Source organism: Methylobacterium sp. 1973 (assembly GCF_040545035.1).
Taxonomy (GTDB): domain Bacteria; phylum Pseudomonadota; class Alphaproteobacteria; order Rhizobiales; family Beijerinckiaceae; genus Methylobacterium; species Methylobacterium fujisawaense.
Window position 1 is genome coordinate 110,253 of the sequence record NZ_JBEPLA010000001.1, and the last position, 53,905, is coordinate 164,157.

54 protein-coding genes and 1 tRNA gene (2 of these 55 only partly in view) are annotated in these 53,905 nt (G+C 71.2%); 25 read left to right on the top strand and 30 right to left on the bottom strand.

Annotated features, from left to right (window positions below; all coding sequences use genetic code 11):
• Together ABIC70_RS00555 and ABIC70_RS00560 are read left to right on the top strand one after the other, a co-directional pair.
• A protein-coding gene (locus ABIC70_RS00555; protein WP_274926258.1) for a GumC family protein crosses the window boundary here: on the top strand, nt 1-722 show its end. 1,384 nt of this gene lie to the left of the window's left edge; the window shows 722 of its 2,106 coding nt (coding positions 1,385-2,106); its start codon lies beyond the left edge, outside the window; its stop codon occupies nt 720-722.
• Nucleotides 719-2,023 carry a VpsF family polysaccharide biosynthesis protein gene (locus tag ABIC70_RS00560; RefSeq protein WP_354438593.1) on the top strand — a complete coding sequence of 435 codons (1,305 nt, stop codon included), beginning with the start codon at nt 719-721 and terminating at the stop codon, nt 2,021-2,023. Before ABIC70_RS00555 ends, ABIC70_RS00560 begins: the two co-directional genes overlap by 4 nt.
• 34 nt (nt 2,024-2,057) lie before the next feature.
• On the opposite strand, the gene ABIC70_RS00565 is transcribed toward ABIC70_RS00560, so the two are convergent.
• Nucleotides 2,058-3,299, bottom strand: a complete 1,242-nt coding sequence (locus tag ABIC70_RS00565; protein WP_354438595.1) for a glycoside hydrolase family 5 protein — start codon at nt 3,297-3,299, stop codon at nt 2,058-2,060.
• Nucleotides 3,293-4,474 carry a DUF1972 domain-containing protein gene (locus ABIC70_RS00570; protein ID WP_354438597.1) on the bottom strand — a complete coding sequence of 394 codons (1,182 nt, stop codon included), beginning with the start codon at nt 4,472-4,474 and terminating at the stop codon, nt 3,293-3,295. Before ABIC70_RS00570 ends, ABIC70_RS00565 begins: the two co-directional genes overlap by 7 nt.
• Before the next feature lie 106 nt (nt 4,475-4,580).
• On the opposite strand from ABIC70_RS00570, the gene ABIC70_RS00575 reads away from it, so the two are divergent.
• Entirely contained in the window at nt 4,581-5,846 is a 1,266-nt protein-coding gene (locus ABIC70_RS00575; protein WP_279898568.1) for a glycosyltransferase family 4 protein, read from the top strand.
• Nucleotides 5,847-6,159: 313 nt separating this feature from the next.
• The gene (locus ABIC70_RS00580; protein WP_279898567.1) at nt 6,160-7,158 is read left to right on the top strand and encodes a lipid II:glycine glycyltransferase FemX; all 999 of its coding nucleotides are present in this window, start codon (nt 6,160-6,162) and stop codon (nt 7,156-7,158) included.
• 15 nt (nt 7,159-7,173) lie between these two features.
• Here ABIC70_RS00580 and ABIC70_RS00585 read toward each other — a convergent pair whose 3' ends face one another.
• Together ABIC70_RS00585 and ABIC70_RS00590 are read right to left on the bottom strand one after the other, a co-directional pair.
• Nucleotides 7,174-8,439, bottom strand: coding sequence for an MATE family efflux transporter (locus ABIC70_RS00585; RefSeq protein ID WP_043382753.1), 1,266 nt, complete (start codon nt 8,437-8,439; stop codon nt 7,174-7,176).
• 206 nt (nt 8,440-8,645) lie between these two features.
• Nucleotides 8,646-9,788, bottom strand: coding sequence for an aminotransferase class V-fold PLP-dependent enzyme (locus ABIC70_RS00590; RefSeq protein ID WP_279898566.1), 1,143 nt, complete (start codon nt 9,786-9,788; stop codon nt 8,646-8,648).
• 143 nt (nt 9,789-9,931) lie between these two features.
• Here ABIC70_RS00590 and ABIC70_RS00595 point away from each other — a divergent pair, with 143 nt between their 5' ends.
• Both ABIC70_RS00595 and ABIC70_RS00600 read left to right on the top strand, forming a co-directional pair.
• Entirely contained in the window at nt 9,932-11,182 is a 1,251-nt protein-coding gene (locus ABIC70_RS00595; protein WP_286965775.1) for a molybdopterin molybdotransferase MoeA, read from the top strand.
• Nucleotides 11,183-11,248: 66 nt separating this feature from the next.
• Complete coding sequence (locus tag ABIC70_RS00600; RefSeq protein WP_354438599.1) at nt 11,249-12,121, top strand: 4-(cytidine 5'-diphospho)-2-C-methyl-D-erythritol kinase; 873 nt, start codon at nt 11,249-11,251, stop codon at nt 12,119-12,121.
• A gap of 19 nt (nt 12,122-12,140) precedes the next feature.
• On the opposite strand, the gene ABIC70_RS00605 is transcribed toward ABIC70_RS00600, so the two are convergent.
• On the bottom strand, nt 12,141-12,623 hold the full coding sequence (locus ABIC70_RS00605; protein WP_043382621.1) for a hypothetical protein: 483 nt from the start codon (nt 12,621-12,623) through the stop codon (nt 12,141-12,143).
• Entirely contained in the window at nt 12,620-14,437 is a 1,818-nt protein-coding gene (locus ABIC70_RS00610; RefSeq protein ID WP_179697698.1) for a chloride channel protein, read from the bottom strand. Before ABIC70_RS00610 ends, ABIC70_RS00605 begins: the two co-directional genes overlap by 4 nt.
• Before the next feature lie 137 nt (nt 14,438-14,574).
• On the opposite strand from ABIC70_RS00610, the gene ABIC70_RS00615 reads away from it, so the two are divergent.
• Entirely contained in the window at nt 14,575-15,003 is a 429-nt protein-coding gene (locus ABIC70_RS00615) for a MarR family winged helix-turn-helix transcriptional regulator (protein ID WP_043347176.1), read from the top strand.
• 181 nt (nt 15,004-15,184) lie between these two features.
• Here the strand turns inward: ABIC70_RS00615 and ABIC70_RS00620 are convergent, their stop codons facing one another.
• Nucleotides 15,185-16,204 carry a polyprenyl synthetase family protein gene (locus tag ABIC70_RS00620; RefSeq protein WP_354438601.1) on the bottom strand — a complete coding sequence of 340 codons (1,020 nt, stop codon included), beginning with the start codon at nt 16,202-16,204 and terminating at the stop codon, nt 15,185-15,187.
• Nucleotides 16,205-16,372: 168 nt separating this feature from the next.
• Here ABIC70_RS00620 and ABIC70_RS00625 point away from each other — a divergent pair, with 168 nt between their 5' ends.
• Both ABIC70_RS00625 and ABIC70_RS00630 read left to right on the top strand, forming a co-directional pair.
• Nucleotides 16,373-16,597: a putative signal transducing protein gene (locus ABIC70_RS00625; protein ID WP_026604550.1), complete on the top strand. Its 225-nt coding sequence runs from the start codon at nt 16,373-16,375 to the stop codon at nt 16,595-16,597.
• The gene (locus ABIC70_RS00630; RefSeq protein WP_354438604.1) at nt 16,594-17,352 is read left to right on the top strand and encodes a tRNA1(Val) (adenine(37)-N6)-methyltransferase; all 759 of its coding nucleotides are present in this window, start codon (nt 16,594-16,596) and stop codon (nt 17,350-17,352) included. Before ABIC70_RS00625 ends, ABIC70_RS00630 begins: the two co-directional genes overlap by 4 nt.
• Before the next feature lie 9 nt (nt 17,353-17,361).
• Here the strand turns inward: ABIC70_RS00630 and ABIC70_RS00635 are convergent, their stop codons facing one another.
• Together ABIC70_RS00635 and ABIC70_RS00640 are read right to left on the bottom strand one after the other, a co-directional pair.
• Complete coding sequence (locus ABIC70_RS00635) at nt 17,362-17,673, bottom strand: hypothetical protein (RefSeq protein WP_020090705.1); 312 nt, start codon at nt 17,671-17,673, stop codon at nt 17,362-17,364.
• 31 nt (nt 17,674-17,704) lie between these two features.
• Nucleotides 17,705-18,379: a hypothetical protein gene (locus tag ABIC70_RS00640; protein WP_043347166.1), complete on the bottom strand. Its 675-nt coding sequence runs from the start codon at nt 18,377-18,379 to the stop codon at nt 17,705-17,707.
• 513 nt (nt 18,380-18,892) lie between these two features.
• On the opposite strand from ABIC70_RS00640, the gene ABIC70_RS00645 reads away from it, so the two are divergent.
• The 3 genes from ABIC70_RS00645 to ABIC70_RS00655 are packed head-to-tail and all read left to right on the top strand — an operon-like array spanning nt 18,893 to nt 20,454.
• Entirely contained in the window at nt 18,893-19,690 is a 798-nt protein-coding gene (locus ABIC70_RS00645) for a heme ABC transporter permease (protein ID WP_043347165.1), read from the top strand.
• Between the two features lie 9 nt (nt 19,691-19,699).
• A complete protein-coding gene (ccmD, locus tag ABIC70_RS00650; protein WP_043347163.1) occupies nt 19,700-19,843 on the top strand; it encodes a heme exporter protein CcmD in 144 nt (47 codons plus the stop codon).
• Nucleotides 19,840-20,454 carry a DsbE family thiol:disulfide interchange protein gene (locus ABIC70_RS00655; RefSeq protein ID WP_043347162.1) on the top strand — a complete coding sequence of 205 codons (615 nt, stop codon included), beginning with the start codon at nt 19,840-19,842 and terminating at the stop codon, nt 20,452-20,454. The genes ccmD and ABIC70_RS00655 overlap by 4 nt, the downstream gene beginning before the upstream one ends.
• A gap of 3 nt (nt 20,455-20,457) precedes the next feature.
• On the opposite strand, the gene ABIC70_RS00660 is transcribed toward ABIC70_RS00655, so the two are convergent.
• Together ABIC70_RS00660 and ftsY are read right to left on the bottom strand one after the other, a co-directional pair.
• Entirely contained in the window at nt 20,458-21,072 is a 615-nt protein-coding gene (locus tag ABIC70_RS00660; RefSeq protein ID WP_043347159.1) for a septation protein A, read from the bottom strand.
• Nucleotides 21,073-21,202: 130 nt separating this feature from the next.
• A complete protein-coding gene (gene ftsY / locus ABIC70_RS00665; RefSeq protein ID WP_354438605.1) occupies nt 21,203-22,555 on the bottom strand; it encodes a signal recognition particle-docking protein FtsY in 1,353 nt (450 codons plus the stop codon).
• Nucleotides 22,556-22,612: 57 nt separating this feature from the next.
• On the opposite strand from ftsY, the gene ABIC70_RS00670 reads away from it, so the two are divergent.
• Complete coding sequence (locus ABIC70_RS00670; protein WP_043347155.1) at nt 22,613-23,314, top strand: RluA family pseudouridine synthase; 702 nt, start codon at nt 22,613-22,615, stop codon at nt 23,312-23,314.
• On the opposite strand, the gene mtaB is transcribed toward ABIC70_RS00670, so the two are convergent.
• Both mtaB and dapF read right to left on the bottom strand, forming a co-directional pair.
• Complete coding sequence (gene mtaB / locus ABIC70_RS00675; protein ID WP_043760280.1) at nt 23,284-24,504, bottom strand: tRNA (N(6)-L-threonylcarbamoyladenosine(37)-C(2))-methylthiotransferase MtaB; 1,221 nt, start codon at nt 24,502-24,504, stop codon at nt 23,284-23,286. The two genes, ABIC70_RS00670 and mtaB, sit on opposite strands and share 31 nt — an antisense overlap.
• Nucleotides 24,504-25,391 (bottom strand): diaminopimelate epimerase, encoded by an 888-nt coding sequence (gene dapF, locus ABIC70_RS00680; protein WP_043347151.1) that lies wholly within the window; start codon nt 25,389-25,391, stop codon nt 24,504-24,506. Before dapF ends, mtaB begins: the two co-directional genes overlap by 1 nt.
• Nucleotides 25,392-25,585: 194 nt before the next feature.
• Here dapF and ABIC70_RS00685 point away from each other — a divergent pair, with 194 nt between their 5' ends.
• From ABIC70_RS00685 to tam, 5 genes are all read left to right on the top strand, one after another.
• Nucleotides 25,586-26,329: a GyrI-like domain-containing protein gene (locus ABIC70_RS00685; RefSeq protein WP_043382595.1), complete on the top strand. Its 744-nt coding sequence runs from the start codon at nt 25,586-25,588 to the stop codon at nt 26,327-26,329.
• Between the two features lie 202 nt (nt 26,330-26,531).
• Nucleotides 26,532-27,293 carry an endonuclease III domain-containing protein gene (locus tag ABIC70_RS00690; RefSeq protein ID WP_083935967.1) on the top strand — a complete coding sequence of 254 codons (762 nt, stop codon included), beginning with the start codon at nt 26,532-26,534 and terminating at the stop codon, nt 27,291-27,293.
• 93 nt (nt 27,294-27,386) lie between these two features.
• Complete coding sequence (gene trpS, locus ABIC70_RS00695) at nt 27,387-28,451, top strand: tryptophan--tRNA ligase (protein WP_043760278.1); 1,065 nt, start codon at nt 27,387-27,389, stop codon at nt 28,449-28,451.
• On the top strand, nt 28,448-29,149 hold the full coding sequence (locus ABIC70_RS00700) for a haloacid dehalogenase type II (RefSeq protein WP_274926270.1): 702 nt from the start codon (nt 28,448-28,450) through the stop codon (nt 29,147-29,149). The genes trpS and ABIC70_RS00700 overlap by 4 nt, the downstream gene beginning before the upstream one ends.
• Before the next feature lie 21 nt (nt 29,150-29,170).
• Nucleotides 29,171-29,953: a trans-aconitate 2-methyltransferase gene (gene tam, locus ABIC70_RS00705; protein ID WP_053611100.1), complete on the top strand. Its 783-nt coding sequence runs from the start codon at nt 29,171-29,173 to the stop codon at nt 29,951-29,953.
• Between the two features lie 23 nt (nt 29,954-29,976).
• Here tam and ABIC70_RS00710 read toward each other — a convergent pair whose 3' ends face one another.
• The 13 genes from ABIC70_RS00710 to aroQ all read right to left on the bottom strand — a co-directional run bounded on the left by ABIC70_RS00710 (nt 29,977) and on the right by aroQ (nt 43,087).
• Entirely contained in the window at nt 29,977-32,052 is a 2,076-nt protein-coding gene (locus ABIC70_RS00710) for a methyl-accepting chemotaxis protein (RefSeq protein WP_354438609.1), read from the bottom strand.
• Between the two features lie 239 nt (nt 32,053-32,291).
• Nucleotides 32,292-32,945, bottom strand: a complete 654-nt coding sequence (locus ABIC70_RS00715; RefSeq protein WP_043347120.1) for a pyridoxamine 5'-phosphate oxidase family protein — start codon at nt 32,943-32,945, stop codon at nt 32,292-32,294.
• Nucleotides 32,946-33,113: 168 nt separating this feature from the next.
• The gene (ilvC, locus tag ABIC70_RS00720) at nt 33,114-34,133 is read right to left on the bottom strand and encodes a ketol-acid reductoisomerase (RefSeq protein ID WP_012322218.1); all 1,020 of its coding nucleotides are present in this window, start codon (nt 34,131-34,133) and stop codon (nt 33,114-33,116) included.
• A gap of 12 nt (nt 34,134-34,145) precedes the next feature.
• Entirely contained in the window at nt 34,146-34,802 is a 657-nt protein-coding gene (locus tag ABIC70_RS00725; RefSeq protein ID WP_043347122.1) for a TetR/AcrR family transcriptional regulator C-terminal domain-containing protein, read from the bottom strand.
• Between the two features lie 84 nt (nt 34,803-34,886).
• Nucleotides 34,887-35,531 (bottom strand): glutathione S-transferase family protein, encoded by a 645-nt coding sequence (locus ABIC70_RS00730; protein ID WP_043347125.1) that lies wholly within the window; start codon nt 35,529-35,531, stop codon nt 34,887-34,889.
• A 24-nt stretch (nt 35,532-35,555) separates the two neighbouring features.
• Entirely contained in the window at nt 35,556-35,906 is a 351-nt protein-coding gene (locus ABIC70_RS00735; protein WP_043347126.1) for a type II toxin-antitoxin system PemK/MazF family toxin, read from the bottom strand.
• Nucleotides 35,887-36,180, bottom strand: coding sequence for an AbrB/MazE/SpoVT family DNA-binding domain-containing protein (locus tag ABIC70_RS00740; RefSeq protein WP_043382578.1), 294 nt, complete (start codon nt 36,178-36,180; stop codon nt 35,887-35,889). Before ABIC70_RS00740 ends, ABIC70_RS00735 begins: the two co-directional genes overlap by 20 nt.
• Nucleotides 36,181-36,233: 53 nt before the next feature.
• A complete protein-coding gene (ilvN, locus tag ABIC70_RS00745; protein ID WP_043347129.1) occupies nt 36,234-36,776 on the bottom strand; it encodes an acetolactate synthase small subunit in 543 nt (180 codons plus the stop codon).
• A 70-nt stretch (nt 36,777-36,846) separates the two neighbouring features.
• Entirely contained in the window at nt 36,847-38,622 is a 1,776-nt protein-coding gene (locus tag ABIC70_RS00750; protein WP_354438611.1) for an acetolactate synthase 3 large subunit, read from the bottom strand.
• 425 nt (nt 38,623-39,047) lie between these two features.
• Nucleotides 39,048-40,493 (bottom strand): amidase, encoded by a 1,446-nt coding sequence (locus tag ABIC70_RS00755; RefSeq protein WP_043347138.1) that lies wholly within the window; start codon nt 40,491-40,493, stop codon nt 39,048-39,050.
• 207 nt (nt 40,494-40,700) lie between these two features.
• Entirely contained in the window at nt 40,701-41,780 is a 1,080-nt protein-coding gene (gene pyrC / locus ABIC70_RS00760; RefSeq protein WP_274926275.1) for a dihydroorotase, read from the bottom strand.
• A gap of 12 nt (nt 41,781-41,792) precedes the next feature.
• Nucleotides 41,793-42,494, bottom strand: a complete 702-nt coding sequence (locus tag ABIC70_RS00765; RefSeq protein WP_053611097.1) for an orotate phosphoribosyltransferase — start codon at nt 42,492-42,494, stop codon at nt 41,793-41,795.
• 143 nt (nt 42,495-42,637) lie between these two features.
• Nucleotides 42,638-43,087 carry a type II 3-dehydroquinate dehydratase gene (aroQ, locus tag ABIC70_RS00770; protein ID WP_179697684.1) on the bottom strand — a complete coding sequence of 150 codons (450 nt, stop codon included), beginning with the start codon at nt 43,085-43,087 and terminating at the stop codon, nt 42,638-42,640.
• Between the two features lie 191 nt (nt 43,088-43,278).
• Here aroQ and ABIC70_RS00775 point away from each other — a divergent pair, with 191 nt between their 5' ends.
• The 5 genes from ABIC70_RS00775 to ABIC70_RS00795 all read left to right on the top strand — a co-directional run bounded on the left by ABIC70_RS00775 (nt 43,279) and on the right by ABIC70_RS00795 (nt 47,962).
• Nucleotides 43,279-44,121, top strand: a complete 843-nt coding sequence (locus tag ABIC70_RS00775; RefSeq protein ID WP_043382563.1) for a 3-oxoadipate:acetyl-CoA acetyltransferase — start codon at nt 43,279-43,281, stop codon at nt 44,119-44,121.
• Nucleotides 44,122-44,314: 193 nt separating this feature from the next.
• A tRNA-Gly gene (locus tag ABIC70_RS00780) sits at nt 44,315-44,388 on the top strand.
• A 309-nt stretch (nt 44,389-44,697) separates the two neighbouring features.
• Nucleotides 44,698-46,251: a PAS domain-containing sensor histidine kinase gene (locus ABIC70_RS00785; protein WP_043345594.1), complete on the top strand. Its 1,554-nt coding sequence runs from the start codon at nt 44,698-44,700 to the stop codon at nt 46,249-46,251.
• Nucleotides 46,241-46,858, top strand: a complete 618-nt coding sequence (fixJ, locus tag ABIC70_RS00790) for a response regulator FixJ (protein WP_043345590.1) — start codon at nt 46,241-46,243, stop codon at nt 46,856-46,858. Before ABIC70_RS00785 ends, fixJ begins: the two co-directional genes overlap by 11 nt.
• Before the next feature lie 162 nt (nt 46,859-47,020).
• Nucleotides 47,021-47,962, top strand: coding sequence for a cyclic nucleotide-binding domain-containing protein (locus ABIC70_RS00795; protein ID WP_244538985.1), 942 nt, complete (start codon nt 47,021-47,023; stop codon nt 47,960-47,962).
• A 138-nt stretch (nt 47,963-48,100) separates the two neighbouring features.
• On the opposite strand, the gene hmpA is transcribed toward ABIC70_RS00795, so the two are convergent.
• On the bottom strand, nt 48,101-49,345 hold the full coding sequence (gene hmpA / locus ABIC70_RS00800) for an NO-inducible flavohemoprotein (RefSeq protein WP_354438614.1): 1,245 nt from the start codon (nt 49,343-49,345) through the stop codon (nt 48,101-48,103).
• Between the two features lie 94 nt (nt 49,346-49,439).
• Between hmpA and ABIC70_RS00805 the strand changes: the two genes are divergently transcribed.
• Together ABIC70_RS00805 and ABIC70_RS00810 are read left to right on the top strand one after the other, a co-directional pair.
• Nucleotides 49,440-49,937 (top strand): Rrf2 family transcriptional regulator, encoded by a 498-nt coding sequence (locus ABIC70_RS00805; protein ID WP_043386753.1) that lies wholly within the window; start codon nt 49,440-49,442, stop codon nt 49,935-49,937.
• Between the two features lie 421 nt (nt 49,938-50,358).
• Nucleotides 50,359-50,517, top strand: coding sequence for a hypothetical protein (locus ABIC70_RS00810; protein WP_158498482.1), 159 nt, complete (start codon nt 50,359-50,361; stop codon nt 50,515-50,517).
• Nucleotides 50,518-50,720: 203 nt separating this feature from the next.
• Here ABIC70_RS00810 and ABIC70_RS00815 read toward each other — a convergent pair whose 3' ends face one another.
• From ABIC70_RS00815 to ABIC70_RS00825, 3 genes are all read right to left on the bottom strand, one after another.
• Complete coding sequence (locus ABIC70_RS00815) at nt 50,721-51,473, bottom strand: helix-turn-helix domain-containing protein (protein WP_043760259.1); 753 nt, start codon at nt 51,471-51,473, stop codon at nt 50,721-50,723.
• A 92-nt stretch (nt 51,474-51,565) separates the two neighbouring features.
• Nucleotides 51,566-52,156: a class GN sortase gene (locus tag ABIC70_RS00820; RefSeq protein WP_354438617.1), complete on the bottom strand. Its 591-nt coding sequence runs from the start codon at nt 52,154-52,156 to the stop codon at nt 51,566-51,568.
• Nucleotides 52,153-53,905, bottom strand: the 3' portion of a protein-coding gene (locus tag ABIC70_RS00825; protein WP_354438619.1) for a marine proteobacterial sortase target protein. Its footprint extends 440 nt past the window's final position; only the last 1,753 of its 2,193 coding nucleotides appear in the window; its start codon lies off the right edge, out of view; the stop codon is at nt 52,153-52,155. Before ABIC70_RS00825 ends, ABIC70_RS00820 begins: the two co-directional genes overlap by 4 nt.

Sequence of the window (53,905 nt, forward strand, 5' to 3'; positions counted from 1 at the left end):
CCCTCGCCGGCGGCCTCGGCCTCGGCGCCGGTCTCGCGCTGACGCGGGAATACCTCGCGCCGACCGTGCTCTCGTCCCGGCAGTTGGAGCGCCTGTCGAACGCCCCGGTCGTCGCGGTGCTGCCCGGCCTGCGGCCGGGCGGCGCGAGCGCGAGCGCGGCGAGCATGACGCTCGACCACCTCGCCGCGACCTCAAGCAGCCGCGGCCGCTCCCTGGCGCTGCTCGTGACCTCGGGCGAATCCGACGATGCGGAGCGCCGGGCCGTGATCGCGCTGCTCGCCGCCGTGGCGGTCGGGCGCGGCGACCGGGTTTTGCGGATCGATGCCGATCTGCGATCCGACGGCTCCGGCACCGGCGGCCTGCTCGACGTGCTGCGCGGCGAGCAGAGCCTCAACGCCGTGACGCAGACCGACCCGGCCTCCGGTGCCCGCCGGATCGGACTCGGCGATACGGTGAAGCCCCTGCGCGACGCCCTGACACCCGCCAACATCGAGCGCTTCATTGCAGGCGTGAAAGGACGCTTCGACCTCGTGATCGTGGATGGCGGCGTGCTGACCGAGAATCTGCGGCTCGGCCCTCTGGCCGCCGCCGCGGACCGGCTGCTGCTGGTCGCCTGCAACGGTGCGACGCGCCAGCGCGATCTGATCGACCTCGTCGACACGTCGGAGGCCCTCGGCCGACCGGTCTCCGGCTCCCTGCTCCTCACCCGGCGCACCGCGTGAGGACCCTCCGGCAGACCGCCGTCGCGCGCCGCCGCGCCGCGGTGGCGCGCCCGGGTCCGGTTCTGCGGGTCCTTCTGCGGGTGGAAGCGGCGGCGCTGTCGCTCTGGGCCCTCCTCCTCGTCGGGGTCTCCGGCGGCCTTCTGTGGGTGCTGGGGCTCAACTACGAGGGGATCACCGGCTCGGCCGCCTCCAAGATCCACCCGGCCACCTATCTGGCGGTAATCCTGATCGGCTGGACGCTGGTGCGGGCGGGCAATCCCGTGATCCCGGTGGCAGGCGCGCTGAACCGACGCCCGGCCAGCGTGCTCCTGGCCGCCTGCGGCGTGGCGCTCCTCGCGCTGATCGCGGCCCGGGGCGGCGCGGGCCTCGCCGGCTCGATCGATACCTTCGTGCTCGCCGGCCTCATCCCGATCCTGCTGATGGACCGCGACGCCGCCACGCTCGGCCGGCTCGAGACCGTCTTCCACGCGGTCATGCTCGCCAACGCCCTGCTCGGCCTGTTCGAACTGGCGAGCGGCCAGCGGTTCTTCCCCTATCGGTTCGACGGCGTCGCGTTCGAATCCGACACCCGCTCGGCGGCGTTGCAGGGGCATCCGCTGGCCAACGCGACCTTGACGGCCTGCTACATCCTGGCGCTCGCCAAGGGTGGTGGCCGGCTGGTGCCGATGGCCCGCGCCGCGATGATCGGCCTCCAGCTGGTCGCCCTCGTCACGTTCGGCGGTCGCTCGGCCACCGTCACGACACTGGTTCTCGGGAGCGGCGTGGGCCTCGTGGCCCTGAACCGCACCCTGCGCACCGGCCGCGTTCCGCTGGCGGCGGCGGCCGGTGCCTGCTTCGCCCTCACCCTGCTGCCGGTTCTGGTCGCTATCCTGGCCGCTGCCGGCTTCTTCGACACCCTCCTGGACCGGTTCGTCTCGGACGGCGGCAGCGCCAAGGCCCGGGTCGACATGCTCTCGGTCTTCGACGCGATCCCGTTCCGGCAGCTCCTGCTCGGCCCCGACTTCCTGCAGGTGAACACCCTGCGCCGGATCTACGGGCTGGAATGGGGTATCGAGAATTCGATCATCTCGGCCGTGCTCTATCACGGCATCCTGGTGACGGCGGTGCTGGTGATCGCGGTGGGGCTCTACCTGGCGGAGGTCGCGCGGGACTGTCGGCGCGGGGTCTGGCTGCCGATCCTGGCCTTCGTGATCCTGGTGAACACCTTCGAGGGCCTGGCCGGCAAGACCACCCTGCTCGCCAAGTTCGCCCTGATGCTCATCGTGCTGTTCCCGCCCCTCCCCGCCCGGGGGCGCGTCTGATTGGGAGCGAAGAGCGGCCGAATCGGCGGCCGTTTCAGGACCGGCTCCGGAGCCCGAGCGCTGCGACGAGGGCGGGATCGGCGACGTGAGCGTCGTCCATGAAGCCGAGGCCGTCGAAGAGATTCCAGAACGACCAGGCGAACCCATTCGTCTCGGCCGCCATCCGGACGTCGCGGATATAGGCGGCCCGGTCCGGAGCCCGGGACGCCGTGAACCGGGCATCGGTGCGCAGGGCCCCGAACTCGCCCATCAGAACGTGTCCCGGGGCGATGCCGTAGAGGTCCGCCCAAGTCGAAACCGGCGCCATCGCGTCGGCGATGTAGGCGGGGCCGGGCGCGGCCTCGAAATAGTCGCGCAGCTTCGCTTCAATCACCGCCCGATCGCGCGCCTTCTCGGCCTGCGTCACCGTGCGGTCCGCGTCCATGCGCGCCTCGATCGCCGCCAGCGTCTCCCGCAGCCTGCCGCGCGTCCCGGGCCAGGGAACCGCCGTGAGCCAGCGATAGAACGGCTCCTCGGTAAGCCACGTCGCCCCCTGATGGGAGAACAGGTACGGCTCGTAGAAGTGGAACGTGTAGAGCAGCGGAGAAAACCGCGCGAGGGTGCCCGGATCGAGCGCGGTCAGGCCGGCGACGAGACTGCCGCAGGATCCCGTCGCCACCAGGGTCAGCGCCGGTGCCGCCGCCCGGGCCGCCTCGAGGAGGCTGTTCTGGACCCGATTCCAGGCGAGCGCGCCGCAGGCCTGCGGCGGCTCGTTCACCGGTTCCAGGGCCACTTGGCCGGCATCCTTCCGGGCACACAGGCGCGCGAGGGCGCCGACGAGGTCGCGATAGGCGGAGAACAGCGGCGCCCGGTCCGAACCGTAGAACGCGTCGGGCGTGTAATGGTGAGTCGCGGCATTGGCCTGGACATTGACCACGACGCGCAGCCCGGCCGCCAGGATCGCATCGATGGCGGCGGAGAGCGCATCGAACAGTTCGGTGCGCCGCGTGCCCGTGAAGGCCACGAAGGGTCCGGGATCGAGGGGCAGTCGCACGAAGTCGAAGCCGAGATCGGCGAGCTGCCCCAGGTCGCGGGGCGTGGGTATCGGCCGGCCGGCCTGGAAGGGCGGCCAGGCATAGTCGGTCCGCGGAGGCGGATATTCGGTGGTCAGCGAGAACCACGGCCACAGGGCGATGCCCCGACGCAACGCGATCGGCGCAGGCGTCGCTCGGACGGGTCGCGCCCCCGCCGCTGCGAGGGCACCGACGAGCAGGGAGCGCCGGCTTGGGCCTACCATTCCGGACCGGCTGCGGCGCCGACGAGAACGGCGCCGGGTTCGGGGGCCGAGACGTCTGGCGCCGGCGGGTAGCCGCCGACCCGGCGCAGCGTGTCCTCATAGGAGGCCAGCACGTCGTCCCAGCGGAAGCGCTCGGCGCGCCGCCGTGCGGCCTTGCGGGCCGCCGCGACCGCGGCCTCGTCGGCGAGGACATGCGCGATCGCTGCGGCGCAGCTGTCCCGATCCGAGAAGTAGAACTGATCGTCGCCGGCCGTGCCCCGGTTGAACGGATTGTCGTGGGCGATCACGGCGTTGCCTGCCCACAGCGCCTCGACCAGCGACGGGTTGGTGCCGCCCACGGTGTGACCGTGGAGATAGGCCCGCGCATGAACCCGAAGGGCCTGAACCTGCTCGGGCTCATAGATGGCGCCGGGGAACAGCACCTCGGGCGAGGCGGCATCCTCCACGGCGCGGTGGTACGGGTTGCCGACATTCAGCGTGCCGAGGACGACCAGCCGCATGCCCCGGGCGCGGCGTGAGAACGCCTCGACGAGCGTCAGGATGTTGTTGTCCGGCTCGATGCGAGCGATCGAAACGAGGTAGCGATCGGGCTCGAGCCCGAGGGGCGGCGGTCCGGTTTCGGCCGGAGGGTCGCCGCCATACGGAATGGTCGTGATGGCCGCGCGCGGGCGGCGTCGGGCGAGATGGTCGGCGATCCCGGGATGGTCGGCCACCAACCGCTGCGAGGACCACGCGGCGATCCACTCGCTGACATAGAAGAAGGCGCGGACGGGCAGCGACCATTTCGGACGGCGCCACTCGATGCCGTCCATGTTCGTCACGATCCGTCCGCCGCGCGCCCGCAGGTAGGGCAGGAACACCGCACCGTTGTACCCGAGCACCAGGCACACGCCGCCGCGTGTCGCCGCATCGTGCGTGCAGATGGCGTCGAAGGCGAGAGTCGCGGCGGGGCCGCTCAGGCCGGTCTCCACGGTGATCAGTTCGACGCCGTTCCAGAGGCGAGTCGAAATGCGCTCCCGCACCGTCTCGACGTCCCGCTGACAGTACACCCCGACCTGCCATCCGCGACCGGCCAAGAACAGCGCCAGACGTTCCGCAAAAGTCTCGAAGCCGCCATGCGCAGCCGGAATTCCGCGCGTGCCAAGAATAAGTAGTTTCGGTGCGCGGTCAGCCATGGACCTTCCTTCCCAATTAAGGGCCCCTATTGTAAAGCCCGAGGATACAGTCACGGCGCCCTGCGATTACAACCGCTAGTTGCTGTAAAAATTCAGAAATAGACTTATGGTTGATAGCCCAGGATTCAAGTCGGGTCGCGTCAGCGACGACGATCGCGCCTTCGCAGCCGCCATGCGCGCGGAGGGCGACGCCGCGTCGCGTCTGCGGATCACCTGCGTCCATCAGGGCTTCGAGTTGTACGGCTCGGATCGCTGCTTCATCGAGACCGTCCGGACCATCCGGGCCGCCCATCCCACCGCGCGGATCGACGTGGTGCTCCCGCGGCGCGGGCCGATCGTCGCCGGGCTGGAGCCGTTCGCCAACGACATCGTCATCGCACCGCTCTGGATCCTGCGGCGCAAGAATCTGGCGCGCCTCGCAACTCTGGGTCTGTTGACGCTGCCCATCGCCATAATCCGTGCGTTGCGTCGCATCCGCGCGAGCGACCTCGTCTACATCAACACCACCGTGGTGGCCGACTATCTGTTCGCCGCCCGGCTCGCGCCCGGCCGGAGCATCGTGCATGTCCACGAGATCCCCGAAGGCGTTGTGCTGAAGGTCCTGCGTGGTCTGATCCGCTGGAGCGGCGCCAACGTGGTGTTCAACTCGCGGGCCACCGAGCGAACCTACGCCCTGCCCCACGGGACCACAGCCCGCGTCGTCTATAACGGCATCGCCGGTCCGGCGGAGCCGAACCGGCCTGCGTATGACGGGTCTCGGCCGCTTCGGGTGCTGATGCTCGGCCGGATCAGCCGGATCAAGGGACAGGACGTCCTCGTGGAGGCCCTCGCCTCGCTGCCCGAACCCGTGCGCCAGCGGATCCAGGTGCGCATCGTCGGCAGCGCCTTCGAGGATGACGCCCGCGAGCAGGCCCTGGTGAAGCGGATCGCCGAGGCGGGTCTCGCCGATCAGGTCACCCTCGCGCCGTTCGTCGCCGATCCCGCGGCGCTCTACCGCTGGGCCGACGTGGTCACGATGCCGTCGCAGCGACCGGAATCCCTCGGCCGCGTGGCGATCGAGGCGATGTCCTACGGCGTTCCGCCCCTCGTCACCGCCATCGGCGGCCTTCCGGAGGTGGTGGAGGCCGGGAAGACCGGCTGGATCGTTCCGTCGGGCGGCCCGGAGCAGATCGCCGCCGTGCTGGCGGATCTGGTCGCGGACCCGGCGCGCTGGCGCGATTTCGGCCGTGCGGCGCGGGCACGCTACGAGAGCCTGTTCTCCGAAGCCTCGGCGGCCGAGGGTATCGAGGCGATCGTCCGGACGACGCTGCGCCGCCCGCGGGCGACGGATGCCGCGCGCGCCGCGGACGTTCCGGCCCGCCCGGCAGCTTAGAGCCGGCGTCCTCGCATTCGCCTCGGTTCCGATCCGGCGACGGAGCCGGTCGTGGGACCGGGCTCGCCCTCAGCGATCGGGGCCGAGCACCGCAGCCGCGCGGGGCGGGGCGGACCGTACGGCAACTGACGGTCGTCCACCGCTTCGCGGATTCGCCCCGAGGCCTCGAAGGCCCGCTGGACACGACGGGGATTCGGCGCGCAGTGCGGCAGTCACCCTGTGGACGATCGGCGGCGCAAGGATGCAATGCGACCGCGCCTGATCGATGAGCGTGCAGCGCGGACAACCCTGCCTGGGCAGGACGAGGAGCGACATGGCAGCCAAGCTCGCAGTTCAGGAGACTGCGGATGCCCTGGACTGGGACAGACGGATCTGGGCTTGCCCGGGCGCCAACATCTATTGCGGCAGTCCCTGGGGCGCCTACAAGGTGCGGCGCGGATTGGCGGTGCGGCGCGCGGTGGTGACCGGCGACGGTGCGGATCTCGCCTTCATCCAGTGGCAGACCCGTCGCAAGGGGCCGGCGCGGTTCATCCACGTCCAAGGCGGCCCCTTGCTGACCCAGGCCGGGACACACCGCGCGGAGGCGGTGTTCGCGGCGTTCATCGATCACCTCGCCCTCGGTCGGCTCGACATCCTCGCCATCGACTACGAGCAGTTCGAGACCCGGGATGCGACGCTGGCTCTCCTGATGCACGGCTTCACCCCGGTGATCGGCGCCCACGATCACACTCTCGAACTCGACCTGACGCAGGATCTCGACGCCATCCAGGCCGGTATGGAGCAGCGCTGGCGCAAGGCCCTGCGCAAGGTGGAGCGCAACACCGAGGTCACGACGCATTTCCTGACAGACCGAGCTGAGCGCCTGTCGGCCTTCGACGATTTCACCGCGATGTTCGCGGCCCTGCGGGAGCGCAAGGGTTTCGCCACGACGCTGCAGCCGAAGGCCTACCGGGACATCGCGGCTGAGGACGAGCACCTGCTCTTCCTCGACGTCCGCGAGAAGGGAGAGCGCATCCTCGTGCGCATCGCGCATCTGTCGGACACGCGCTGCACGGATTTCTACACGGCCTCGAACGCGCGGGCCCGGGCGACGGGCGCCGCCACCCTCGCCGTCTGGCGCTTCGTGGAACGAGCGAAGGCGGAAGGCTGCCGCGTCTTCGATTTCGGCGGCATCGATCCGGCTGTGAACCGTCCCGTCTTCGACTTCAAGCGCGGCCTGTGCACCCACGTCGTCCAGCACAATCCGCTCTGGATCTACAGCAAGACGCCCGCGCTGCGGAAACTGGCGCCCGTCCTGCTCACCCTCCGCTGAGCGCCGCCGCGCCCTTCACAGGACGCCGACGGGCCGCGCCGGCCTCGGATGCCGGGCCAGCGTCCGAAAGGCCGAGACCGACCAGACCAGCGTGGCCACCTCGGAGGACAGCAGGCCGACGAGCGCCGTGGCGGGAGGCATCAGCAGCAGCAGGATCGGCACCATCACGGCCATGCCGAGGGCGGCGCTCGCCACCGCACCCGCCGTGATGGTCCGGAACGCCGCGGAGGCCTCCAGATAGGCCCGCGGGATCGCGTAGAGCAGCGACACGGTCACCACCGCCCAGACGCCGAGCCCGATCCAGCCCATCGGCTGGTCGGTGAACCGCCCCTTGAACAGGATGTCCTCGATCAGCGGCAGGGCGGCCGCCATCAGCGCACCATAGGCGAGACAGGCGCTGCCGAGCAGGATCCCGTTGCGGATGACGAGCCGGCGTGCGGCGTCGACCTGCCCGGCCGCGAGCAGCCGGCTGATCTCCGGCAGGATCATGTTCAGCAGCGCGCTCGCCGGGATGCGCAGCGGCGCATAGAGCACGATCGTGGCGGCGATCGGCGCGTAGGCGGCAGGCCCGGCCAGGAGCGCCAGCAGCAGGGTCAGCCCCTGCCCCTGCACGGTCAGGCTGGTGACGCCGGCCAGAGACCAAGCGAGGGTCCGCCAGATCGCCCGGTAGCGCGCCCGTGCCCGCGCGTGGAGGGAGAAGCGGATCCGCTCGCGGAGTGCCCCGTACGCCACGGCGATCGCGATCGCGTGGGCGAGTGCGATCGCCGCGAAGGCCCGATCCAGGAGCGCCGTGCCCTCGCCGTTCAGCCACCGCGCGACCAGGAGACCGCCGCAGACCGCGTAGACCAGATCGCTCAGGCCGGCGATCCGGGGACGGCCGCGGGCGAGAAGCACGATCCGCAGATAGCTGCGGAAGGCGTAGAGGCCCACGAAGGCTCCCGCCGCGAGCGCGCCGAGGCCGATCACCGGGATCAGCACCAAGCCGACGCCGGTCGCCATGACGCCCGAGACGAGCACCGCCCCCGAGCCGAACATCACGTCGTAGCCGAGCGCCGCCGGCCGCCCCAGGCTCCGGGCGACGTGGATCGTCGCCGGGACCGCGACCAGGGCCCGGATATAGGTGATGCCGACCGCACCGACCGCGAAGACGATGGCGAACAAGCCGTAATCGTGCGCGCCGAGTTCGCGCACCAGCAGGATGTTCAGGAGGAAGTGGAACAGGCTCTGGATCAGTTCGCCTGACAGGATCACGGCGAACCGCCCGGAGAGGACGGCGCGCATCGGTCCGGGCAGGCGGCGACGGCCGGGACCCGGGATCCGGAGCCAATCACCGGGACGCGGCATCGAATCGGGCATGTGGGTGTGGACAGTCTCCGTGTGGGCGCGCCGACGGTGTTCCGGCACCGTCATCGAGAGCCGGCCGGTGGCGCAGCATCCGCATTCCTCCGGCTCTATGCCTGCGTCGAAGGATCCGCGTCCGATCGGTCTCAGATGACGCCCTGGCACGCGGCGCGCAGTGCGGCAATGCAGCGCGTGAGATCGTCGTCGTTCGCCCAGACATGCGGGCTGATGCGCAGGGCGCCGGAGCGCTCGCTGACGAAGACCTTGTCCTGGTGCAGGCGCCCGACGAGATCGGTCGGCATCCCCGCAGGCGGCCGCAATCCCAGGATGTGCGGTGCCCGCAAGGCTGCCGGCATCGGCGTCAGGCCGAACGCGGCGACCCCGTTCGCCAAGCGGTCTGTCAGCCCGCGCAGGCGGGCGGCGATGGCCGGCACGCGCCATTCGGCGATCAGCTCCAACCCGGCTACGGCCATGGACAACGCGACCGGATCGTAGAGTTCGCCCCGGTCGTAGCGGCGTGCGCCGACGGCCGGCGGCCGGTTGCCGACATTCTCCTCGATGGCTACCCCATCCTGCCGGTGCGGCGCCGCGTACAGGAAGGCGAGGCCATAGGGACCGAGGGTCCATTTGTAGGTGGGGAAGGCCAGGAAATCGGGGCGCCACCGGGCGACGCTCACCGGAACGGCGCCCACGGCCTGCGTCGCGTCGATCACCAGGGCCGCGCCCGCCGCATGGACCAGGGGGGCGAGACGGTCGAGGTCGATCAGGCTGCCGTCGGTCCAGTGCAGCGGGGTCAGGGTGGCGAGGGCGAGCGGCGCGGCACCCGGCCGCGTGATCGCGGCCGCGACGGCTTCGGTCCAGTCCCCGTCCGAAGGGCGCGGGATCTCCTCAACCACCAGGCCCTGTCGCTCGGCCAGGCGGTCGAAGGCGAAACGCAGGGACGGAAACTCGTCGGCCACGCGCAGCAGGCGCCCGCCCGGTCTCAAAGTCAGATTGTGCGCGGCCACCGCCATGGCGTGGCTGACCGCGCCGACGATCGCGATATCGTCCGCGCCGGCCCCGATCAGCCGGGCGGCCGCTGCGCGCGCCCGCTCGGCCCAAGCCGGGACCACCGCGCGGGGATGGTCCCAGGGTCGGCTCTTGACCAGAATTCCCGCTTCGCCCGCCTCGCGCACGGCCCGCGGAAGCGGCGACCACGCTGCCGCGTCGAGGTAGCAGATGGCGGCAGGCATCTCGAACAGGTGGCGCTGGCAGGGAAGCGCGACAGAGACGGATTCGGGAAACGCCATGATGCGCGGGAGCCTAGAGGATCTGACCTGTCGGGACCAAGGCCCGGGCTTGATCGCGCGGCGCCGATGCCGCAAGGCGACTCGTCCCAGCCCGCGAGGCCGCCTGTGCCGACCCGCCCGCCCCCGTCTGAGCCCGCAGCGCCATGGGCCGCCTGAGCCCCGACTGCTTCGACGCCGCACCCGCGCCGATGCGGGTCGCCGACGCGGTGGCGCTGATCCGGGCGCGGCTTCCGGTCCTGTCCGGAATCGAGACGGTTCCGCTCGCGGGTGCGGATGGCCGGGTCCTCGCGGAGGACCTGATCGCGCCGCTCGATCTGCCCCCCTTCGACAACGCCGCGGTGGACGGCTACGCCCTGCGGGCCGGCGATCTCGCGGTCGAGGGCGAAACGCGCCTGCCCATCGGCGGACGCGTGCCGGCCGGCCATCCGGCCGCCGATCCGGATCCGGGCGCGGTGGTTCGGATCTTCACCGGGGCGCCGATGCCTCCGGGGACCGACACCGTCGCCATGCAGGAGGACGTGCGGATCGAGGGCGGTACCGTTGTCCTGCCCGAGGGCCTGCTGCCGGGCTCCAACCGGCGGCGGGCCGGCGAGGACGTCGCCCGCGGCAGCATCGTGATCCGCGCCGGGACGCGCCTCGGGCCGCAGCACGTCGCGCTCGCCGCCGCCTGCGGCCTGCCCGCGCTGCCCCTGCGGAAGCCTCTGACGGTCGCGTTGTTCTCCACCGGTGACGAGCTGACGCCGCCCGGCCAGCCGCTGTCGCCGGCCGGCATTTTCGACGCCAACCGGCCGATGCTCGCCGCGCTCCTGAAACGGCTCGGCGCCGACCCGGTCGATCTCGGCATCCTGCGCGACGAGCCGGGGCCTCTGCGGGCGCGCATCGCGGGCGCCGCCGCGTCCCACGACCTGATCCTGACATCGGGGGGCGTCTCCGTCGGCGAGGAGGATCACGTCCGCGCCGCGGTCGAGGCTTCGGGCGCGCTGACCTTCTGGCGGCTGGCGATCAAGCCCGGTCGCCCGGTGGCACTCGGAACCGTGGCCGGCACGCCCTTCATCGGCCTGCCGGGCAATCCGGCCGCTGCCTACGTGACCGCCCTTGCGGTGCTGCGTCCCCTGGTCCTGCATCTCTCCGGGGCACACGACACGGCGCCCGAGATGGCGGTCCGCAGCGGCTTCGCCCGCGAGAAGCGTCCCGGGCGGCGCGAATATCTGCGCGTCTGCCTGCGCGCCGGCCCGGACGGACTGCCTGAGGCCGTGCCGGCGCCCGGCGGAGCTCTGTCGGGCCTTGCGGGAAGCGACGGGCTGGTCGAACTCGCCGAGGATCTGACCGCGATCCGCGTGGGCGACGCCCTGCCCTATCGGCCGCACGGGGCGTTCGGCGGAGACACCCGCTGAGCTGTTGTTCTGGTCCGCGAGGCTGTAGAGCCTCGGGACAAACCGCCACTACCCGACCGAGACCCCGTGACCCTTCTCGCCGATCGCGCCCCCGCCAAGGTCAACCTGACGCTCCACGTCCTCGGCCGCCGCGTCGGTGATGGCTACCACGTGCTTGAGAGCCTCGTCGCCTTCGCGGGGACTGCCGACCGCCTGACGCTGGATCCCGCTGCCTCGCTGGGCCTGACCGTCAGCGGGCCCACCGCCGGCCCGGCCGGTCCCACGGACGACAACCTCGTCCTCCGGGCCGCCCGGGGGCTCGCCGCGCGGGTGCCGGGGCTGCGCGTGGGCGCTTTCCATCTGGTGAAGCGCCTGCCGGTCGCGGCGGGGATCGGCGGCGGCTCCTCCGACGCCGCCGCTGCGCTGCGGCTGCTGGCGCGCCTCAACGGGCTGTCCCTCGACCACGAGGCCGTCGGCGCGGTGGCGCGCGAGACCGGCGCCGACGTGCCGGTCTGCCTCGTCCCGCGGGCCCGGATGATGCGCGGTGCCGGCGAGGAGATCGGCCCGGCCCTCGGGCTCGCGCCGCTGCCCGCGGTGCTGATCAATCCCGGCGTTCCGGTGCCCACCGCACCGGTCTTCAAGGCGCTGGGCCTCGCCGCCGGCCAGGATCTCCCGGGCGCACCGCATCCGACGATCCCGCAAGACATGGCGACCGGCGCGCTGCTGGAAGCCCTGGCCGGGGCCCGCAACGATCTGGAAGCACCGGCCCTGACCGTGGCGCCGGTGATCGGCGACGCGCTCAAGGCCCTCCGCGGCCAGGGCTGCCGCCTCGCGCGGATGTCGGGCTCGGGCGCGACCGTGTTCGCGCTGTTCGCCGACCGGCGCGCGGCCGTGCGGGCCGCCGCAGCCCTGCGCACCGCCCACCCTGCATGGTGGGTCGCACCGACCTTCCTGCGCTGAGCCAACCCGCGGCAGGCGTTCAGGCCGGCTCCGCCGCGTAGACCGTCACGACCCCGTTCCCCTCCGGCACCATCACGCGCCAGCGGCTTGCCCGCGGCAGGTCGCCGGGATCCATCGCGCTGACCCGGCCGCTCCCGACATCGAAGGCGGCCAGCCGGCCGTCCCTGTCGCAGCCGCACAGATACGCGCGGCCGTCACCGAGATGGAGCGCAGCCGGAGCGAGGGCGGCGTGGCCGACGGCGATGTCCGCGAGGGCACCGCTGGGCGCCAGGAAAGCGCCCTGCAGCGCCAACACGTCGGTGTCGGGGGCGATCTCAGAGACGATCCGCAGGTGGCCGTCGGCCTCGTGACGCCGGTTCAGCAGCAGGGCCTCCCGCCGTCCGTCACGCAGGACGACGAGGGCGAGATCAGGCCCGTCCGGGCCGGCGATCAGGTAGCAGCTGCCCGGCCCGAGCTGGTCGAGGCGGGTGGTCCGGCCGGGAAGGCGCGGCTCCATGGTCATGCCTCCATCCGTGCGCGCCGCTCACCCCGCCCCTTCCGGTAGAACGCGCGGCGCTCGGCTTCGGCCCGCACCACGGTGGCGCGCACCTGAAGCAGATCCTTGCGGGTCAGGAGCCCGACAAGGCTGCCGGTCTGCGGATCGGTGACCGGCAGGCGGCCCTGCCCGGCCGACAGCATCACGTCGAGGGCGTGCGAGACCACGTCGCCCGGATGGACGACGGCCAGATCGGCGTCGGAGACGCGCTCGCCGAGGGTGCCCGCCTCCGTCTCACCCTCGCGCTCTTCGAGGGTCCAGCGCAGGGCGTCGTTGCGGGAAACGAGGCCCACCGGCCGGCCCGCGCCGTCGACCACCGGGTAGGCGTGGTGGAGGCCGGTCTCGATGGCGGCGAGGGCCTCGGCCAGGGGCAGGTCCGCGTCCAGGGTCTCGACGGTGCGGGTCATCACCGCCTCGACCCGGGCCAGATCGTAGGGATCGATCCCGTATTCCCGGGTGACGTGCTGCCCGCGCCGGGCGATCTTCTCGGTCAGGATCGAGCGCTTGAGGAGGAGCACGGTCACCGCGTAGGCCGCCATGGTGGCGGCGAGCAGCGGCGCCAGGGCGGCGACGTCGCCGGTCACCTCGACGGCAAAGACGACGCCCGTGAGCGGCGCCGGCAGCGTGCCGCCGAGCATCGCCGCCATGCCGAGCAGCGCCCAGAAGCCGTGGGCGCCGGGCAGGAGCAGGCCGATCAGCCAGCCGACGGCGCCGCCGAGGATCAGCAGCGGCGCGAGCACGCCTCCGGACGTGCCCGACGACAGGGCGGCGAGCCAGATCACCGCCTTCACCACCAGGATCAGCACCACGGCGCTCGCCAGCATGTGGCCGGAGAGCAGGTCGTGGATCACGTCGTAGCCGACGCCGAGCGCCCGGGGCTCCGCGAGGCCGCCCAGGCCGACCACGACGGCGCCGAGGGCGGGCCACCACATCCAGTGGAGGGGAAGCCGCCCGAACCCGTCCTCCAGCGCGTAGAGCGCCCGGGTCAGCGCGCCGGAGATCAGGCCGCAGGCGACGCCGAGCAGCGCACAGGCGGGAAGCCCCCACCAGGGCAGGGCCGGATTGTCGGCGAAGGGAAACAGCGGGCCGGCGCCGAACAGGGCCGGCCGCCAGCAGGCCGCCGTGACCGCCCCGACGGTCACCGGGACGAGGCTCCGCGGCCGCCACTCGAACAGCAGGACTTCGACGGCGAGCAGCACGGCCGCCACGGGCGTCCCGAAGATGGCGGTCATGCCCGCCGCCGCGCCCGCCACCAGCAGGGTCTTCCGCTCGGCGGCGCTGAGATGGAAGAACTGGGCGAAGAGCGAGCCGACCGCGCCGCCCGTCACGATGATCGGCCCCTCGGCGCCGAACGGGCCGCCGGTGCCGATCGCCACCGCCGAGGAGAGCGGCTTGAGCACGGCCACCCTGGGCGACATCCGGCTCCCGCCGATCAGGATCGCCTCCATCGCCTCCGGGATCCCGTGGCCGCGGATCTTCTCCGAGCCGTAGCGCGCCATGGCGCCGACGATCAGCGCCCCAATCACCGGGATCGCCACCATCCAGGGCCCCGGCGACGCGCCGGCCAGGGAGGTCAGAGCGGTATCGAAGCGGCCATACCACGCGAGATTGGTCACAAGGCCGATGAGCGTGAGCAGGATCCAGGCGGTGCCGCTCGCGGCCGTGCCGGTAACGACAGCCATGCCGGCCAGCGTCAGGACCCGTCGATCAGCGCTGAAATCCCGCAGCGCACGGCGCAACGGCCTCGCACCCCCGCGCTCCCCTTCCGTCCCGCCGATCATCCAGGCCTCCTTTCCTCACGACCGCATTTATGTCGTGATCCGATATAATCCACAACGGCACGGTCGTGGCGAGGCTGCACAAGCCTGTCGATCCGGGGCATCGTCGGCGGATCACAGGCCCCATCACGGAGGCGATCATGGACACCGACGCGTCCGGGACGGAGGCGCTGTCGCGGGAGCAATATGCGGCGCTCGCGGATTTCCGGTTCCGGCTCCGCCGCTTCCTGGCGTTCAGCGAGGCCGCGGCGGCCCGGGCGGGGCTGCCGCCGCAGCAGCATCAGGCCCTGCTGACCCTGGCAGGCCATGTCGGACGCGCGCCCGCCACGGTCGGCCTTCTGGCCGAGCAGCTGCTGATCGCCCCGCACAGCGCGGCCGAACTGGTGTCCCGCATGGTGGAGGCCGGTCTGCTGACCAAGACACGCGCCGTGGAGGACCGGCGGCGGAGCGCGTTGTCGCTCACCCCCCGTGCCGAGGGCCTCCTGCAAAGCTTGACGGCCGCGCATCTGGACGAGCTGCGTAACCTCGCCCCCGCCCTCACCGACGCCCTCGGACCCGCGACGCGCTGACGCGACCGGCGGCCGATGGGTCGTTCAATCGCAGGGGACCGGCATCACCGACCCGCCTGCGGGGACGGAGCGCGAGGGATACCTTCGCGGCGGGCCGCGGTCCGATCAGCCCGGGGCGACGCGCTGCCGATCCGATGGTGGGGCGGTCTGGCTGTCGATGCGGGAGCCGTGAGGCCCCGCCTCAGCGCGCCCGCGCCACGCAGAACTCGACGGCCCCGAGGAGCGCCGCCTTGACGGGCCCGTCGGGGAAGATGTCGAGGGCGGCCCGGGCCTCTGCGCCGTAATGGTGGGCGCGGGCGACGGTCTCCTCCAGGGCGCCGTGGCGCTGCAGGAGGTCGAGGGCCATTTCCAGATCGTCGGCGCCGATCTCGCCCTGCTGCAGGGTGCGGCGCCAGAAGCCGCGCTCGCCCTCGCTGGCGCGGCGGTAGGCGAGCACGATCGGCAGGGTGATCTTGCCCTCGCGGAAATCGTCGCCGACGTTCTTGCCGAGCTCCACCGAGGTGCCGCCGTAATCGAGCACGTCGTCGATCAGCTGGAAGGCGATGCCGAGATTCATCCCGTAGGACCGGGCGGCCGCCTGCTCGGCCTCGGGCCGTCCGGCGAGCACCGGGCCGACCTCGCAGGCGGCGGCGAACAGCTCGGCGGTCTTGCCGCGGATCACCGCGAGGTAGGCGGCCTCGTCGGTCTCCAGGTTCTTGGCGTTGGTGAGCTGCATCACCTCGCCCTCGGCGATCACCGTGGCGGCGGCCGAGAGGATGTCGAGCGCCCGCAGGGAGCCGACCTCCACCATCATCCGGAAGGCCTGGCCGAGCAGGAAGTCGCCGACCAGCACGGAGGCCTCGTTGCCCCACTTGATCCGGGCGGCGACGCGGCCGCGGCGCATGTCGCTCTCGTCGACCACGTCGTCGTGGAGGAGCGTCGCGGTGTGCATGAACTCGACGCTGGCGGCGAGCTTCACGTCGCCGTCGGTCGCGCCCGCGTAGCCGCAGAGCTGGGCGCAGGCGAGCGTCAGGATCGGGCGCAGGCGCTTGCCGCCGGAGGCGATCAGGTGGTTGGCGACCTCGGGGATCATCGCCACGTCCGATCCCGTCCGCGACAGGATCGTGGTGTTGACCCGCGCCATGCCGTCGGCCACCAGCGCGACGAGGTCGTTGAGCCCCGCCTCCGCCTCGGGCTTCGGATTCTCGATGGAGAGGGCCATACCCAAGATCCGTGACCTCCAGATCGGTCGCCCCTCAGGGGGCGGGCGATCCCTTCGCACGCGCCCCGCGGCGCCGCAACATCGTCGCCGTCCGGATATGGGGTGCCGCCAGCGCGGGGCTCACGCGACGAAACCGCCGATCCGAGCCCTCTTCGGAGCGAACACGCGATGATCGAGCTGATCCGGGCCAACGATGTCGTGCTGATCGGGTTCGCCCGATCGGTCCTCGAGGCGGCCGAGATCCCGGTCCTCGTCGCCGACAGCCACATGAGCCTGATGGAGGGATCGATCGGGGTCTTCGGCCAGCGCCTTCTCGTCCCGCGCGACCATGAGGCCCAGGCCCGCCGCCTGCTCACGGATGCCGGCATCGCCCACGAGCTGCGCCAGCCGTGACAGAAGAGGCCGACACCGGCGCCGATTCTTTCCTCGGCGGCCTCCTGCGCCTGCACCAGCCGCCGCGGGGGGCGCATCGCGCCGGGACCGACGCGGTGCTGCTCGCCCGGCTGCTCGCGCCGCAGGCCGGGGAGCGGGTCTGCGATGTCGGCGCCGGGACCGGTGCCGTCGGTCTCGCCTGCGCGGCCCTGGCGCCGGGCCTCCGGCCGACGCTGGTCGAGCGCGACCCGGTGCTCGCCGGGCAGGCCCGCGCCAACGCGGCCCTCAACGGCATCGACGCGCAGGTTCTGGTAGCCGACGTCCTGGCACCCGCGGCGGAACGCCGCGCCGCCGGCCTGGCGCCGGACAGTTTCGACGTCGTGCTCACCAACCCGCCGTTCTTCGCAACCGGCGGCCACCGCGCCTCGCCGCATCCGGGCCGCGCCGCCGCCCACACCTTCGCGGGCGGGGATCTCGAGACCTGGATCCGGACCTGCACGGCGATCCTGCGGCCCGGCGGCCGCCTCGGCCTGATCCACCGGGCGGACGCCCTTCCGGCCTGCCTCGACGCCCTCAAGGGCCGCTACGGCGGGCTGGCTATCCGCCCGGTCCATCCCCGCGGCGACGCGCCCGCGATCCGTGTGCTGATCGCCGCGGTCCGCGGCAGCCGCGCCGCCGCGAGCCTGCGCCCGCCCCTCGTGCTGCACGGTTCCGACGGCACCTTCACGGCCGAGGCCGAGGCGCTCCATCGCGGCGCGCCCTGGCCATCGCTCTGAGCCGTCAGCTTACGCCGCCAGCGCGGCGGGTTCGGCATCACGGATGCCGAGGAACCGCTCGACCTCCGGAAGATCCGGGAAGGCGAGGAATTCCGGACGCAGCGGCTCGGGCAGGCCCTCGAAGTTGAGGCCCGGGAACGTGTCGGGATGCGGGTAGAGCTGCCAGGCCGCGCCGGGCTCGACCGGGGGGAAGAGGATCGCGACCTTCTCGGCGCCGAGGCGCACGATCCGCGTCGGGCTGTAGGACAGCGTCTCGATGCTCCAGCCGTGGTGGGAATCCCGGCGGGCCTTCATGGTGCGGCGGCTCGTCGCGCGATGCATGGCGGTCTCCTTCGGTGGGGTGGAAGCGGGATCAGGCGGCGCTGCGGCGTCCGGCGCGCTTCGGCCAGCCGAGCGCCACGAGGCGGGCCTTGGCGTAGTCGCGCACCTCGTCGCGGGTGCCGGGCGGCATCGTCGTCAGGACGGCCTGGGTGGCGCCGTCCAGCATCAGGTCGGTGACCGCGTTGATCGTCGCGGCCTCGTCGATGCGGCGCTTGAGGTCGCCCTCGGCCTCGGTGACCTCGTCGAAGGCGGGCGCCTCCTCGAAATCCTCGTCGACGGCGCGGACCGGGATCTGGTGGGCGCGGAACTCGTCGGCCTCCTCCTCCGAGTAGACGAGACCGTGCAGCTCGATGAGCTTGAGGATGACGCGGTCCTTCCCGCGCTTCTCGGCCATGGCGTAGACGTAGGCCGCCTGCTTGCCGGAGACGCGGTAGTTCACGTTGACCAGCGCCTCGCCCATCGACCACTCGACCCGCTCGGTCCCGGGCTTCGCGCCGGGCAGGCGGCCGGTCACCAGGATCACGGCCTCGTCGCGTTCGGCCCGGATGACGGTCGGCGGCTCGAACACGATGCCGGCCTGGGCGGCGATGCGCTCCAGGGTCTTGTGGTAGATGACGGCGGTCCCCTGAACGCGCCAGACGTTGCCCCCGAAGGGCTCGCCGTAGCGGACGAGGATGTCGGCGATCTGCTTGTCGGCGGTTCGCATGAAGCGCTCGTTCCGTCAGGAGGGAGGCGGGTCGTCCACAGCTTTTCTCGGGGACGCTCTTTCGTTCTCTTTTTGTTCACGTCTATATGCGCAATCTGCCCGCGATGCGCAAGGCTCGGACGCCAAAACCTGCGGTTGCGGGCATGCGTCATCGTCCCCGCGCGCCGGTGGCGCCGGGGGCATGGCCCGGGACGCCTCGAACAGGCGCGGTCACAGGAAGCTCGAGATAGCGATACTTTCCAGACCGGCGAACGCTGGGAGGCTTAGACGCGTGTGGGCGTAGCGCGGATCCCCTCTCCCGCACGGGAGAGGGGGCGCGTCGCGGATGTCCCAAGAAGACGGTTGGGTGTCGACGCGATCGTCCAGGAGCGCGTCGGCTCCGACGCCCCGTCAGCGTTGGCACCGTCTGCGACCACATTCCGGCGACCCCGCCGCCTGCGCCGCCGTCCCGCATTGTTGCTGCACCGCACCCTAGGCTAGACCGCTTCCACGATGTCCGAGACAGCTGCCGCGATGACGCCTTCCCTCTGGACCCGCCTGTCGAATCCCAGCCATTTCATGCGCTGGTCGGGCGCGCTGGTGCCGTGGCTCACGGCCCTGTCGCTCGCCGTCCTGGCCCTGGGGCTGTACCAGACCTTCTTCGTGGTGCCGCCCGACTACCAGCAGGGCGAGACCGTGCGGATCATGTACGTCCACGTCCCGGCGGCGTGGCTCGGCGTGTTCTTCTACGGGGCCATGAGCGTGTCGGCGATCGGCACCCTGGTCTGGCGCCACCCGCTGGCCGACGTCGCCCAGCGGGCGGCGGCGCCGATCGGGGCGGCCTTCACGCTGATCTGCCTCGTGACCGGCTCCCTGTGGGGCAAGCCCATGTGGGGCACCTACTGGGTCTGGGATGCCCGCCTGACCTCCATGCTCATTCTGCTGCTGATCTATTGCGGCATCATCGCCCTGTGGCGCACGCTGGAGGATCCGAACCGTGCCGCGCGCGCGGTGGCGATCCTGACCCTGGTCGGGGCCGTGAACCTGCCGATCATCAAGTTCTCGGTGAACTGGTGGTCGACCCTCCACCAGCCGGCCTCGATCCTGCGCATGGGCGGCTCGACCATCGATCCCTCGATGCTCTACCCGCTGCTGGTCATGATCGGCGCCGCGACCCTGGGGGGGACCACCCTGCATCTCTACACGATGCGCACCGAGATCATGCGTCGCCGGGTGCGGACGTTGACGATCCGCGAGGCCGAGCGCCTCGACCGCGCCCAGCCGCACATCACTCCGACACCGGCCGCGATGCCGGTCGGCCAACCGGTCTAGGGGGCCGCAATGGATCTCGGGTCTCACGGCGGCTTCATCCTGCTCGCCTACGCCTTCACCGCCTTCGTGATGGTCGCCCTGGTCGGCAACGCCCTGCGCGATCGCCGGACGCAGCTGCGTGCCCTGAAGGGCTTCGGCGAGGATCGGCGATGACCGCGCCCCTCGACGAGGCGACCGGGCGGCCGCCGCCGGTCCGCCGCTCGCTGCTGCTGATCGTGCCGGCCCTCGCCTTCGCGGCGCTCGCCGCCGTGCTGTTCCTGCGCCTGCGCTCCGGCGCCGATCCGGCGGCCCTGCCCTCCGCGATGATCGGCAAGCCGGTGCCGCAGTTCGATCTGCCCGCCGTGCCGGGGCTGACCGCCGGGGGCGCGCCCGTGCCCGGCCTGTCGAGCGCGGATCTGAAGGGCCAGATCACGGTGCTCAACGTCTTCGCCTCCTGGTGCGCGCCCTGCCAGGTGGAGCACCCGATGCTGATGCGCCTGGCGAAGGAGCCCGGCATCCGGCTCGTGGGCATCGACTACAAGGAGCCGACCCCCGAGGCTGGCCAGCGCTTCCTGGCCCGGCACGGGGTCCCGTTCAGCGCGGTGGGGGCCGATGCCGGAGGGCGGGCGGCGATCGATTTCGGCGTCTACGGCGTGCCCGAAACCTTCATCATCGGGCCGGACGGCATCATCCGCGACAAGCTCGTCGGCATCCTCACGCCTGAGAATTTCGCGAGCGTGCTCACGCGAATCCGCGCCGCCGGCAAGGTCGCGGCAGCGCAGTAGACCCTAGAGTTCGGGCTGCGGGGTCTTGCGCTCGTAGCGGGTCAGCAGCGGCGTCTGCGCCAAGGCGAACAGCACGGTGATCGGCATGATGCCGAACACCTTGAAGTTCACCCAGAAATCCTCCGTCTGCGTCCGCCACACCAGCTCGTTGAGCGCCGCCAGCACGAAGAAGAACACGCCCCAGCGGAAGGTGAGCTTGCGCCAGCCCTCCTCGGTGAGGCTGAACATCGAATCGAGCACCACCGAGAGCAGCGAGCGCCCGAACAGGAGGCCGCCGAGCAGCACCGTCCCGAACAGGGCGTTCACGATGGTCGGCTTGACCATGATGAAGGTCTTGTCCTGCAGCGCCAGGGTCAGGCCGCCGAACACCACCACCACCACGCCGGACACGAGCGGCATGATCGGCAGGCGGCGCACCATGACGTAGTGGATCGCCAGCGCCACCACGGTCGCCGCGATGAACACGCCCGTGGCCACGAACAGCTTCTGGTCCGGGGCGACGCCGAACTTCTCGGAATACGCGTTGCCGAGGAAGAACAGCACCAGCGGGCCGAGTTCCAGCGCCAGCTTCACGAGCGGCGGCAGGTGGCGGTGCGGGGGGACGGATTCGATCTGCATACGCTCGGTCGGCTCGGCTGCGGCGCTCACGGTGGGCCGGGAGCGTCGAACGGGATTTGCGGGGTGTGTGGTACGCCGAGCGCGCGATGTCCATGACATCGCGCACCAAAGATCGGCGGGCGCCCGCGTCCTAATCCTTCTCCAGCCCGGCGATGGCCCGGGCGAAGTCGCGGGCCGCGAAGGGCTCCAGGTCCTCGACGCCCTCGCCGACGCCGATGAAGTGGACCGGCAGGCCGAACTTCGCCGCCAGCGCCACCAGGATGCCACCCCGGGCGGTGCCGTCGAGCTTGGTCATCACCAGGCCCGAGACCGGCGCGGCCTGCGAGAACAGCTCCACCTGGCTGAGGGCGTTCTGGCCCACCGTGGCGTCGAGGACGAGGATCGTGGCGTGGGGCGCCTCCGGATCCTGCTTGCGCAGCACGCGGACGATCTTCTCAAGCTCCGCCATCAGGCCGGTCTTGTTCTGGAGCCGGCCGGCGGTGTCGATCAGCAGCACGTCGGTCCCGGCGGCCGAGGCCTGCTTGAGGGCGTCGAAGGCGAGGCCCGCGGCATCTGCCCCCTGCGCGCCGCTCACCACCGGCGTGCCGGTGCGCGCGCCCCAGACCTTGAGCTGGTCGATCGCCGCCGCCCGGAACGTGTCGCCCGCCGCCAGCATCACGGTGCGCCCCTCCGCCCGCAGCTTCGAGGCGAGCTTGCCGAGGGTCGTGGTCTTGCCGGCGCCGTTCACGCCGACGGTGAGGATCACGAAGGGCTTCCGGCTCGCGTCGATGGCGAGCGGCACCGCCACGGGCTCCAGCGCCCGCTCGACCTCCGCGGCGAGGATCGCCCGCACCTCGTCCGGCGAGATGCCCTTCTCGTAGCGGCCCTTGCCGACGGCCTCCGAGACCCGCATCGCGGTCTCGACGCCGAAATCGGCCTGGATCAGCGCGTCCTCCAGGTCCTCCAGGGTGGTGGCGTCGAGCTTGCGCTTGGTGAACAGGCCGGTCACGCGCTCGGAGAGCGCCGACGAGGTCCGCTTCATCCCCGAGGTGAGCCGGCTCCACCAGCCCTTGGCCTCCGGCTCGCAGTCCGGCCCGGCACCCGCGTCGTGGGCTAGGGCAGCGGCGCTGTCGACCGGCTGGATGTCGGGCATCGGCGCGACCACCGGCTCCCGGTTCACGTCACCGGTATCGACCGGGTCGGCCCCGTGCGCGGGGTCGTCGCCGGCGGTGCCGGCCGGCGGACGCTCGGGCTCGCCCGCGACGGGCAGCAGATCGGCGCCCTCGACCACGTCCGGGACCGGCTCCCCGGTCTCCTCGGGCGGCAGCGGAACATGCGCGACATCCTCCGCGGCGGTGGCGAAGTCCGGCTCACCCTCGGAGGGCGAGGCCGCCTCCGGGGGCAGCTCGGCCTCGGGCTTGTCTTCCGGCTTGTCCTCGGGCGCGGGCTGGCCTTTGCGCCCGAACAGGCGTCCGAACCAGCCGGGCTTCTCCTCGCTCGCCATGAAATCGCGTCCTCGCCCCACCTTGCCCCGCCGACACCGACCCTCTAGCCGATCCGGATGTCCAACGCCTTCGACATAGGCGCGCGCCTCCTCTACCGCGATGCCCTGCTGCTCGTCATCGACAAGCCGGCGGGTTTACCGGTCCATCCGGGCCCCCGCGGCGGCGAGACGCTCACCGATCACCTCGACGCCCTGCGGTTCGGCCTGCCGCGCCGCCCGGAGGCCGCGCACCGGCTCGACCGCGACACCTCCGGCTGCCTCGCGCTCGGCCGCCACGCCAAGGCGCTGGCGCGGCTCGGCAAGCTGTTCTCCGGCAGCGGCGTCGACAAGACCTACTGGGCGATCGTGGAGGGCGGCCCCGCCGAGGAGGCCGGCCGCATCGACCTGCCGCTGGCCCGCCGCTCGGACGATCCGCGCTCCTGGTGGATGAAGGCCGACCCGGCGGGCGACCCGTCGCTGACGCACTGGCGGGTGCTCGGCCGCGCCGGGGGGCGGACATGGCTGGAGCTGAAGCCGGTGACCGGCCGCACCCACCAGCTCCGGGTCCATTGCGCCGCCTCCGGCTGGCCGATCCTGGGCGACGCGATCTACGGCGGGGCGCCCCGCGGCAGCGCGCTGCACCTGCACGCGCGGACCCTGTCGATCCCGCTCTATCCGAAGCGCGACGCCATCACGGTGACGGCCCCGCCGCCGCCGCACATCGCCGAGGCCGTGGCGCCGCTCGCGGCTCAGGCCGCGATCAGCCGCGCCCCGTCGTGAGACGCGATCGCGACGCTGTGGAACGTGCCGGGGGCAGGCGCGTCTGACAGGCGCACGGCGGTGAAATCCGCGCTCCGCCCGGTGCCGCCGCGCTCCGCCAGCACGGTCAGCCGCCGCCCGACCTGTGCGTCGAGGTGCCGCCGCAGGGCGTCGGCACCGGCTGCGCGCAGCCGCGCCGCCCGCGCGCGGATCGCGTCCGCCTCCACCGGCGGCATCCGCGCGGCGGGTGTCCCGGGGCGCGGGGAATACGGGAAGACGTGCAGGTGCGTCAGGCCGCATTCCGCCACGAGGTCGAGGGAGCGGGCGAACTGCGCCTCCGTCTCGGTCGGAAACCCCGCGATCAGATCGGCGCCGAACACCATGTCGGGCCGCAGCCGCCGCACGGTCTCGCAGAAGCGGATCGCGTCGGCGCGCAGGTGCCGGCGCTTCATGCGCTTGAGGATCAGGTCGTCGCCGGCCTGCAGCGACAGGTGCAGGTGCGGCATCAGCCGCTCCTCCTCGGCGATCGCCGCGAGCAGGGCGTCGTCGGCCTCCACGGAATCGATGGAAGAGAGGCGCAGGCGCGGGAGATCGGGCACCGCCCGGAGGATCGACCGCACCAGACCGCCGAGGGACGGCCCGGAGAGATCCCGTCCATAGGCGGTGAGATCCACGCCGGTCAGCACCACTTCCCGCCCGCCCCGGGCCACGAGGGTCTCGACCTGCGCGACCACATCGGGCACCGGCACCGAGCGGGAGACGCCGCGTCCGAACGGGATCACGCAGAAGGTGCAGCGGTGGTCGCAGCCGTTCTGCACGGGCACGAAGGCGCGGGTATGCCCGGCCATGGCCTCGATCCGCGTCGGCTCGGCCATCCGCGCCGCCATGACGGCCCCCGGTCCGGTCGCGGCCGCCGACCAGCCCTCCGGCCGCAGCTTCTCGGCGTTGCCGACGAGGCGCGCGACCTCCGGCATGGCCGCGTAGGCCTCCGTCTCCACCTCGGCGCCGCAGCCTGTGACGACGATCTCGGCGCCGGGCCGTTCGCGGGCGATGCGCCGGATCGCCTTGCGGGCCTGCCGCCCGGCCTCGGCGGTGACCGCGCAGGTGTTGACCACCACCCGGTCGCGGCCGTCCGCGGCCGCATGGGCCCGCAGAGCCTCGGACTCGACGGTGTTGAGGCGGCAGCCGAAGGTGAGGGTCTCGACCGCCATCAGGCCGCGCTGTCGAACAGCTCCGGCGCCAGGGTCCCCTCGGCGACGAGCGCGACCGGACCGGTCATCAGGACATGGTCGTCGGCGCGCCACTCGATGAACAACTCGCCGCCGGGCAGCGCGACCTGGGCCTGCCGGCCGATCATCTTGAGGCGCGAGGCGGCCACCACGGTGGCGCAGGCGGCGGTGCCGCAGGCGAGCGTCAGCCCGGCGCCACGCTCCCAGACGCGGAGCTTGATCGTCTCGCGGCCCGTCACCTGCGCCACGGAGATGTTGGCGCGCTCCGGGAAGAGCGGGTGGTTCTCCAGCATCGGACCGATCCGCGCGAGGTCGAAGGAATCCGGATCCTGCTCCACGAAGAACACCGCGTGCGGGTTGCCCATGTTCACCGCGCCCGGCGAGTGCAGGATCGGATCGTCGATCGGGCCGATCTGCAACTCGATCCGGCGCGTGTCCGGGAAGGGCTCCGACAGGGGGATCTCGTCCCAGGCGAGACGCGGACGGCCCATATCGACCGTGAAGGCCCGCTCCGAGACGCGGCGCACGCCGAGCACGCCCGCTTCGGTCTCCAGGGTGAGCCGCCCGCCCTCGGCCGGCCGGGCCATGGCCGGATCGTCGAGCATCGCGTAGGCGACGCAGCGCGTGCCGTTTCCGCAGGCGCCCGATTCCGAACCGTCGGTGTTGTAGATCCGCAGGAACGCGTCCGTGCCCGGGCTCACGGGATCGTGTAGCACCATCAGCTGATCGAAGGCCGAGCCGGGATCCTGCGCGATCGCCCGCGCCTCCTCGGGCCGCACCGTCGCGGTGGAACCGCGCAGGTCCAGCACCACGATCGCGTTGCCGGCGCCGTGCATCTTCAGGAAGCGTCTGTGGGCGAGTGCGCTCATGCGGTCCCGCAGGTCGAGGAGGGGCCGGCTATATCGCAAAAGCGACCGCCCGGCGCGAGGGGTGCAGCAGCGTGGCAGATGCGCCGCACCCGCGGCTCTCGTCCGCGGTGCCCTCGCGGGCCGTCCCGTTCGCCACTAGGTTACGCGGCGGGAGCCTGCGCGATCATCCGCGGGCCTCGACCGGAGCGCCCCACGTGATCCGCCTTCGTCCGCTCGTCGCCCTCTCGGCCGCCCTCGTGCTCGCGTCCGGCGGCCCGATCGCCGCGCAGCAGCAGCCTGCGCCGCCGCCCTCCACGGCACCCGCGCCGGCCCAGACGAACCCGCTGCCGACGACGACGGCGCCGAACCCGGTGGCCGATCCGGACAAGAGCGCGGCCCCGGCCCCCCAGCAATCGGTGGCGCCCCCGCCCGCGGGCCAGTCCGCGGTGGGAACGCCTGCGCGTCCGACGCTCATCGAGAAGGCCGGCGAGCCCGGCGACGTCGACGAGGTCACCCTGCCGTCGAAGCCCGCCGCGATCCTGTCGGGCAAGACCAAATGGGAGGAGGCCGTGCCGAACCTGAAGCAGGCCTTCGCGCGGATCGAGGCCGACCTCGCCAAGCTGGGCGTCGCGCCGGCCGGCCGGCCGCTGGCGGTCTTCACCCGAACCGACGATGACGGCTTCGAGTTCGAGGCGATGATCCCGGTGGCGGCCGCGCCGAACCCGGCGCCGGCGGAGACCGACGGGCTGCGCTTCGGCACGACGCCCTCCGGCAAGGCGTTGCGCTTTGCCCACAAGGGTTCCTACGAGTCGATCGACAGCACCTACGAGACCCTGACCGCCTATCTCGATGCCAAGGACATCGTGGTGCAGGACCGGTTCGTCGAGGAATACGCCACCGACCTCAAGGACGGTACCGACGACAACCTCGACGTGAACATCTACGCGCTGGTGAAGTAGGGGCCGGCAGATCGGCCGACGTCGCGGACCGATCCCGCGCCGGAGAACCGGCCGCAACCGCCGCCTCTCGCCCCTCTGCGAGGAAGGGAGGAGTGCGCGGCACCCGATCGCCCGTTCCTGACGCGCATGCGCGGAGATCGGACAGATCGCCGCTGCCCCGCCCCGGCAGGAACAGGGGCATCGGCTCGCGGATTCGCCCGACATGCCCGCCACCGACCTCAGAACCGGGACCGTCCCGCCTCCGCGCCGCAAGGCGGCCCCCAACGCCATGGATCCCGCCCTCGCCGAGAAGGCGCTGGCGATCCACGCGCGCCTCTGCCCGGTCTACGGCTGCCCGATCCCGTACTTCCACAGCCTGGATCCGGTCAGCGAACTCGTCTCCTCGCTCCTGTCGCACCGGACGCGCAACGCCGAATCCGGCCGGGCCTTCAAGGCCCTGCGGGCACGCTTCCCGGACTGGGAGGCGGTGATCGACGCGGACGTGCCGGAGATCGAGGCCGCCATCGCGGGGGTGACATGGCCGGAGCTGAAGGCGCCGCGCATCCGCGACGTGATCCGGGCCCTGCGCGACCGGTGCGGAACCCTCGACCTCGCCTTCCTGGCCGACATGGAGGTCGAGGCGGCGCGGGCGTGGCTGCAGGCCATCCCCGGGATCGGGCCGAAGACCAGTGCGGCGGTCCTGTCGTTCTCCACCCTGCGGATGCCGGCGCTGCCGGTGGACAGCCACCATCACCGGGTCGCCCAGCGCCTCGGGCTGATCGGCCCGCGGGTCGATGTCGGCCCGGCGCACGCGATCCTGCGGGGGCAGTTGCCCGCCGCGTGGAGCGCGCAGGATCTCTACGACAATCACGAGATCCTGATGCTGCACGGCCAGCAGGTCTGCCACCATCACCGGCCCGCCTGCGGGCGCTGCGTCCTGACCGACCTCTGCCCCAGCGCGAAGCGCCCCGTGCGGGAGCCGTGAGCGCGTCCTTGACCATTCCGGCCTACGGGTGCGAGTAACCCCGCGCCCGGACGGCGCGGAGCCCCGGTCTATCTTTGCTCAGGATCGGCGCCGATGGCCGCGTTCACCGAATTGGTCTTCTCGGGCGTCCAGCCCACCGGCAACCTGCATCTCGGCAACTATCTCGGAGCGGTGAAGCGCTTCGTGGAGATGCAGGACCGCGACGCGCAGTGCCTGTACTGCGTGGTCGACCTGCACGCGATCACCGTCTGGCAGGATCCGGAGGCCCTGCGCGGCCAGATCCGCGAGGTCACGGCCGCCTTCCTCGCCGCCGGCATCGATCCGAAGCGCTCGATCGTGTTCAACCAGAGCCAGGTGCCCCAGCACGCCGAGCTCGCCTGGGTGTTCAACTGCGTCGCCCGCCTCGGCTGGCTGAACCGCATGACCCAGTTCAAGGAGAAGGCCGGCAAGGACCGGGAGAACGCCTCGATCGGCCTGTACGACTACCCGGTGCTGATGGCCGCCGACATCCTGGCCTACCGGGCGACCCACGTGCCCGTGGGCGAGGACCAGAAGCAGCATCTGGAGCTGACCCGCGACATCGCGCAGAAGTTCAACACCGACTTCGCAGGCTCGATCGCGGCGCACGGCCACGGCGACGCGTTCTTCCCGATCACGGAACCGCTGATCGGCGGTCCGGCCGCCCGGGTCATGTCGTTGCGCGACGGCACCAAGAAGATGTCGAAGTCGGACCCGTCCGACAACGCCCGGATCAATCTCACGGACGATGCGGACGCCATCGCCCAGAAGATCCGCCGGGCGAAGACCGATCCGGAGCCCCTCCCCTCCGAGGTGGCGGGCCTGAAGGAGCGGCCCGAGGCCGACAACCTCGTGGGGATCTACGCGGCGCTGGCCGGCATCAGCCGCGAGGACGTGCTGCGCGACTTCGGCGGGGCGCAGTTCTCGACCTTCAAGCCGGCGCTCGCCGACCTCGCCGTGACGAGCCTCGCGCCGATCGCCGGGGAGATGCGGCGGCTCACCGCCGATCCCGGCCATATCGACGCCGTGCTGGCCGACGGCTCCGCCCGGGCGGAGACGATCGCGGCGCAGACCCTCGACGCGGTCAAGGACATCGTCGGCTTCGTGCGGCGGGGCCCCAGCCTCCAGGCGGTGCGGTGACAATCCGGGCGCTGGTCTTCGACGTCTTCGGGACGCTCGTCGACTGGCGCTCCGGCGTCGCCCGCGAGGCGGCGCGGCTGCTGGCGCCCGTCGCGCCGAGCCTCGATGCGGGCGCCTTCGCGGATGCGTGGCGGGCCCGCTACGACCCGTCGATGGAGACGGTGCGCTCCGGCGCCCGGCCCTATGTCGACCTCGACACGCTCCAGGCCGAGTCCCTGCCCGACGTGCTGGCGCAGTTCGGCATCGCGGGCGTGCCCGAGACGGTACAGCGGGAGCTGGTCCAGGCGTGGCACCGGCTCGACGCCTGGCCCGAGGTGCCGGACGCGCTGCGGCGGCTGCGGGAGAAGCACCTCCTGGCACCGAACTCCAACGGGCCTGTCCGGTTGTTGGCCGACCTCGCCCGCCGCAACGGGCTGATCTTCGACGCGGTGCTCGGCGCCGGCTATTCCCGCGACTACAAGCCGAAGCCGGCGCTCTACCGCGACGCGGTGGCGGCGTTCGGGTTCGCGCCGGCGGAAACGATGATGGTCGCGGCGCACTCGAACGACCTCGCGGCGGCGGCGCGCCACGGTCTGTCCACCGCCCACATCGCCCGCCCGCACGAGCACGGCCCGGCCGGCGGCGAGACCGCGCCGACGGTGCCGGTCACCCACGCGGCGCGGGACCTGGCGGACCTCGCCGACCAGCTCGGCTGCTGAGGCGTCGCACGGAAGGTTGAGATGGCCGATTGGAACCCCGCCCTCTACACCCGCTTCGAGGACGAGCGGACGCGGCCGGCGGCCGAGCTCCTCGCCCGCGTGCCCCTCGACGCGCCACGGCTCGCCTGCGATCTCGGCTGCGGGCCCGGCAATTCCACCGCGCTGATCGCGGCGCGATTTCCCGATGCTGAGGTGCTCGGCCTCGACAGTTCCCCGGCGATGCTGGAGAGCGCCCGTGCCCGCCTGCCCGACCTCACCTTCGCGCAGGCCGATGCCGCGACCTGGGTCCCGGAGCGCGCCCCGGACCTGATCTTCGCCAACGCCGTCCTGCAATGGCTGCCGGACCACGCGACCCTGCTGCCGCGGCTGTTCGGTCTCCTCGCCCCGGGCGGGGTGCTCGCCGTGCAGATGCCCGACAACCTCGCCGAGCCCACCCACCGGCTGATGCGCGAAGTCGCGGCGGCCGCCCCCTGGGCGGCAACGATCGGCGACCCGGCCGTGGCCGGCCGCCTCGGCCGCATGCTCGAACCCGCAGCCTACTACGACCTGCTGGCGCCCCTGGCCGCCGAGGTCGATGTCTGGCGCACCGCCTATCACCACCGGATGGCGGATGCCGCCGCCATCGTGGACTGGGTGAGCGCCACGGGGCTCCGGCCCTTCCTCGACCCGCTGGAGCCCGGGGAGAAGGCCGGCTTCCTGGCGGCCTATACCGGCGCGATCGACGCCGCCTACACGCCGCGCAGCGACGGGCAGCGCCTGCTCGCCTTCCCGCGGGTGTTCATCGTCGCCCGAAAAGCCCCGTAGCGCGCAGGCCGGCCCGGTGGTCCTCAGGCCGCGCGCACCGTTCCGAGGAAGCGGCTGACCTCCGTCCGGAGGTGCTCGGATTGCTGCGACAGGTTCGCGGACGAGTCCAGCACCTGGCCCGCGGCCGAGCCGGTCATGTCGGCCGCTTCGGCCACGCGGGCGATGTTCGTCGTCACCTCGCCCGTGCCGGCGGCGGCCTGGGTCACGTTGCGGACGATCTCCTGGGTCACCGTACCCTGCTGCTCGACCGCGGCGGCGATCGTCGTGGCCACGCCGCTGATCTCGTCGACGCGCGTCGTGATGCTGCCGATCGCCGAGGCCGCCTGCGCGGTCGAGGCCTGCACGCGGGCGATCTGGCCCGCGATCTCCTCGGTGGCCCGCGCGGTCTGTTCGGCCAGCGCCTTCACCTCGGCGGCCACGACCGCGAAGCCCCGTCCGGCCTCGCCGGCGCGGGCCGCCTCAATGGTGGCGTTGAGGGCCAGCAGGTTGGTCTGGCCCGCGATGCCGCTGATCAGCGCCACCACGTCCCCGATCTTCATCACGGCCGCACTCAGATCCTCGACCAGGCGCACCGTCCGCCCGGCCTCGTCGGCCGCGGCCCGCGCGAGCTGCGCGGAGCCCTGGACCTGACGCCCGATCTCCTGCACGGAGCTGCCGAGCTCCTCGGCCGCCGAGGCCGCGGCCCGGACGTTGGCGGCCGCCTCCTCGGCCCCGGCCGCGACGGTCGTCGACTGGCCGGCGGTCTCCGACGCCGTGGCGGCCAGCGCCCGGGCCGTGGCCTGCAGCTCGGTGGCCGCGTTCGTGACCGTCTCGACGATGCCGCCGACCGCCTGCTCGAACGTGTTCGCCAGATCCGCCGTCACCCGCTTGCGGTCCCGGTCGGCGGCGGCCTGGGCAGAAGCCCGCGCCTGCGTGTCGGCCTCCGCCTGCGCCCGGAGGCCGTCGCGCAGCTTCAGGACGGCCCGCCCGACCAGCCCGACCTCGTCGCGGCGCCGAGCCTCGGGCACGTCCGCCCCGTAATCGCCCGCGGCCATGTCGCCGATGGTCCTGCCGAGGGCACGGACCGGCTTTCCGACGAGGCGGTGCAGCGCGCCGAAGACGACCGCGCAGCCGATCAGCACGCAGAGGACCGAGATGCCGATGAGCCTGGCGCGCGCCTGATCGGCGGCGGCCGTGAGCGTCGCCACCGGCACCGCGACCACGATGGCCCAGCGGTCGGGCGTCTCGCCCGCCTGGATATGCTGCGCCATGTACCGCCACGGCGCCCCATCCGGGCCCGGCGCATCGGTCACCACCACGGCGCCCACCGCGATCGCCTGCCTGGCCGCGTCGGCTGCCGACGCGTCGAAGCCGTGCATCGGCTTCCCGGCCGCCGCGCCGGTCGGATGCGCGACGGTCGTTCCGCTCGCCGAGACCACGGCCAGGTAGCCGGTCCCGAACGGCTTCACCGCGCCGAAGGCGGCATTCAGGGATCCGAGGTCGATGTCGACCCCGGCGGTGCCGCGATACGTGCCGTCCACGCTGATCGGCGCGCCGAAGGACATCATGACGACGTCCTTCCCGGCCACCGGGTAGATGTAGGGTTCGATGGCCACCAAGCGGTTCAGCTTCTTCGGCTGAAGGTAATAGGCGCCGTCCGGCTCGGCCTCGTAGCCGGTGAGAACCTCCCGCTTGATCGTGCCGCTGCCGCGATTCCAGTAGGGCATGAAGCGGCCGCTCGCGTCCGAGGAGGCCGTGCCGGCGAACGTGCGGTCGCGCCCGTCCAGGGCATCCGGCTCCCAGCCCGTCCAGGTCGCGATCAGGCTGGGGTTGGCGCGCAGAAGCTCGCGCAGCATCGCATCGTAGACCTCACGGTCCTGAATGCCGCGGGCGCGCAGGGCCGAGGCGGAGGCTGCGATGCTCTCGGCGGTCTTGGCCGCGACCGCGAGGCGAAACCGGACCTCGCGCGCCTCGTTCGACAGAGTCTCCGACTGCATCTTGGCCGCCTGCTCCTCGAAGGAAGCGTTGATTCGACGGGCAAGAAAAGTCATCCCTCCCGCGAAAACCGCAGCGATCAGGACGCTACAGATAACGGCGACACGCAGGGGCAGCGAAAGCATGTTCTCTACGATCCGCGCAAGGATGTGACCGACCAGATTTGCAGGAAATCTAGCGGCCACCCCCGCACATCGTCAAGAAATTTTGAACTCGGCCGCGATCAGTCGCAATTATATTGCTACATCAATATGAAGCGCCGCGGATATCTACTTGGTATCAACTTGTGCGCCGAAGATTGAATTCCCGGCATATCGAGCGCCCGCCGGCCGCCCCATTTCGCGAGGCGGCCGGCAAAGGGTCGTCAGGCCTCGCCGCGGGCGACCAGCGCCTCGTACTCCGAGACCTCCAGCTTGCCCTCGCGGGCGACCCGCGCCTTGTCTTCGTCGCTGATCACGTCGCCCGCGAGGTCCAGACGCTTCCAGGCGGCGAGCGGCGTCTCGCGGCCGGGCCGCGGCACGTACTTGTTCTGCTCGAGCTTCTGGTACTTGTGGATGTAGCGCGGGCAGTTGATCCAGATCTTCGTCACCGCGACCTTCACCAAGTATTTGGCCTCGGTGTACTCGGCCATCAGGGCGTCGTCGCGCAGCAGCGTGGCGTGGCCCTGCACGCGGATGCGGTGGGGCGTCTCGAAATCGATGAACAGCAAGCCGACCTTGGCCTGCCCCGCGATGTTGCCCATCGAGTAGAACATGCCGTTGCCGTCGAAGCCCGGGAACACCAGCGTGTTGGCGTCGAGCACCTTCACGAAGCCCGTGGGGCCGCCCTTGTAGGAGACGGTCGGCATGCCGTCCGGGTCGACGGTCGAGAGGAAGAACATGTCGCGGGAGCCGATGAAGGCGGCCTCGTCCGGCTGGATGCTCTCGTGGACCCAGTCCTCGTCGAGGCGCACCGCGAGCTTGGTGGTGCCGAACTCCTCCTGCAGCGCCCGGTGCGCGTCGGAATAGAGCGATGCCATGCGTGTCCTCTCCGCTAGCCGGTCCTCATACGCGCGGGACCGCTGCGGGGCTTATGGCCGGGATATCCCGGGTCGGGCAACCCGGAACGCGAAGGGCCGGCCACGCCTTCGCGCGACCGGCCCCCGGCGTGACGACCGGGCGAAGCCCGGCCGCGTGATGCGAACAGATCAGTTGCGGGTCTTGTCGACCAGCGCCTTCTCGGAGATCCACGGCATCATGCCGCGGAGCTTGGCGCCGACCTCCTCGATCGGGTGGGCGGCGAGCTTGGCGCGGGTCGCCTTGAACGAGGTCTGGTTGACCTTGTTCTCCAGCATCCAGTTGCGGGTGAAGGTGCCCGACTGGATGTCGTTCAGCACGCGCTTCATCTCGGCCTTGGTCTCGGGCGTGACGATGCGCGGGCCGGTGACGTACTCGCCATACTCGGCCGTGTTGGAGATCGAGTAGTTCATGTTGGCGATGCCGCCCTCGTAGATGAGGTCGACGATCAGCTTCACCTCGTGGAGGCACTCGAAATAGGCCATCTCGGGGGCGTAGCCCGCCTCGACCAGGGTCTCGAAGCCGGCCTTGATCAGCTCGACGAGGCCGCCGCAGAGCACGGCCTGCTCGCCGAACAGGTCGGTCTCGCACTCCTCCTTGAACGTCGTCTCGATGATGCCGGCGCGGCCGCCGCCGTTCGCCGAGGCGTAGGACAGGCCGAGATCGTGGGCGTTTCCGCTCGCGTCCTGCGCGATGGCGATCAGGGTCGGCACGCCGCCGCCGCGGAGGTACTCGGAGCGCACGGTGTGGCCCGGGCCCTTCGGGGCGACCATCAGGACGTCGAGGTCCTTGCGCGGCTCGATCAGGTTGAAGTGGACGTTGAGGCCGTGGGCGAACAGGAGCGCGGCGCCCTGCTTCATGTTGCCCTCGAGGGACTCGCGGTAGATGTCGCCCTGCAGTTCGTCGGGGGTGAGCATCATCACCACGTCGGCCCACTTGGCGGCCTCGGCGACCGACAGGACCTTGAAGCCCTCGTGCTCGGCCTTCTTGGCGGTGGCGGAGCCCTCGCGCAGGGCGATGACGATGTCCTTCACGCCGGAATCGCGCAGGTTGAGCGCGTGGGCGTGGCCCTGGCTGCCGTAGCCGACGATGGCGACCTTCTTGCCCTTGATCAGGTTCAGGTCGGCGTCGCGATCGTAATACACCCGCATGTCTGTCTCCTCTTAAACGTGGCGGTTCGGGTCGGGTTTGGCCTGGCCGTAGAGGGCCAGGAACTGCTCGACGGCGCGGCCCGCATCGCGCCGGATCTCGGCCCCGTCGAAATCGAGGGTCTCGCCGAGCAGAAGTCGAATCTGGATATCCCGGCCGACGAGGCCGAAGAAGGTGCGGAAGGTGGCCTCGCTGTCGGCGAAGGCGAGTAGCCCGGCGGCGCGCCCGGCCTCCAGCACGGGCTTCACCCGCTCGCCGATGGCGAAGCGGCCGTTGGCCAGCACGATGCCGCCGAGATTGCTCTTGCGCGAGCCGGCATGCGCGATGGCGATGCGGTTCAACGCGACCGAGGTGGGGCCGGTGATGACCTCCAGCCACGTCACGGCGAAATCCTGCAGGCGCTCCCGCAGGGTCGCCCCGTCGAGGATCTGCGCGGCGTCGTGCCCGGCATGGACCCGGGAGGCCTGCCAGCGCACCGTCGCGGTCAGCAACCCGTCCCGGTCGCCGAACCACTTGTAGAGCGTCTCCTTCGAGCAGCTCGCCCGGCGCGCGACGGCGTCCATGGTGAGCTGCTCGCCGTCCTCGACCATAAGGCCGAGCACGACGTCCAGCACCGCCTGCTGGCGTGCCGACGGCGCTTCCCGCTCTGCTGTGGCGCTGGCCTGCATCATCTCGAATGGCGTACCGTACCGTACGGTACGCGCTCTAGGCCGATTCGATGGCCGCGGCAAGGGGGGTGCCGCGACCGAATGGGATTAGCGCGGGAGCGGCAACCCCTCGCGGGCAAAGACGGCCTGCACGGCCGGGCGCTCGGCGACGCGGCGGGCGTGGGCGGTCCAGGCCGGGAAGCGACCGGCCATGTCGAACCGGAGCACCGGGCCGTTCGCCCAGAACCAGAAGACCATCAGGTAGGCGTCGACGACGCTGAAGCGGTCGCCCACCGCCCAGCCGCCGTGCGAGAGGCGCACCTCGGTCATGGTGGCGAGATCCGCGTAGGTGTTGGCCGCCTTGCTCTTGATGCCGTCGAACGCGCTCTCATCCTCGGTGTAGCGTTCCGGACGGCGGACATGCGCGTAGGTCACGTGGTGGTTGCAGGCGAGCCAGCCGAGCCACTCGTCCGCGGCGGCCTGCTCCCGCAGGTCGGCGGGCCACAGAGCCGTCTCCGGCACCTGACGGGCCACGTGGCGCATGATGGCCGCACATTCGGTGAGCACCCAGCCGTCCTCGGTCAGCGCCGGCACGCGGCCGCGATCGTTGATCGCGAGGTATTCCGGCCGGCGCTGGTCGCCGGCGGCGAGGTCGAGCTTGATGCCCTCGTAGGGCAGCCCGGATTCCTCCAGGACGATGTGGGCGGCGAGCGAGCAGGCGCCGGGGGCGTAGTAGAGGGTGCGGGCGGTCATGACACTGCTATACGCCGTCCTGCTTCAAAGCCCGAGCAGTTTCGCGATCTGATGCCGGACTTCGGCGAGAACAGCGCCCGGCGCGACGCCGAGGCGCCTCAGAATACGCGCCCGCTGATCGATGGAACGGATCTGATCCGTCAACACCGCGCCTTCGACAGTCATTCCGACCGGAAGCATGACCTTCGTCGGCCATGGTTCGATGTTGCTCGTAATCGGGCAGACGATGACGCGGCGCGTCGCTGTGTTCATCAGCACTTCCGACACAACCAACGCCGGTCGACGACCATCTTGTTCCGTCCCGCGGACAGGACCGAATTCGACGAGGATCAAATCGCCGGCCTGAAGCGATGGCTCAGCGGGAGTCGTCGTCATCGATGATCTCAGAGCCGACATCCGGACCCCAGTCCACGGTCGGCGGCTCGAAATCCGGGCCCAGACGGCGCATCTCGGCGACCATGTCCTCGAGCGTATAGACCGGCAGCCCGTTGACGTACCGGCGCCCAGCCCATTGCTGCGGCTCCGGCGGGACCGGGCGCTTCGAGACGATCTCGACCGTCTCGCCTTCGCGGATGCCGAGTTCTTCGGCCTCCGCGCTGCTCAGACGGACGGCGAGGTCGTCACCCCAGCGGATGACCTTGGCTTCCATCACTCCGCCTCCTGCGGGGACGGGGCATCCTAGCAGAGGTCAGCCGCCGGAGCCTACAGCGGCTCAGCCCCGCGCCCCATCGCGGAGATGCCGGTCCGGCAGATCTCCACCAGCCCGATCACGCTCATCAGGCGCACGAACCGGTCGATCTCCTCGGTGGCCCCGGTCAATTCAAACACGAAGGAGTTGAGCGTGGCGTCCAGCGTCTTGGCGCCGAAGGCGGCGGCGAGCCGCAGGGCCTCGCTGCGGTGCTCGCCCTCGCCCTTCACCTTCACGAGGCAGATCTCGCGCTCGAGGGCGTTGCCCTGGAGCGTCAGGTCCACCACCCGGTGGACCGGCACCAGCCGGTCGAGCTGCGCCTTGATCTGCTCGATCACGGCGTTGGTGCCCGTCGTGACGATGGTGATGCGGGAGATGTGGCGCGCCTCCTCGGTCTCGGAGACGGTCAGGCTCTCGATGTTGTAGCCGCGGCCGGAGAACAGGCCCGAAATGCGCGCGAGCACGCCGGGCTCGTTGTCGACGATCACCGCCAGCGTGTGCCGGTTCACCGGCTCGACGCGGACGGCATCGGGGTAGTGGGTGTTCATCGCATTCATCGCCGGCCTCGTCCTCGTCGTCCCGTCCGTGCTCACCAGCGGCGACCCCGGAGGGCCGCCGCCAAACCCATCACACCAGCATCTTGCCTTCCTCGGAGATCACGTCGCCGAGTTCGACGCCGGTCTCACCGAGGTAGTCGGACAGGAGCATCTCGTTGTGCGCCTTGCCCGACGGGATCATCGGGAAGCAGTTCTCGGTCTTGTCGACGATGCAGTCGAAGATCACCGGGCCGTCATAGGCGAGCATCTCCGCGATGGCGCCGTCGAGGTCGCCCGGCTTCTCGCAGCGCATGCCCTTGGCGCCGTAGGCCTCCGCGAGCTTCACGAAGTCCGGCAGGCTCTCCGAGTAGCTCTGCGAGTAGCGCGAGCCGTGCAGCAGCTCCTGCCACTGCCGGACCATGCCCATGTACTCATTGTTCAGGATGAACACCTTGATCGGCAGGCGGTACTGCACCGCCGTCGACATCTCCTGCATGTTCATCAGGATCGACGCCTCGCCGGCGATGTCGATCACCAGCCCATTCGGATGCGCGAGCTGCGTGCCGATCGCCGCCGGCAGGCCGTAGCCCATCGTGCCGAGGCCGCCTGAGGTCATCCAGCGGTTCGGCTCGTCGTACTTGAAGTACTGGGCCGCCCACATCTGGTGCTGGCCGACCTCGGTGGTGATGTAGGTCTCGCGGTCCTTGCAGGCCTCGTAGAGGCGCTGCACGGCGTATTGCGGCTTGATGATCGTGCCCGACGGCCAGTAGGCGAGGCAGTCCCGCGCCTTCCAGGCACTGATCTTCTGGAACCACGGGTCGAGGTTGGACTTTTCGGGCCGCGACGGCAGGGCGCGCCACGCCTCCAGCATGTCGGCGAGCACCGAGGCGCAGTCACCGACGATCCCGACATCGACCTTGACAACCTTGTTGATCGAGGAGGCGTCGACGTCGATGTGGATCTTCTTGGAGAAGGGCGAGAACGCGTCGAGACGGCCGGTGATCCGGTCGTCGAACCGGGCGCCGACGCAGATCATCACGTCGCACTCGTGCATCGCGAGGTTGGCCTCGTAGGTCCCGTGCATGCCGAGCATGCCCAGGAACTTCTCGTCCGTGCCCGGATAGGCGCCGAGCCCCATCAGGGTCGAGGTGATCGGGAAGCCGGTCTCGCGGACGAGCTCGCGCAGCAGGCGCGACGCCTCCGGGCCGGAATTGATCACGCCGCCGCCGGTGTAGAAGACCGGCCGGCGCGCGGTCGCCATCAGTTCGACGGCCGCGCGGATCCGGTCGGCGTCGCCCTTCACGGCCGGGCGGTAGGTCTTGTGGCTCGCGATCTCCGGGCGCTCGTAGAGGCCGGACGCGAACTGAATGTCCTTGGGCAGGTCGACCACGACCGGGCCGGGACGGCCGTTGGCCGCGACGTAGAACGCCTCGTGCAGGATGCGCGGCAGGTCGTCGATCGATTTGACCAGGTAATTGTGCTTCGTGCAGTGGCGCGTGATGCCGACCGTGTCACACTCTTGGAACGCGTCGGTGCCGATCAGGTGCGTCGGGACCTGGCCGGTGATGCAGACCAGCGGGATCGAATCGAGCATCGCGTCGGTCAGCCCGGTGACGATGTTGGTCGCACCGGGGCCCGAGGTGACCAGCACGCAGCCGACCTTGCCGGAGGAGCGGGCATAGCCCTCGGCGGCGTGGACGGCGCCCTGCTCGTGGCGGACGAGGATGTGCTTGACGGCGTTCTGGTGGAAGAGCGCGTCGTAGATCGGAAGTACGGCGCCGCCCGGATACCCGAACAGCGTGTCGACACCCTGATCCTGGAAGGCCCGGATGACCATCTCGGCCCCGGTCATGACCTCGCCGCCCATGCTCGTCTCCTCGCGCTCTCCGGAGCCACCGCGATCCCGTGATCGCCGCCCTGCCCCGTCCTCTCTCCCGGCACCCTCGTCACGCGGGGCGGTCTCCGCCTCGCCCGAAGGTGCCTATCGCCTCGGATCTCCGTCCGTCCCAGTCCTGTCCCGCCCGGACGCGGGCAACAAAAAAGGGCCCCGAGGGACCCTGCATGCGCCACCGCCCGGATCGCGGCCCTAGCTCAGGGCCGCCCCGTCGGTGACGCTACCGCTACAATAAGGACCGTGGTCATCGGAAATCCGAACCTGCCTCGCGGCGCCCGCATGATCCGGAACTGGCTCATGGTCGGCGCGCGAAGTGTCGGGCCTCATAGCGGAGCGCGCGCGGCGGGTCAACGCGTCCGCGCGTGCAAGTGAGCCGGTTCGGAGGTGAAGCCGCTCCCTCACTGCAGGGGCGGCGGGAAGCGGCGGACCCAGTTGCTCGCCGCGTCGTAGGCGGCCCCGAGTTGCAGGCAGGCGAGTTCGCCGTGGTTCGGTCCGACGATCTGGATGCCGGTGGGCAGTCCGGCGGCTCCGAACCCGGCCGGCACGTCGAGCGCGGGCAGGCCCGACATCGTCGCCGGGATCGTGATCTGCATCCAGCGGTGATAGGTGTCCATCGCCTGTCCGCCCACCGTCTCGGGCCAGCGCAGGGCCTTGTCGAACGGGAAGACCTGCGCGCTCGGCATCACGAGGTAATCGTAGCCCTCCATGAAGCGGCGCAGGGTCTCGTACCAGCGGGTGCGCCCCTCCAGGGCCGCGATGATCCGGTCGGCGCCGAGCGCCAGCCCCCGCTCGACCTCCCAGACCGCCTCCGGCTTGAGCAGGGCCCGGTGGCGGGGCTCGTCGTAGAACGGGCGGAGATTTGCCGCGACGGTGAAGGCGCGCAGCACCAGCCAATCCTCCCAGAGCCGCTCCATGTCGTAGCGCGGCATCGCCTCCTCGACGGTGCAGCCGATCTCCGCGAACGTCGCCAGGGCGGCGCGTCCGACGTCGAGCACGCCGGGATCGAAGGGGATCTGGCCGCCGCAATCGCCGAGCCACGCGATCCGCGTCCCGCGGAAGTCGCGGGCGAGCGGGCTCGCGAAGGCGGAGGGGTCCTGCCGGATGGCGTTCGGGCAGCGGGGGTCGTAGCCCGCCAGAACCGAGAGCATCAGGCCGATATCGCCGGGCGTTCGCCCGATCGCCCCGAGCACGCCGAGCCCGGGGCTGAACACGTCCTTGGCCTCGGCGGGGATCCGTCCCCAGGCCGGGCGCAGACCGTAGCAATTGTTGAAGGCCGGCGGGTTGCGCAGCGAGCCGGCATGGTCGCTGCCATCGGCCACCGGCTGCATCCGCAGCGCCACCGCCACGGCCGCGCCGCCGCTCGAGCCACCCCCGGTCTTCGCCGGATCGTAGGCGTTGCCGGTGGCGCCGTAGACCGGGTTGAAGCTGTGCGAGCCGAGGCCGAATTCGGGGATGTTGGTCTTGCCGATGAAGATCGCCCCGGCGGCGCGCAGGCGCGTCACCATGATCGAGTCCGTCTCGGCGATCCGGTCGGCGAAGATCGGCGACCCTTGGGTGAACGGCAGGCCGCGGACCGGGTCGAGATCCTTCACGGCCAGCGGGAAGCCGTGCAGCGGCCCGACGGGCTCGCCCCGCGCCAGGACGGCGTCCGCACCTTCGGCCTCGCGCAAGAGCGCCGCGTCGTCCTGCAGGCCCACGATTGCGTTGACCTGCGGGTTGAGCCGGTGGATCCGCTCCAGATAGGCGCGCATCACCTCCGCGCAGGAGACCACCCGGCCGCGGATGGCGGCGGCGAGGTCCACGGCGCCCATCGCCGTGATGCCGTCCTGTCGCGCGTCCTGCATCGTACCCTCCTCCGGATCAACCGAAGATCGGTAACCCGAGGTTGGATCCAGGCAAAGATGGCTTTGGCTGATTGGATGGAGTGCCGATGTCCGTCTTCGCGAGCGCAGCGAAGCAATCGAGTGTCGCGCGACGATCGCCGATGTCGCGCTGCCCTGGGTCGCTTCGCGCCGCTCGCGATGACGGTGCGCTGTCCTCAGCCTAGGCGGTCACACCACCGACCAGGGCAGCGTCTCGTCACCCCGGAACACCACCACCGCGGTGTCGTCCACGGTCACGGCCTCGGCGACGCGGCCGGGCCGGCGCTCCAGGGTGACGGTCCCGGCATTCGGCTCCAGACCGTGGAAGCGGGCGCCGTTGAGGGAGGCGAAGGCCTCGAACTTATCGAGCGCCCCCTCCTCGTCGAAGACCTGCACGTAGGTCTGGAGCGCGCTCGGCCCGCAGAACACGCCTGCGCAGCCGCAGGCCGCCTCCTTGGCGCCGCGGACGTGGGGGGCGGTGTCGGTGCCGAGATAGAAGCAGGCCTCGCCGGAGGTCGCGGCCCTGCGCAGGGCCAGCCGGTGCCGCTCGCGCTTGGCCACCGGCAGGCAGTACAGGTGCGGGCGCAGCCCGCCCTGGAAGATGTGCGTCCGGTTGATCACGAGGTGGTGCGGCGTGATCGTGGCCGCGCACCGGCTCCGGTGCTCCCGGACCACGTCGAGGATCTCCGCCGTGGTGGCGTGCTCCACGGTGACCTTCAGCCCCTGGTGCCGGCCGAGCAGCGGGATCAGGCTGCCCTCCATGAACGCGGCCTCGCGGTCGAAGATGTCGATCTCCGGGTCGGTGGCCTCGCCGTGGATCAGGAGCGGCATACCGATCCGCTCCATCCGCTCCAGCACAGGCGCGATCCCCAGGAGGTCGGTGACGCCCGCATGGGAGTTCGTGGTCGCGCCCGCCGGATAGAGCTTGGCGGCGACCCAGACCTTCTCCCGGAAGCCGCGCTCGATCTCGTCCGGATCGGTGTCGTCCCGCAGGTAGCAGGTCATGAGCGGGGTGAAGTCCATGCCGGCGGGAAGGGCCGCCAGGATCCGCGCGCGATAGGCCTCCGCGGCGGCGACCGTGGTCACGGGCGGCACGAGGTTCGGCATGATGATGCCCCGGGCGAACTGCGCCGCCGTGTAGGGCAGCACCGCCTTCAGCATCGCGCCGTCGCGCAGGTGGATGTGCCAGTCGTCCGGCCGGCGGATCGTGATCCGGTCGACCGGCTTCGCGTCCTGGCGCTCGGCGGGGAACAGGTCTGCGACGCCCATCGCGAAAACCCCTCAGGCCTGGCCGAAGGCGGAGATGCCGCCATGGGCGGCCGACCACTCGGCCGGCGCGTTGAGGAAGCGCTCGACCTCGTCGAGCGTCTTCGGGTCGAAGGTGCCCATCTCCTTGGCCACCGCCAGAACGTCCCACCACGTGGTGAGGTAGTGGAGCTTGATGCCGATCTCCTCCATCAGCGCGGCGCTGCCGGGGAAGATGTCGTAGTAGAACAGCACGAAGCAGTGATCGACCTGGGCGCCGGACTCGCGCAGGGCCTTGCAGAAGTTGACCTTGCTGCGTCCGTCGGTGGCCAGATCCTCGACCAGCAGCGTCCGGGCGCCGTCGACGATCTCGCCCTCGATCTGCGCGTTGCGGCCGAAGCCCTTGGGCTTCTTGCGGATATACTGCATGGGCAGCATCATCCGGTCGGCGATCCAGGCCGCGAAGGGGATGCCGGCGGTCTCGCCGCCCGCGATGTGGGTGAGCTGCTCGTAGCCGATCTCGCGCACGATCGTGGCGGTGGCGAAGTCCATCAGCGTCGAGCGCAGGCGCGGGAACGAGATGATCTTCCGGCTGTCGGTGTAAACCGGGCTCGCCCAGCCGGAGGTGAACTTGAACGGCTCGTCCTTGTAGAAGAGGACGGCACCGATCTCGAGGAACATCTTGGCCGCCTCGCGGGCGATGACGGTCCGGTCGAGGGGCAGGAAGGGGCTGGTCATGCGGCGTGCGCGCTCCGCTTGAGGCGCTCTCCGGGGCCATGAGGACCGGTCCGGCCGGGGAGCGCGCGTGAAACTAGGGCCTGACCGCCCTCCTCCGCCCTGTCTCCGCCAGCGTCAACCCTGATCGCGGCGCTATCCGCGCCTCATGCAGGCTTGCCGGCCCGCAGATGCGCGAGGTGGCGGATGGCGAGCGCGTAGCCGTGCGTCCCGAACCCCGCCAGAACGGCCGTGGCGGCGAGCGAGATGTAGGAGTGGTGGCGGAAGGCCTCGCGCCGGTGGACGTTCGAGATGTGGCACTCGATCACCGGCACCTCGCAGGTGTTGAGCGCGTCGAGGAGCGCCACGGAGGTATGGGTGTAGGCGCCAGCGTTGATGACGATGCCGGCCGAGCCGACCCGGAAATCGTGGATCGCGTCGATCAGCACGTGCTCGGCGTTGCTCTGGCGGAAATCGACCGTGAGCCCGAAGCCGGCGGCGGTCTCGCGGCACAGGGCCTCGACGTCGGCCAGGGTCTCGCGGCCGTAGATCTCGGGCTGGCGCTTGCCGAGCAGGTTCAGGTTCGGCCCGTTCAGGACCAGGATCGTGTCGTTCATCATGTGCCTCGCGGCCGGAAGAGGTGCGGCAAGCGCCGGCGAGACACAAGTCCGTCGGGACACGGGTCCGGGCTGTCATCCGGCCCGAGATGTCCCGCAGACGGATCTGCCGCCCGCGCCGGGCGGTTCAGATCCGGCTTGCGCGGCGCTATCCGGGTTTCCGAAATCCAAGAGGCAGGGAGGACAGGCGGATGGCAGGATCCCGGAGCGAGGTGCCCGTTGTGATCGCGGTGGCGATCACCGGCTCCGTGCCGCGCAAGACCGACAACCCGGCCGTTCCGGTCACCGTCTCCGAGCAGGTCGAGTCGACGCATCAGGCCTTCGAGGCGGGCGCCACGCTCTGCCATATCCACGTGCGCAACGACGACGAGTCGCCCTCCTCCGACCCGGACAAGTTCGCCGCCGTGCAGGCGGGGCTGCGCGAGCACTGCCCGGGGATGATCGTGCAGTTCTCCACGGGGGGGCGCGGGCGCGACCCGGCCGCCCGCGGCCTCTCGCTCAAGCACCGGCCCGACATGGCGTCCCTGTCCACCGGCTCGGTGAACTTCCCGACGATCGTCTACGAAAATTCCGCGAGCCTCGTGACCGACCTCGCCGGCCAGATGAAGCAGTATGGCGTCCGGCCCGAGATCGAGATCTTCGACCTCTCGCACCTGCACGGCGCCAAGCGCCTCGTGGAGGCGGGCCTGATCGACGCGCGCCCGCACGTGCAGTTCGTCATGGGCGTCCAGAACGCGATGCCGGCCGAGGAGCACCTCCTCGACATCCTGCTCGCCGAGACGCGGCGGATCCTGCCGGAGGCGACGTGGACGGCGGCCGGGATCGGTCGCAACCAGGCGATCGTGATGGACTGGGCGCTCGCCCGCGGCGCCGACGCGGTCCGCACCGGCCTGGAGGACAACATCCGGGTGACGAAGGACCGTCTGGCGGCCAGCAACGCCGAACTGGTCGGCCTCGCCGCCGAGGCGGTGGCCCGGCATGGCCGGCGGGTCGCGACGCCCGCCGAGGCCCGCGCCGCGCTGGGGCTCGGCTGATCGGGCGACGCCTCGGTCCCGCGACGAGTGCCCCCGGCTGGAGCGACGCGACCGTCGCAAGCCCCTCGTTTCGAGGCGGTGCCGGGTTGCCGAGCGGCGCGGCGCCGGAGGATCGTCCCTTCGCGGCGGCCGTTCATCGCCGGCCGCGCCCCACCTTCTCACGGGCATCGCAGCGTGCTAACGATCCGCCCGCGCGGGTGTAGCTCAATGGTAGAGCAGCAGCCTTCCAAGCTGAATACGAGGGTTCGATTCCCTTCACCCGCTCCATTCCAAAATCCGAAATCGCATCGCGCGCTTAAGCGTAAACGGCCGGCCCTCCCCGGGCGTCGCGCGGCCGCCCCCTGCGCCGTGCAAGCGGCGTTCCCGGCCCCGCCGCGCCGCGGGCAGCCGGATGCGGGGCGGAGGCGTCGGCGGCTCGAGGCCAGGATCGCGGGCCGCCAGGAGCCCCGCCGGCCAGGCCCTCCCGGAGGACCGACGACCGCGGTGCGCGCCGGCTGTTTCTTGATGGACCCGGCGTTGTAAGACGGGCGCCGACGATCCGGACGGATGACGATGCCGTCCCCCCGTACGGCCGACATGACGACGTCTGACCCTCCCAACGATCCGGGTTCCCGCGGCGACGACCCCTTCGACGCGGAGGGACTTCGGCTGACGCTCGACGAAGCGGGCATCTGCGGCTGGGCCCTCGACGTCCGGACCGGGCGCGTCACGATCTTGCCGTCCTGCCTTCGTCTGTTCGGGGTGCCGCCGGACCGCCTGACCACCTTCGACGCGATGCAGGCCTTCGTGCATCCGGACGACCGCGCAGCCAGGGCGGACGCCATCGGGCGCGCGCTGGCGGAGGGCGGACGCTACGAGGTCGATTATCGGGCGGTGCATCCCGATGGACGCGTCCACTGGCTGCGTTCGCGCGGCCGCGTGCAGCTCGGCGCCGACGGTCGGCCGTGCCGCCACCGCGGCGTGGTCTTCAGCATTCACGAACAGAAGCAGGCCGATGAAGACCTGCGGGCGCGCGAGGCGCATCTGCGCTCGATCCTCGACACGGTCCCCGACGCCATGATCGTCATCGACGAGCAGGCGCAGATCAAATCGTTCAGCGCGGCGGCCGTGCGGCAGTTCGGTTACGGGCCGGACGAGATGGTCGGCCGGAACGTCAGCCTGCTGATGCCGGAACCGTATCGGAGCCAGCACGACGCCTACATGGCGCGCTACCGTTCGACCGGAGAACGCCGCATCATCGGCATCGGCCGCGTCGTGGTCGGCCAGCGCAAGGACGGCTCGACCTTCCCGATGGAATTGGCGGTCGGCGAGATGCGTTCGGGCGGCGTGCGCTACTTCACCGGCTTCATCCGCGACCTCACCGAACGGAACCAGACGGAGATGCGTCTGCAGGAGTTGCAGTCCGAGCTGGTGCACATGTCGCGCTTCACCGCCCTGGGCGAGATGGCATCGACGCTGGCGCACGAGATCAACCAGCCGCTCACGGCAATCGCGAGCTATCTCAAGGGCTGCCGCCGCCTCCTCGGGCGCATGGAAGGCCCGGAGGCGGCCCGGCTCTCCGACGCGGTGAACCAAGCGGCCGATCAGGCCCTGAGAGCCGGACAGGTGATCCGGCACCTGCGGGACTTCGTATCGCGCGGCGAGAACGAGCGGCATATCGAAAGCCTGCCCAAGCTGGTCGAGGAGGCGAGCGCCCTCGCCCTCGTCGGCGCCAAGGAGAAGGGCGTGCGCGTCCGCTTCGATCTCGATCCGGATGCGCCGCTCGTGCTGGCCGACCGGATCCAAGTGCAGCAGGTCCTGCTCAACCTCATCCGCAACGCGATCGAGGCCATGCAGGACGTGACCCGGCGCGAACTCGTCGTCGGGACGCGGGCGCGTCCGGCCGAAGGCCTGGTCGAGATACGGGTGTCGGATACCGGGACCGGCATCGCGCCCGAGATCGCCGAGCAGCTGTTCCAGCCCTTCGTGACAACGAAGGCGAACGGCATGGGCGTCGGCCTGTCGATCTGTCGAACCATCGTCGAGGCCCATGGCGGCAAGATCCTGGCCTGCCCGGGTCCGGACGGCGGAACGACCTTCCGCTTCACCCTGCGCACGCTCGACCGCGAGGAGATGGCTCATGTCGACTGACGCGCCCGTGCACATCGTGGACGACGATCTCGCGGTGCGCCAGTCCCTCGCCTTCCTGCTGGCGACCGACGGACTGGCCGTCCAGGTGCACGACTCGGCGACCGCCTTCCTCGCCGCGGGGACCGACCGTGTCGGATGCATCGTCACGGACGTGCGCATGCCCGACATCGACGGCGTCGAACTGCTGCACCGCCTCCGGCAGAGAGGCCGGATGCCGCCCGTGATCGTCATGACAGGCCATGCGGACGTCGCGCTCGCGGTCGAAGCGATGAAGGCCGGCGCGGTGGACTTCATCGAGAAGCCCTTCGACGACGACGTTCTTCTCGCCAGCATCCGATCGGCCTTGGCGCGGGCGGATCGCGCCCGGACGCGCGACGCCGAGGGGGACGCGGTGCGGGCGCGCTTGGCCGCACTCAGCGAGCGCGAGCGCCAGGTCCTGGAAGGACTGGTCGCCGGCAAGGCCAACAAGGTCATCGGGCTCGATCTCGGCATCAGCCCGCGGACCGTCGAGATCTACCGGGCCAACGTCATGTCCAAGATGCAGGCGGGCAGCCTGTCCGAGCTGGTGCGCATGGCACTGATCGCAGAAAGCCTGGAGGGCGACTGAAGACGGACGCGCGTTGCGCCCCGTCGAGATGCCGATTCCGGGATGCCTCAGGGGACGGGCTTCGACGCAGAGGCTCGCTCTTCGAAGGCATCCCCAATGCCCTCTCGGCGCCCGCCCACAGCTGCTCGTAGGGCTGCAGGCCCGCCTCCGCGCCGACATCGGGTGGATCGGCGCACGGCAGTCACTTCCGACCCCAGGGCGCTTGCCGGCTCCGGCGGTTCGCGTTCGCCGCGGGTCGGCGGCGCGCGGTCGATGCCGGATCGGGATCGGGGATGGGCCAAATCTGCAGTTGATATGCATCAAGGCCGGAATGCGCCCCGGTTCTCACGATGCCGAGGTCGAGTGGAAGCGCAGCTTGCCATGCGCGGAGAAGCGAACACCGATCCCGGAACGGGTGACAGCAGCAAGGAGGCACCGCGCATCCGCACCATGTTCCAGCACACGCTCGAGCACGAAGTGCCGGCGGGGACGATCCTTTTCGCGCAGGGCGAGGTCCCGACCTTCCAGATCGTCGTCCTGTCGGGATCGGTTCAGCTCTTCGGACGATCCCGCGATGGCCGCGAGGTGCTCATCGAAGTCGTGAGGGCGCCGGACCTGTTGATCCCTGCCGCCGTCGTGACCGCATCGCCGTATCTGATGCAGGGGCGGGCTCCGGAGCCGACCCGCTTCCTGCTCATTCCGGCCGATGCGTTCCGCGACGCGGTGGAACGCAACCCGCATCTGGCGAAGGCGGTTCTGGAAACGCTCGCCGAGCAGTTCCGTCGGATGGTGCGGCAGACCAAGAATCTGAAGCTGCGCTCCGCGGCCGAGCGCGTCGGATGCCATATCCTCGTCCTATCCGAACGGCAGGGCACGCCGGACCGCGCGATCCTGCCCTACGAGAAGCACATGATCGCGTCCGAACTCGGGATGACGCGCGAGTCCTTCTCCCGCGCCCTCAAAGCCCTCACCAAGATCGGCATCGGCGTTGCGGGCCAGGAGATCGTCATCCGCGACCGCGCGCGACTGACCGCCGTCGCCAAGCCCGACCCCATGATCGATCTGCCTGCCTTCGACGACACCGGTCGCCGGACCCTGGCCCTGATCGAGCGGTTGAAGGGTTAGGGACGGCAGGGCGGCCCGCGGCGCTCGACGGCGGGCGCCCGTTCCGTCGGCACCGGGCGGTCCGGCGCCCGCACGCGCGATCACGGGAGGCGGCAGCGCCGTTCGCGGCGCCGCCGACACCCGGCCGTGGCGCCACGATCAGGCGAAGCGCCGCACCTCGTCCTCCAGCAATTCGTCCGCCGGCCCGAAGAATTCGAAGCGGACCCGCTCGGCCGGGACGCCGTGGCGCTGCAGGCCGTTCACGAGCGCGGCCAGAAACGGCTTGGGACCGCAGAGGTAGTAGACCGCTTCGGCCTGCGGCGTGTTCGCGACGAGCCAATCCGCCGTGATGAGACCCGCCTCGTCGTAATGTTCGCCACGCCGGTCCTGCGCGTCCGGCTGGGCGTAGAAGGTCCGGACGCGGATATGCGCGCGCCCCGAGGCTGCGGCGGCCGTCGCGTCCCGCAGCGCATGGACACGGCCGTTGAGGGCTCCGTGGACATACCAAGTCGGGCGCTCGGGCATCTCATCCGCGATGGCGGCCAGCATGCTCACCATCGGCGTCAGTCCGACGCCGCCGCTGACCAGGACCACCGGGCCGTTCGTCGACCGGTCGAGGAAGAAGTCGCCCGACGGCGGTGCCACGCGCAGGATCGTGCCGATGCCGGCCGCGTCGTGCAGCCAGTTCGAGACGACACCGGCCGGCGCACCGGGCGCGTTCTCGCGCTTGACGGTGATGCGGTAGACGCGGTCGTTCGGGGCACACGAGACCGAGTAATTGCGTTTCAGAACGCCCTGGCCTGGCAGGTCGAAGAGGAAGCCGAGGTACTGACCGGGCTGGTGGCGCAGCACGGGCCCCCCATCGACCGGCGCCAGCACGAAGGAGCGGATCGTCTCGCTCTCCTGGGTCACGCTCTCGACCTGGAACGCGCGCCAGCCGGTCCAGCCTCCAGGCTTTGCGGCGTGGTCGCGGTAGATGGCCGCCTCGCGCCCGATCAGGATCTCCGCCAGGAGCCAGTACGCGTCTCCCCAGGCCGCGCAGGTCTCGGACGTCGCCGCATCGCCCAGAATGTCGCCGATCGCGCCGAGCAGCGCATCCGCGACATGCGGATAGTGCTCGGGGAGGATGTTGAGCGCGACATGCTTCTGCGCGATGCGCTCCACCGCCCCGCCGAGAACGCTCAGATTGTCGATGTTGCGGGCATAGGCCAGCACGGCTTGCGCGAGGGCCTTCGGCTGCGAGCCCGCTGCCCCATGGTGCGACTGGTTGAAGAGGTCGCGCATCTCGGCGTTCTCGAACAGGCGCTCGTACATGCGCCGCGTGATGTCCAGGCCTCGCGCCTCCAGGGCGGGAATCGTGGCTTTGATGAGGGCGACGGTGGAGGGACTCAGCGGGGCAGGCATGGCGGTCCTCAAGATGCATATTACATGCACCTTATGACGGCCCATTTTTAAAGGTGCAATCGTCATGCACCTTAAGGGCTGTTACGGAGTTGACATGCGGCTGACCCGCTTCACCGATTACGGCCTGCGCACTCTGATCTATCTCGGCTCGCTGGGCCCCCGGCAGGGCTCCATAGCCGGCGTCGCGGCGGCCTACGGGATCTCCGAGCATCACTTGGTGAAGGTGGTGCATCAGCTGGGCCGGCTGGGATTGATCCGGACGACGCGCGGCCGGGGCGGCGGCTTGCTTCTGGGCCGGCCCGCGGACCAGATCCGCGTCGGAGACGTCGTGCGGGCCATGGAGGAGGATCTGGCGCTGGTCCCCTGCTTCGCCGGTGCGGCCTGTGCGATCACGCCCGCGTGCCGCCTCAAGGGTGTCTTGAACGAAGCGCTCGCCGCGTTCCTCGCGGTCCTCGACCGACATACCCTCGCCGACCTGCTGGAGCCGAATGCCGGGCCGGATCTCGCAGCCCTCCTGGGCATCGATCCCATGCCGTCGATCGACGAGCCCGCCTCGCGCATGCCTCGACGCCCCGTCGACCCGGTGCGTTGATCGACGGTTGCTCAGCCTCGACGCCGCGATGTGATCACCAACGCGATCGCAAGGCCGGACGCCCGCAGCATCGGAGCATGGGCGAGCGTCGGCGCGCTCCGGACGCGGGCTCGGAGCCCCACCGGATGCCGACTCGCCTCGGTGATCGCGGCGCAGTCGTCGCGATCGAAGCGGCAGGTCTTCACCTCTGCCGTCGCGGCTCCGGAGCCCAGGGCAGGACGGCACCGGCGATAGGACCTCGCCCGGACGCAGGCTATAGTGCTTCTATACGATTTGATCTCTCGAACGCTTTGGGGCTGCCTGCGCGACGCCGATGGATAATTCGGCATTCAACCATCGATATCGAAAGGTCGCGATGATGAAGAATGTGCCAGAGATCCGCGAATTGACGGATGAAGAGATCGATCGTGTCGCCGGCGGCGTGAGCGACGACGCACTGTACGGGGCAGCGATCGGCCTCGCCGTGGCCAGCGTCGGCGCGCTGATCGCGGTGCCGACCATGGGAACGAGCACGACGCTCTGCGTGTGGGGGGCCTCCCTCGCCTCGTCGGCGCTCGCCTACAACATCGCGGCCCAGTAGCGCGGCCTGAACCCGGCGGCCCGCCGGGTCCGGAGAGGGTCTGCTCACGGAGCGGCCCTCTCCAAGGACGGAGGCTTCGACGGGCACCCGAACGGGCGCAGGGTCTCCGGCGCAACGCGCGGTCGGCCGAACGCGTCGGCTGCTGTGTCGACCGGCCCATCACGGCCAGGGGCGCCGGCCCATACGCATCGCGCCCGGCCCCGTCAGGCGACACCCGTGAAGAAGGTGGCGTAGCCGTCCTCGTGCACGCGGGCGAGATAGGCGCGGTACGGTGCGAAGCCCGGCTCCTCGGGTCCGATGCGCCCGTAGCCGAACGCGTCGGCCTGCTCCGGAAGCAGCGCCAGGGGCGCCGCGGCGGGGGTCAGCTGGGTGCCGCGCCCCGCATGGAGCGTCGTCAGGACCCCGTACATCTCGCCCTGGATGTTCGGGCGGCACAGGACCGCCAGGCGATGCTGCCCGTGCCAGTTGGTCACCAGATAGATCATGCCCGACTGGCTCGGCACGGCGACGCTGCCGGATTGCGCGAAGGGGGCGTCGAGCCGCTCGGCCTCGCGGAACACGAGGCGGGCCGACTCCGCGTCCCACGCGATCTCGGTACGGTAGGCGAAGATCGCGCCGGCCGTCCCGAAGGAGGGCCGCAGGGTGAGATAGCGCCCCTCGATCCAGGCCACGCTCTCCCGGGAATAGGAGCCGAGTTCGTCGGGCGCGTGACGGGCCGTCTCCGGAGCCGGTCGCCCCGGTTCCTGGCGGAGGGATTGGCCCAGGGCCTCCTCCAGCCGGATCGTCGTCGCCAGGGTGAAGGGCCGGCGGCCGGCAAGCGCCTTCTCCAGGGTCGAGATGCTGATCCGGGCCTCTTCGGCCAGCGTCTGCCGGGAGATCCGCCGGCGGGCCAGCGCCTCGCGCACGGTCTGGGCAATGGCGCGGCTCTGCGCCTCGGACAGTTCGATCTCGCTCACAGGCACGGCTCGCGCGGGCTTGATCCGGACAGATCCGCACGAAACCGCACAATTGCGCAAGCGCGGCCAAGCTGGCCATCCACGGCGGCCCGTCAGGAACGACCCGCCTCCGACGCCAGCTCCGTCTCGACGATCAGCCGGAGCGGTCCGGCCCGAAGCGCCTCCAGGGGCCAGCAGGTGACGAGGTCGAGATGCCGGCCGGCCGCCTGCGGGTCGATGCCCGAGGCGTCCCACCGCGCCACCCGCGTGCCGGTGACGCGGAAGTGCCGGGTCCGGCCGTCGCGGCCCGTCACCGTGACGGGATCGCCGGGCCCGAGGCGCCCCAGCACCGCGAACTGCGTGTCGCGGTGGGCGGCGAAGATTGCGGTGCCGGGCGCGCCGGCCTCCGGCGTACCGTCCACATGGCCCGGGCCGAAGGCCAGGGCCTGGCCGCTCCCGCCCCGCAGCACCACGAAGCTGCGGCCCGCGACGGTGAGGCGGGCGACCGGCTCGGTGTCGGCCCAGGGCCAGGGCTTGGCGGGGTGCCCCTCGGCCAGCGTGCGGGCGAAGGCGCGCTCCAGCAGAACCTGCGCCAGGGCGGCCTTGGCGGGGATCCAGGCGGCCTGCGCCGCCAGTCCGAGCCCCCCGAGGGTGAGGAGGGCCGCGAGGGCCCTCCCCAGTCCGGATACCGGAGAGCGGCTCATCGCGCGTCCCCGATCCGCCGGACACCGCGCCGCTGAAGGCCAGCGCCCAGCAGGAGGCCCAGGAGGGCGAGGAGCAGGCCCAGGCCGAGCTGCGCCAGGATCCCGGCCCCGGTCTGCGGGAGGTCGACGCCCGCCTCGCCGGCATGGATCGGCACGATCCGGGCGGCCTTGTCGTCGGCGGGCGCTTCGCCGCTCCGGTCCGTGCCGAACACCTTGGCGAAGTCCCAGCCCGCCGGCAGGTTCAGCGGCAGGTCGGCGGCGACGAGGGGCGTGCCCGGCGCCCGGCGGGGCGTGGCGTCGATGGCCACGAGGCTGGTCAGCCGCGTCGTCAGGCCGTGCTCCAGGGCCAGCGCCAGGATGGTGGCGTCGGCCGCCTCCGCGCCGAGGCGTCCGGTGATCCGCGCGGTCTCGGTCTCGCCGATCCGGGAGCGCGCCCAGACCTTGGAGATGCCGGCGCCCGTGCCGGCCGCGGCGAGGGGCAGGGTCCGGGTCCAAGTCCGGCCGCCCACCCGGCCCGAGACGGTCACGGTCCCGTGGGCGATCCCCTCGGCCGCCTCCGGCAGCTGCGCGGCGAAGACCAGCGGCTCGCCGCGATACAGGTCGGGCAGCGCGCCCGGCGTGACGGCGACGCCCGGGACCGAGAAGGTCGCGGTCAGGTCGGTGACGGCGGGGGATTCCAGCTTCTCGTAGAGCGCGCGGGTCCGTTCGCCGACCAGGGCGAGGTCGCGGATCTCCGTGAAGCTGCCGCGGCCGATCTCGGCGGCGTGGCGCATCAGGTGGCCGTTGGGCGCCGAGCCGATGCCGACCATGAACAGGCGCGTGCGCCCGAGATTGGCGTGGATCGCCGCGAAGATCCGCTCCTCGTCGCCGACGGCCCCGTCGGTGAGGAACACGACCTGGCGCACGCGCCCGTCCTCCGGATGGGGATCGGCCAGGGCCGCCTTGAGGGGTGCCAGCATCTCGGTGCCACCGCGGGCCTCCAGGGCGGCGACGAAGCGCTCGGCTTCCGCCAGGGCCGCCCGCGTCGCCGGGACCGGCTCGGGATGCAGCGCGTCCCAGGTGTCGTCGAAGCGGATGACGTTGAAGCGGTCCTGCGGCGTCAGACGCGCGAGGCCGGCCAGCAGCCCGGCCTTGGCCTGCCGCATCGAGGCGCCGGACATCGAGCCGGAATTGTCGATCACGAAGGTGACGTCGCGCGCCGGCCGGGTGGCCGCGTCGGGCTCGAGCGCCGGCGGGTTCACGGCGGCCAGCAGGTAGGTCCGGCCGGCCACGGTCTCGCGGAACAGGCCGAGGCCGGGCACCCGGCTCGGAGCGGGCTCCCAGGTCAGCTCGAGGTCGCGGTCGGCCGGCACGACGCCGTCGGCCAGCGTGACGGTGCGCGCCTCCGGGCCGGTCTCGGTCACGCGGATCGCGTGGGTGGCGCTGCGGACGGCGCCGACGGCGAAGCCCGCCTGGAGCCGCACGGTGACGGCGACCGGGTTGGTCGGCGGGGACAGGGCCGGGTCGAGCACCGGCGGGCTGATCCGGGCGCGATCCGGAACCGGGTCGCGGGCCGCCTCGGCCACGCCGTCGAGGGAGACCGCGTCCACCGCGGCGGGGGCGGGAGTGTAGCGGGGCGCCACCACCAGCGGCAGGCGCAGCGTCCGCGTCTCGCCGGACACGGGGATCGTCTGCTGATAGGTAATCTGGACCACCACCGTCTCGCCGGGGCCGATATTGGCGACCGCGTTGGTGAAGATGTTGGGCCGC

What these genes read in the sequence shown, in the direction of transcription:
- ABIC70_RS00565 (WP_354438595.1), bottom strand. Translation starts at nt 3,299, where the DNA reads ATGGTAGGCCCAAGCCGGCGCTCCCTGCTCGTCGGTGCCCTCGCAGCG.
- ABIC70_RS00570 (WP_354438597.1), bottom strand. Translation starts at nt 4,474, where the DNA reads ATGGCTGACCGCGCACCGAAACTACTTATTCTTGGCACGCGCGGAATT.
- ABIC70_RS00575 (WP_279898568.1), top strand. Translation starts at nt 4,581, where the DNA reads ATGGTTGATAGCCCAGGATTCAAGTCGGGTCGCGTCAGCGACGACGAT.
- ABIC70_RS00580 (WP_279898567.1), top strand. Translation starts at nt 6,160, where the DNA reads ATGGCAGCCAAGCTCGCAGTTCAGGAGACTGCGGATGCCCTGGACTGG.
- ABIC70_RS00585 (WP_043382753.1), bottom strand. Translation starts at nt 8,439, where the DNA reads ATGCGCGCCGTCCTCTCCGGGCGGTTCGCCGTGATCCTGTCAGGCGAA.
- ABIC70_RS00590 (WP_279898566.1), bottom strand. Translation starts at nt 9,788, where the DNA reads ATGGCGTTTCCCGAATCCGTCTCTGTCGCGCTTCCCTGCCAGCGCCAC.
- ABIC70_RS00595 (WP_286965775.1), top strand. Translation starts at nt 9,932, where the DNA reads ATGGGCCGCCTGAGCCCCGACTGCTTCGACGCCGCACCCGCGCCGATG.
- ABIC70_RS00605 (WP_043382621.1), bottom strand. Translation starts at nt 12,623, where the DNA reads ATGACCATGGAGCCGCGCCTTCCCGGCCGGACCACCCGCCTCGACCAG.
- ABIC70_RS00610 (WP_179697698.1), bottom strand. Translation starts at nt 14,437, where the DNA reads ATGATCGGCGGGACGGAAGGGGAGCGCGGGGGTGCGAGGCCGTTGCGC.
- ABIC70_RS00615 (WP_043347176.1), top strand. Translation starts at nt 14,575, where the DNA reads ATGGACACCGACGCGTCCGGGACGGAGGCGCTGTCGCGGGAGCAATAT.
- ABIC70_RS00620 (WP_354438601.1), bottom strand. Translation starts at nt 16,204, where the DNA reads ATGGCCCTCTCCATCGAGAATCCGAAGCCCGAGGCGGAGGCGGGGCTC.
- ABIC70_RS00625 (WP_026604550.1), top strand. Translation starts at nt 16,373, where the DNA reads ATGATCGAGCTGATCCGGGCCAACGATGTCGTGCTGATCGGGTTCGCC.
- ABIC70_RS00635 (WP_020090705.1), bottom strand. Translation starts at nt 17,673, where the DNA reads ATGCATCGCGCGACGAGCCGCCGCACCATGAAGGCCCGCCGGGATTCC.
- ABIC70_RS00640 (WP_043347166.1), bottom strand. Translation starts at nt 18,379, where the DNA reads ATGCGAACCGCCGACAAGCAGATCGCCGACATCCTCGTCCGCTACGGC.
- ABIC70_RS00645 (WP_043347165.1), top strand. Translation starts at nt 18,893, where the DNA reads ATGACGCCTTCCCTCTGGACCCGCCTGTCGAATCCCAGCCATTTCATG.
- ccmD (WP_043347163.1), top strand. Translation starts at nt 19,700, where the DNA reads ATGGATCTCGGGTCTCACGGCGGCTTCATCCTGCTCGCCTACGCCTTC.
- ABIC70_RS00655 (WP_043347162.1), top strand. Translation starts at nt 19,840, where the DNA reads ATGACCGCGCCCCTCGACGAGGCGACCGGGCGGCCGCCGCCGGTCCGC.
- ABIC70_RS00660 (WP_043347159.1), bottom strand. Translation starts at nt 21,072, where the DNA reads ATGCAGATCGAATCCGTCCCCCCGCACCGCCACCTGCCGCCGCTCGTG.
- ftsY (WP_354438605.1), bottom strand. Translation starts at nt 22,555, where the DNA reads ATGGCGAGCGAGGAGAAGCCCGGCTGGTTCGGACGCCTGTTCGGGCGC.
- ABIC70_RS00670 (WP_043347155.1), top strand. Translation starts at nt 22,613, where the DNA reads ATGTCCAACGCCTTCGACATAGGCGCGCGCCTCCTCTACCGCGATGCC.
- mtaB (WP_043760280.1), bottom strand. Translation starts at nt 24,504, where the DNA reads ATGGCGGTCGAGACCCTCACCTTCGGCTGCCGCCTCAACACCGTCGAG.
- dapF (WP_043347151.1), bottom strand. Translation starts at nt 25,391, where the DNA reads ATGAGCGCACTCGCCCACAGACGCTTCCTGAAGATGCACGGCGCCGGC.
- ABIC70_RS00690 (WP_083935967.1), top strand. Translation starts at nt 26,532, where the DNA reads ATGCCCGCCACCGACCTCAGAACCGGGACCGTCCCGCCTCCGCGCCGC.
- trpS (WP_043760278.1), top strand. Translation starts at nt 27,387, where the DNA reads ATGGCCGCGTTCACCGAATTGGTCTTCTCGGGCGTCCAGCCCACCGGC.
- tam (WP_053611100.1), top strand. Translation starts at nt 29,171, where the DNA reads ATGGCCGATTGGAACCCCGCCCTCTACACCCGCTTCGAGGACGAGCGG.
- ABIC70_RS00710 (WP_354438609.1), bottom strand. Translation starts at nt 32,052, where the DNA reads ATGCTTTCGCTGCCCCTGCGTGTCGCCGTTATCTGTAGCGTCCTGATC.
- ABIC70_RS00715 (WP_043347120.1), bottom strand. Translation starts at nt 32,945, where the DNA reads ATGGCATCGCTCTATTCCGACGCGCACCGGGCGCTGCAGGAGGAGTTC.
- ilvC (WP_012322218.1), bottom strand. Translation starts at nt 34,133, where the DNA reads ATGCGGGTGTATTACGATCGCGACGCCGACCTGAACCTGATCAAGGGC.
- ABIC70_RS00725 (WP_043347122.1), bottom strand. Translation starts at nt 34,802, where the DNA reads ATGATGCAGGCCAGCGCCACAGCAGAGCGGGAAGCGCCGTCGGCACGC.
- ABIC70_RS00730 (WP_043347125.1), bottom strand. Translation starts at nt 35,531, where the DNA reads ATGACCGCCCGCACCCTCTACTACGCCCCCGGCGCCTGCTCGCTCGCC.
- ABIC70_RS00735 (WP_043347126.1), bottom strand. Translation starts at nt 35,906, where the DNA reads ATGACGACGACTCCCGCTGAGCCATCGCTTCAGGCCGGCGATTTGATC.
- ABIC70_RS00740 (WP_043382578.1), bottom strand. Translation starts at nt 36,180, where the DNA reads ATGGAAGCCAAGGTCATCCGCTGGGGTGACGACCTCGCCGTCCGTCTG.
- ilvN (WP_043347129.1), bottom strand. Translation starts at nt 36,776, where the DNA reads ATGAATGCGATGAACACCCACTACCCCGATGCCGTCCGCGTCGAGCCG.
- ABIC70_RS00750 (WP_354438611.1), bottom strand. Translation starts at nt 38,622, where the DNA reads ATGGGCGGCGAGGTCATGACCGGGGCCGAGATGGTCATCCGGGCCTTC.
- ABIC70_RS00755 (WP_043347138.1), bottom strand. Translation starts at nt 40,493, where the DNA reads ATGCAGGACGCGCGACAGGACGGCATCACGGCGATGGGCGCCGTGGAC.
- pyrC (WP_274926275.1), bottom strand. Translation starts at nt 41,780, where the DNA reads ATGGGCGTCGCAGACCTGTTCCCCGCCGAGCGCCAGGACGCGAAGCCG.
- ABIC70_RS00765 (WP_053611097.1), bottom strand. Translation starts at nt 42,494, where the DNA reads ATGACCAGCCCCTTCCTGCCCCTCGACCGGACCGTCATCGCCCGCGAG.
- aroQ (WP_179697684.1), bottom strand. Translation starts at nt 43,087, where the DNA reads ATGAACGACACGATCCTGGTCCTGAACGGGCCGAACCTGAACCTGCTC.
- ABIC70_RS00775 (WP_043382563.1), top strand. Translation starts at nt 43,279, where the DNA reads ATGGCAGGATCCCGGAGCGAGGTGCCCGTTGTGATCGCGGTGGCGATC.
- ABIC70_RS00785 (WP_043345594.1), top strand. Translation starts at nt 44,698, where the DNA reads ATGACGACGTCTGACCCTCCCAACGATCCGGGTTCCCGCGGCGACGAC.
- fixJ (WP_043345590.1), top strand. Translation starts at nt 46,241, where the DNA reads ATGTCGACTGACGCGCCCGTGCACATCGTGGACGACGATCTCGCGGTG.
- hmpA (WP_354438614.1), bottom strand. Translation starts at nt 49,345, where the DNA reads ATGCCTGCCCCGCTGAGTCCCTCCACCGTCGCCCTCATCAAAGCCACG.
- ABIC70_RS00805 (WP_043386753.1), top strand. Translation starts at nt 49,440, where the DNA reads ATGCGGCTGACCCGCTTCACCGATTACGGCCTGCGCACTCTGATCTAT.
- ABIC70_RS00820 (WP_354438617.1), bottom strand. Translation starts at nt 52,156, where the DNA reads ATGAGCCGCTCTCCGGTATCCGGACTGGGGAGGGCCCTCGCGGCCCTC.